The organism is Luteibacter mycovicinus (genome assembly GCF_000745235.1).
In the GTDB taxonomy this organism is placed as follows: domain Bacteria; phylum Pseudomonadota; class Gammaproteobacteria; order Xanthomonadales; family Rhodanobacteraceae; genus Luteibacter; species Luteibacter mycovicinus.
This window is the reverse complement of record NZ_JQNL01000001.1, coordinates 4,110,782-4,168,452: the sequence shown is the minus strand read 5'-3', so window position 1 is coordinate 4,168,452 and position 57,671 is coordinate 4,110,782. Positions and strand designations below refer to the sequence as shown.

44 protein-coding genes and 1 pseudogene (2 of these 45 running past the window's edge) are annotated in these 57,671 nt (G+C 66.0%); 16 read left to right on the top strand and 29 right to left on the bottom strand.

The window, feature by feature from the left end; genetic code table 11:
- From FA85_RS18645 to FA85_RS18620, 6 genes and pseudogenes are all read right to left on the bottom strand, one after another.
- Positions 1 to 35, bottom strand: a protein-coding gene (locus tag FA85_RS18645; protein ID WP_428977066.1) for an IS3 family transposase; it reaches 981 nt to the left of the window's first position. Within the gene, positions 1 to 35 belong to an annotated coding region that runs on past the window's edge; the region does not span the whole gene.
- A 202-nt stretch (positions 36 to 237) separates the two neighbouring features.
- Positions 238 to 615 (bottom strand): hypothetical protein, encoded by a 378-nt coding sequence (locus tag FA85_RS18635; protein WP_036114039.1) that lies wholly within the window; start codon positions 613 to 615, stop codon positions 238 to 240.
- 202 nt (positions 616 to 817) lie between these two features.
- Positions 818 to 1,072 (bottom strand): hypothetical protein, encoded by a 255-nt coding sequence (locus FA85_RS18630; RefSeq protein WP_036114042.1) that lies wholly within the window; start codon positions 1,070 to 1,072, stop codon positions 818 to 820.
- Between the two features lie 289 nt (positions 1,073 to 1,361).
- Positions 1,362 to 1,430, bottom strand: a pseudogene (locus FA85_RS22800) (30S ribosomal protein THX); the annotation flags it as partial.
- Positions 1,431 to 1,525: 95 nt separating this feature from the next.
- Positions 1,526 to 2,500, bottom strand: coding sequence for a cation diffusion facilitator family transporter (locus FA85_RS18625; protein WP_036114045.1), 975 nt, complete (start codon positions 2,498 to 2,500; stop codon positions 1,526 to 1,528).
- Positions 2,501 to 2,537: 37 nt separating this feature from the next.
- A complete protein-coding gene (locus FA85_RS18620; RefSeq protein ID WP_051944263.1) occupies positions 2,538 to 2,993 on the bottom strand; it encodes a MerC domain-containing protein in 456 nt (151 codons plus the stop codon).
- Between the two features lie 87 nt (positions 2,994 to 3,080).
- On the opposite strand from FA85_RS18620, the gene FA85_RS18615 reads away from it, so the two are divergent.
- Positions 3,081 to 5,093: a TonB-dependent receptor gene (locus FA85_RS18615; protein ID WP_036114048.1), complete on the top strand. Its 2,013-nt coding sequence runs from the start codon at positions 3,081 to 3,083 to the stop codon at positions 5,091 to 5,093.
- Positions 5,094 to 5,226: 133 nt separating this feature from the next.
- Here FA85_RS18615 and FA85_RS18610 read toward each other — a convergent pair whose 3' ends face one another.
- From FA85_RS18610 to gltX, 3 genes are read right to left on the bottom strand one after another with little or no spacing between them, the layout of a single operon-like run.
- Entirely contained in the window at positions 5,227 to 5,700 is a 474-nt protein-coding gene (locus tag FA85_RS18610; protein ID WP_036114050.1) for a transcriptional repressor, read from the bottom strand.
- Positions 5,701 to 5,740: 40 nt separating this feature from the next.
- Positions 5,741 to 6,043 carry a hypothetical protein gene (locus FA85_RS18605; RefSeq protein ID WP_036117827.1) on the bottom strand — a complete coding sequence of 101 codons (303 nt, stop codon included), beginning with the start codon at positions 6,041 to 6,043 and terminating at the stop codon, positions 5,741 to 5,743.
- On the bottom strand, positions 6,036 to 7,439 hold the full coding sequence (gene gltX / locus FA85_RS18600) for a glutamate--tRNA ligase (RefSeq protein WP_036114053.1): 1,404 nt from the start codon (positions 7,437 to 7,439) through the stop codon (positions 6,036 to 6,038). Before gltX ends, FA85_RS18605 begins: the two co-directional genes overlap by 8 nt.
- Before the next feature lie 204 nt (positions 7,440 to 7,643).
- Between gltX and FA85_RS18595 the strand changes: the two genes are divergently transcribed.
- The 3 genes from FA85_RS18595 (at position 7,644) to FA85_RS18585 (ending at position 11,521) form a co-directional block, all read left to right on the top strand.
- Positions 7,644 to 9,722, top strand: coding sequence for a ricin-type beta-trefoil lectin domain protein (locus tag FA85_RS18595; protein WP_036114054.1), 2,079 nt, complete (start codon positions 7,644 to 7,646; stop codon positions 9,720 to 9,722).
- A gap of 124 nt (positions 9,723 to 9,846) precedes the next feature.
- Positions 9,847 to 11,007 (top strand): glycosyltransferase family 4 protein, encoded by a 1,161-nt coding sequence (locus FA85_RS18590; RefSeq protein WP_036114057.1) that lies wholly within the window; start codon positions 9,847 to 9,849, stop codon positions 11,005 to 11,007.
- Entirely contained in the window at positions 10,979 to 11,521 is a 543-nt protein-coding gene (locus tag FA85_RS18585; RefSeq protein ID WP_036114058.1) for a phosphatase PAP2 family protein, read from the top strand. Before FA85_RS18590 ends, FA85_RS18585 begins: the two co-directional genes overlap by 29 nt.
- Here FA85_RS18585 and FA85_RS18580 read toward each other — a convergent pair.
- The 15 genes from FA85_RS18580 to FA85_RS18510 all read right to left on the bottom strand — a co-directional run bounded on the left by FA85_RS18580 (position 11,437) and on the right by FA85_RS18510 (position 29,718).
- A complete protein-coding gene (locus FA85_RS18580) occupies positions 11,437 to 14,379 on the bottom strand; it encodes a type 2 lanthipeptide synthetase LanM family protein (protein ID WP_081907514.1) in 2,943 nt (980 codons plus the stop codon). The genes FA85_RS18585 and FA85_RS18580 overlap by 85 nt on opposite strands.
- A gap of 10 nt (positions 14,380 to 14,389) precedes the next feature.
- A complete protein-coding gene (locus FA85_RS18575) occupies positions 14,390 to 14,596 on the bottom strand; it encodes a DUF6229 family protein (RefSeq protein WP_036114062.1) in 207 nt (68 codons plus the stop codon).
- A gap of 214 nt (positions 14,597 to 14,810) precedes the next feature.
- The gene (gene accD / locus FA85_RS18570; RefSeq protein WP_036114064.1) at positions 14,811 to 15,683 is read right to left on the bottom strand and encodes an acetyl-CoA carboxylase, carboxyltransferase subunit beta; all 873 of its coding nucleotides are present in this window, start codon (positions 15,681 to 15,683) and stop codon (positions 14,811 to 14,813) included.
- A gap of 63 nt (positions 15,684 to 15,746) precedes the next feature.
- On the bottom strand, positions 15,747 to 16,547 hold the full coding sequence (trpA, locus tag FA85_RS18565) for a tryptophan synthase subunit alpha (RefSeq protein WP_036114068.1): 801 nt from the start codon (positions 16,545 to 16,547) through the stop codon (positions 15,747 to 15,749).
- A complete protein-coding gene (gene trpB, locus FA85_RS18560) occupies positions 16,547 to 17,758 on the bottom strand; it encodes a tryptophan synthase subunit beta (protein WP_036114070.1) in 1,212 nt (403 codons plus the stop codon). Before trpB ends, trpA begins: the two co-directional genes overlap by 1 nt.
- A 10-nt stretch (positions 17,759 to 17,768) precedes the next feature.
- Positions 17,769 to 18,380, bottom strand: a complete 612-nt coding sequence (locus FA85_RS18555) for a phosphoribosylanthranilate isomerase (protein ID WP_036114073.1) — start codon at positions 18,378 to 18,380, stop codon at positions 17,769 to 17,771.
- On the bottom strand, positions 18,377 to 19,144 hold the full coding sequence (gene truA, locus FA85_RS18550; RefSeq protein ID WP_036114074.1) for a tRNA pseudouridine(38-40) synthase TruA: 768 nt from the start codon (positions 19,142 to 19,144) through the stop codon (positions 18,377 to 18,379). Before truA ends, FA85_RS18555 begins: the two co-directional genes overlap by 4 nt.
- A gap of 494 nt (positions 19,145 to 19,638) precedes the next feature.
- Positions 19,639 to 22,158, bottom strand: coding sequence for a motility hub landmark protein FimV (locus FA85_RS18545; protein WP_036114077.1), 2,520 nt, complete (start codon positions 22,156 to 22,158; stop codon positions 19,639 to 19,641).
- 168 nt (positions 22,159 to 22,326) lie between these two features.
- Positions 22,327 to 22,617, bottom strand: a complete 291-nt coding sequence (locus tag FA85_RS18540; RefSeq protein WP_036114079.1) for a hypothetical protein — start codon at positions 22,615 to 22,617, stop codon at positions 22,327 to 22,329.
- A complete protein-coding gene (locus FA85_RS18535) occupies positions 22,617 to 23,645 on the bottom strand; it encodes an aspartate-semialdehyde dehydrogenase (RefSeq protein WP_036114081.1) in 1,029 nt (342 codons plus the stop codon). The genes FA85_RS18540 and FA85_RS18535 overlap by 1 nt, the downstream gene beginning before the upstream one ends.
- Before the next feature lie 31 nt (positions 23,646 to 23,676).
- Positions 23,677 to 24,675, bottom strand: coding sequence for a 2-hydroxyacid dehydrogenase (locus FA85_RS18530; protein WP_036114083.1), 999 nt, complete (start codon positions 24,673 to 24,675; stop codon positions 23,677 to 23,679).
- Positions 24,672 to 25,781: a chorismate synthase gene (aroC, locus tag FA85_RS18525; protein WP_036114085.1), complete on the bottom strand. Its 1,110-nt coding sequence runs from the start codon at positions 25,779 to 25,781 to the stop codon at positions 24,672 to 24,674. Before aroC ends, FA85_RS18530 begins: the two co-directional genes overlap by 4 nt.
- A 16-nt stretch (positions 25,782 to 25,797) precedes the next feature.
- The gene (gene prmB, locus FA85_RS18520) at positions 25,798 to 26,718 is read right to left on the bottom strand and encodes a 50S ribosomal protein L3 N(5)-glutamine methyltransferase (RefSeq protein WP_036114087.1); all 921 of its coding nucleotides are present in this window, start codon (positions 26,716 to 26,718) and stop codon (positions 25,798 to 25,800) included.
- A gap of 72 nt (positions 26,719 to 26,790) precedes the next feature.
- Positions 26,791 to 28,920, bottom strand: a complete 2,130-nt coding sequence (locus FA85_RS18515; RefSeq protein WP_036114090.1) for a phosphocholine-specific phospholipase C — start codon at positions 28,918 to 28,920, stop codon at positions 26,791 to 26,793.
- 6 nt (positions 28,921 to 28,926) lie between these two features.
- The gene (locus tag FA85_RS18510; RefSeq protein WP_036117830.1) at positions 28,927 to 29,718 is read right to left on the bottom strand and encodes an inositol monophosphatase family protein; all 792 of its coding nucleotides are present in this window, start codon (positions 29,716 to 29,718) and stop codon (positions 28,927 to 28,929) included.
- Positions 29,719 to 29,855: 137 nt separating this feature from the next.
- On the opposite strand from FA85_RS18510, the gene FA85_RS18505 reads away from it, so the two are divergent.
- The 6 genes from FA85_RS18505 (at position 29,856) to FA85_RS18480 (ending at position 39,317) form a co-directional block, all read left to right on the top strand.
- Positions 29,856 to 30,857: an ABC transporter substrate-binding protein gene (locus FA85_RS18505; RefSeq protein ID WP_036114093.1), complete on the top strand. Its 1,002-nt coding sequence runs from the start codon at positions 29,856 to 29,858 to the stop codon at positions 30,855 to 30,857.
- Positions 30,858 to 30,885: 28 nt separating this feature from the next.
- A complete protein-coding gene (locus tag FA85_RS18500) occupies positions 30,886 to 31,887 on the top strand; it encodes an ABC transporter ATP-binding protein (protein ID WP_036114095.1) in 1,002 nt (333 codons plus the stop codon).
- Positions 31,884 to 33,542 carry an ABC transporter permease subunit gene (locus tag FA85_RS18495; protein ID WP_197056596.1) on the top strand — a complete coding sequence of 553 codons (1,659 nt, stop codon included), beginning with the start codon at positions 31,884 to 31,886 and terminating at the stop codon, positions 33,540 to 33,542. Before FA85_RS18500 ends, FA85_RS18495 begins: the two co-directional genes overlap by 4 nt.
- A complete protein-coding gene (locus FA85_RS18490) occupies positions 33,532 to 34,287 on the top strand; it encodes a DeoR/GlpR family DNA-binding transcription regulator (protein WP_036114096.1) in 756 nt (251 codons plus the stop codon). Before FA85_RS18495 ends, FA85_RS18490 begins: the two co-directional genes overlap by 11 nt.
- A gap of 64 nt (positions 34,288 to 34,351) precedes the next feature.
- On the top strand, positions 34,352 to 37,363 hold the full coding sequence (locus FA85_RS18485; protein ID WP_036114098.1) for a TonB-dependent receptor: 3,012 nt from the start codon (positions 34,352 to 34,354) through the stop codon (positions 37,361 to 37,363).
- 10 nt (positions 37,364 to 37,373) lie between these two features.
- Complete coding sequence (locus FA85_RS18480) at positions 37,374 to 39,317, top strand: CocE/NonD family hydrolase (RefSeq protein ID WP_036114100.1); 1,944 nt, start codon at positions 37,374 to 37,376, stop codon at positions 39,315 to 39,317.
- 115 nt (positions 39,318 to 39,432) lie between these two features.
- On the opposite strand, the gene FA85_RS18475 is transcribed toward FA85_RS18480, so the two are convergent.
- A complete protein-coding gene (locus FA85_RS18475) occupies positions 39,433 to 44,871 on the bottom strand; it encodes an autotransporter outer membrane beta-barrel domain-containing protein (protein WP_051943741.1) in 5,439 nt (1,812 codons plus the stop codon).
- A 271-nt stretch (positions 44,872 to 45,142) separates the two neighbouring features.
- Between FA85_RS18475 and asd the strand changes: the two genes are divergently transcribed.
- Together asd and FA85_RS18465 are read left to right on the top strand one after the other, a co-directional pair.
- Positions 45,143 to 45,997 (top strand): archaetidylserine decarboxylase, encoded by an 855-nt coding sequence (gene asd, locus FA85_RS18470; RefSeq protein ID WP_036114101.1) that lies wholly within the window; start codon positions 45,143 to 45,145, stop codon positions 45,995 to 45,997.
- 129 nt (positions 45,998 to 46,126) lie between these two features.
- Complete coding sequence (locus tag FA85_RS18465) at positions 46,127 to 46,570, top strand: hypothetical protein (RefSeq protein ID WP_036114103.1); 444 nt, start codon at positions 46,127 to 46,129, stop codon at positions 46,568 to 46,570.
- Between the two features lie 15 nt (positions 46,571 to 46,585).
- On the opposite strand, the gene FA85_RS18460 is transcribed toward FA85_RS18465, so the two are convergent.
- On the bottom strand, positions 46,586 to 48,121 hold the full coding sequence (locus FA85_RS18460; RefSeq protein WP_036114105.1) for a transglycosylase SLT domain-containing protein: 1,536 nt from the start codon (positions 48,119 to 48,121) through the stop codon (positions 46,586 to 46,588).
- 136 nt (positions 48,122 to 48,257) lie between these two features.
- On the opposite strand from FA85_RS18460, the gene FA85_RS18455 reads away from it, so the two are divergent.
- The 3 genes from FA85_RS18455 to greB are packed head-to-tail and all read left to right on the top strand — an operon-like array spanning position 48,258 to position 51,540.
- Positions 48,258 to 49,778, top strand: a complete 1,521-nt coding sequence (locus tag FA85_RS18455) for a helicase HerA-like domain-containing protein (RefSeq protein WP_036114107.1) — start codon at positions 48,258 to 48,260, stop codon at positions 49,776 to 49,778.
- Between the two features lie 2 nt (positions 49,779 to 49,780).
- On the top strand, positions 49,781 to 51,043 hold the full coding sequence (locus tag FA85_RS18450; RefSeq protein WP_036114109.1) for a DUF4013 domain-containing protein: 1,263 nt from the start codon (positions 49,781 to 49,783) through the stop codon (positions 51,041 to 51,043).
- Positions 51,040 to 51,540, top strand: a complete 501-nt coding sequence (gene greB, locus FA85_RS18445) for a transcription elongation factor GreB (protein ID WP_036114111.1) — start codon at positions 51,040 to 51,042, stop codon at positions 51,538 to 51,540. The genes FA85_RS18450 and greB overlap by 4 nt, the downstream gene beginning before the upstream one ends.
- A gap of 68 nt (positions 51,541 to 51,608) precedes the next feature.
- On the opposite strand, the gene FA85_RS18440 is transcribed toward greB, so the two are convergent.
- Positions 51,609 to 55,175 (bottom strand): ATP-binding protein, encoded by a 3,567-nt coding sequence (locus FA85_RS18440; RefSeq protein WP_036114114.1) that lies wholly within the window; start codon positions 55,173 to 55,175, stop codon positions 51,609 to 51,611.
- Between the two features lie 135 nt (positions 55,176 to 55,310).
- Here FA85_RS18440 and FA85_RS18435 point away from each other — a divergent pair, with 135 nt between their 5' ends.
- A complete protein-coding gene (locus FA85_RS18435) occupies positions 55,311 to 55,946 on the top strand; it encodes a response regulator (protein ID WP_036114118.1) in 636 nt (211 codons plus the stop codon).
- A 10-nt stretch (positions 55,947 to 55,956) separates the two neighbouring features.
- Here the strand turns inward: FA85_RS18435 and FA85_RS18430 are convergent, their stop codons facing one another.
- Both FA85_RS18430 and rimO read right to left on the bottom strand, forming a co-directional pair.
- Complete coding sequence (locus tag FA85_RS18430) at positions 55,957 to 56,745, bottom strand: DUF3025 domain-containing protein (protein WP_036114120.1); 789 nt, start codon at positions 56,743 to 56,745, stop codon at positions 55,957 to 55,959.
- Positions 56,746 to 56,750: 5 nt separating this feature from the next.
- On the bottom strand, positions 56,751 to 57,671 hold the 3' portion of the coding sequence (rimO, locus tag FA85_RS18425; protein ID WP_428977051.1) for a 30S ribosomal protein S12 methylthiotransferase RimO. It continues 420 nt past the right edge of the window; 921 of the gene's 1,341 nt are visible here — the last part of the coding sequence; its start codon lies off the right edge, out of view; it ends in the stop codon at positions 56,751 to 56,753.

Sequence of the window (57,671 nt, the reverse complement as noted above, 5' to 3'; positions counted from 1 at the left end):
AAGCCGTGCTTGCGGCACAGGTCCTTGACCGGCATGCCCGCCTCGGCTTCACGCAGGAAGCCAATGATCTGATCTTCGGTAAAACGCTTCTTCACGTCCAATCTCCTTCTCGTGGGGGATTGAACTCGAAACCGGGGCGCTACTCAAATTTGGGGGGACGTCGCCTGCGCAACATTTCGCCTCGCCGCCTGGTGCTATCCAAACGATGCCTCAAAAGTGCTTGTCAGCGTGGTCGCTTTAATCACGAGTCGCGAATCGCTTGAATGATTTGAGAGTCAGCAAATCACCAAGCAGCACCCGGTGCAGCGGCGGCCGATACCGCTTAAAGATATTCTCCACACCAATGATTTCGTCTGCCCCTTCGTCCGGACTTCTCGGGCCGATCCAATATTGACTGTTGTCGCCAAAGGGCTCCCAAACGATATAGTCCCGGTCTAGATATTTGAATTCAATTCGAATGTCCTCGGAAGATCCGAAACGCCCTCGCAGACGAACATCTGTTACCCCCTCAGCTTGATCGAGAAGCCGAGCGATCGTCCTGCCCGATACGTATATATTCTTGATCGCAAAAGCAACCTTTTGATCGCCTTTGTTCGCAACGGGGAAAGTTTCCATCGTCTTGGCCTGGATAGGAACGGGTACTCCTGGCAACCGCATTTGCCGCCGTTTCCCTCATACGCAACAGCAGCAGTCGCAACCGCGCCCCACGTACTTCCAAAGAGGTTTGTCGCTCCAGCGGCGGCCCTCAAGGCATCATCGGTCGCACACTTAGCTAAATTTGGCGGCCTGAAGCTTTTGTCCGCCACCCAATGCTGTCCTAAGCGCCGATCTGAAAGCCGCTATCGCCTGCGGGGACAATGAACGTATACGAATGCGCGTTTGCGTCATGCGTCTCGGCAAGGATCACCTTGCCTATAAACGCGCGCCACGCGCCGGAGTCACTCGGACTGGCGGGCAGCGTGAGCACATCCACAGCAGCGCTCTGCGTCTGCCCGACATGGATCTGTCCGTGCCCACAACCAGCCAGGACCGCACAGACTGCCGTCGAAGCGATCATCCAGAAAAAGCGCATTCCTTTACTCCCTGCAACGTGATCCCGATGCCCAGCTCAAGCTGAGCCCGGCTGATCCGCATACTAAGGCATTCTGCCGGGCCACTCGCCAACCACATAGCCGGACCGCCCCACAGATCTACTCTGCCGAGCCAGCTTGTAAAAACAAAAAGCCCCGCAAATGCGGGGCTTTTTGTTTTACGCAAGGGAGGCTTTATGCCTTCTTGCGCGGCGCGGCTGCCTTCTTGGCAGCGGCAGGCTTGGCGGCGGCCGGCTTGGCAACAGCGGCGCCGGTGACGACGTCGACGTGCGGACGGGCTTTGCCATAGCTGGAACGGTAGATCTTGCCGCGACGGGTGCGACGATCGCCCTTGCCCATGGGAAACTCCTTGATTCGAAAAAGTAGAGAGGAACGGCCGGTCATCGTATCAGCGGCCGCGTAAATGGCAAGCGCCAGCCGTTCAGGCGGGCAGTTCAGTGAGTGTGCCGGCCGTCCTGGCCGCAGCCCTCGAGGTCGTCCGGACAATGACCCGGGTCCACCTGGACCGTCGCGTGCCCCACCCGCCAGCGCTCGCTCAGGGTCGTCTTGATGACCGTGAGAATGCGGGCCGGATCGGCGCCGGGCTTGAGTTCGGCGTGCAGCGTGGCCATCCGCGAGCCCGCGGTGACCTGCCAGATGTGCACGTGGTGGATGCTGAGGATGCCCGGATCGAGGCCCTCCAGCTGACTTCTCACGTCCGCCAGATCGACGCCTTCAGGCGTGCCCTCGAGCAGGATGTGGCCGGAACGTCGCACCAGGGACCACGCGCTGCGCAGGATCAGCATCGAGACCAGGATCGACAGGACCGGATCGGCCCAGTTCCAGTCGAGCCAGCGCACCGCCAGGGCGGCCAGCACCGCGGCGATGGAGCCCAGCAGGTCGCCCAGCACATGCAGGCTGGCGCCGGCGATGTTGACGTCGTCGGGGTCGTGGCCATGCAGCGTGCGCAGCACCACCACGTTGGCCACCAGCCCCACGGCGGCGACCACGAACATCACGCCGGAGAGGATCGGCGACGGATTGAACAGGCGCATCACCGCCTCGTAGACAATGAACGCCACCAGCGCGAACTGGGTCAGTGCGTTGACGAAGCCCGCCAGCACCTCGATGCGGCCGTAACCGTAGGTGCGCTGAGCATCCGCCGGGCGCGCCGCGAAGCGCGCGCCGAGAAACGCCAGCAGCAGGGCGAGCGCGTCGACCAGCATGTGGCCGGCGTCGGCCAGCAGCGCCAGCGAGCCGGAAAGGATGCCGCCACCCGCTTCGACCACCAGCATCAGCGTCGTCAGAACGAAGGCGAACAGCAGCTTCCGTTCACTGCCGCCGGCGGCATGACTGTGGTCGTGGTCGTGGGTATGCGCGTGGCCATGGGAATGGCCGTGGGCGTGTGCGTGTGCGTGATCGTGTGCCATGAACGAAAGGCTAGGTGCTCGGGGCGCGGTTACACAATCACGGGTGGGCGCAGGAGGGGCCGTGGATATGGCCCGCATGCTCGCCGTGGTCGACCCGGAGATTGACGAAGTGCGCGGAAGCGACGAGCAGCCCGCCGCAGGTCACGAGCACGCTGTGCACCACGAGCGACCCGCCGTGCAGAAAGGTCACGCCGAGCACGAGCAGGGTCAGGCCGGGTATCGCCAGGGCCAGTGGCAGACGTCGATGGTGGCGCCGATACCCGGAGATCAGGGCCAGCGAGGCAAGGACGCAGGCGAAGGCGACGAAGCCGGTTTCGAACCGATGATCGGCCAGGAACGACAGGCCGAGCACAGGCAGCAGCGCGATCACGAAGGGCAAAGCCGCGCAGTGGATCGCGCAGAGGAACGAGGCCGTGGCGCCGAAGCGGTCGGCCACATGCCACCAGCGTCGGGGCACTTGCTGAGCGTCGGATTCGAGAGGGAGATCGGTCATGGGATGCATAGCGTGACTTCTTGCACGGGTCCAGGCAAGTAATGATACTTTATAACATCTCAAAACACACCACGGAGTTTCACCCCGATGCGCAGAACCCTTCTCGCCCTGACGCTGGCTACCACGTTCGGTAGCGCCCTCCCCGCCATGGCCGAAGACGCTCCCCAGGATGCTTCGGCGCCCGCGAGCGCCAGAGAGACCCAGGGGAAATCGCGCAAGAACGCCGAAAAGCTCGACGCCATCGTCGTCAACGCGGTGCCCCTGGGCCAGAGCGCCGACCAGATCGTGGCTCCCGTGGCCGTACTGGCCGGCTCGGCTCTCGATGACGCCAAGGCCGTGTCGCTCGGCGAGACCGTCTCGGCGATTCCGGGCGTGCAAAGCTCGGCGCTCGGTACGGCGGTCGGTCGTCCGATCATTCGCGGTCTCGACGGTCCCCGCGTCGCCGTCCTCGAAAATGGACTGTCGTCGCAGGACGTATCCAATGTCAGTCAGGATCATGCGGTGACCCTCGAGCCGTTCCTCGCCGATCAGATCGAAGTGCTGAAGGGCCCCGCCACCCTGCTCTACGGTTCCGGCGCGATCGGTGGCGTCGTGAACGTCGTCGACGGCCGCGTGCCGGAAAAAGCGCCGGAGAACGGTTTCGCCGGCCGCGCCGAAGTGCGCAGCGATTCCGTATCGGACGGTAAGACCGGCCTGCTCCGCCTCGACGCGGGTAACGACAGGTTCGCCATCCACGTCGACGGCATGCGTCGCGACAACGAGGATTACGACATCCCGGGCGGCACCCTCGCCAACAGCGCGGTGAAGACCACGTCCGGCGCGGTGGGCGCGTCGCTGCTCGGATCGTGGGGCTACCTCGGCCTGTCGGTCTCGCGCTTCATGGATCTCTACGGCAGCCCCGCCGAGCCAGGCGATCCGGCGGAGGGCGAAGATCCCGTGCACATCAAGATGGCGCAGACCAATTACAGCCTGAAGGGAGGCTTCATCCAGCCGATCGACGGCATCGCGAAGATCGAGTTCAACCTCGGCCACGGCGCTTACCAGCACGTGGAGTTCGAAGGCGATACTCCGGGCACGACGTTTGCGACGACCAGCAACCAGGGCCGCCTCGTCGTCACGCACGAAGAACTCGCCGGATGGAACGGCGCCTTCGGCGTGCAGACCCAGCATCGTCAGTTCTCCGCCGTGGGCGAAGAGACCTTCGTACCCGCGACGACGACCAAGGGCGTCGGTGTATTCCTCACCGAGCAGCGCGACTTTGGGCCGGTGAAGGTCGAGCTTGGCGCGCGGCATGACAAGCAGACCGTCCAGCCCGATAACGGCGCCAAGCGCGACTACAACCCGAACAGTTTTTCCGCAGGCGCCGCGTGGCGTTTCGCTGACCAGTGGCATCTGTCGCTCAACCTCGACCACGCCGAGCGCGCGCCGTCGGAAGAGGAACTCTTCGCCAATGGCCCGCATGAAGCCTCGAACACCTTCGAGATCGGCAGCGACCTCAACAAGGAAAAATCCAACCAGGCCGAATTGGGCCTTCACTTCCACGGTGACGTGGTCGAGGGCAAGGTCGCGGTCTACTACAACAAGTACAAGAACTTCATCTATCTCGCCGACACCGGCGAAGTCGAGGACGACCTGCCGGTACGCATCTGGTCGCAGAACGACGCGACCTTCCGCGGCGCGGAAGCGGAAGCCACGTTCCACCTGTCGAAGGGGACGTCGGGCAACTGGGATCTGCGCGTGTTCGGCGACACGGTGCGCGCCACGCTGTCCGACGGTGCCGGCAACGTGCCGCGCATTCCCGCCGGTCGCGTGGGCTCCACGCTGAGCTGGACTGCCGACAGCCTGCGCGCCAGCCTGGGCGCCGTGCGTTACATGAAGCAGGACAAGATCGCCGCGTTCGAAACCGACACCGCCGGATACACGCTGGTCAATGCGCACTTCGCATGGACGTTCGTCAACGACGAACGCAGCCAGTGGGAAGCGTTCGTCGACGGCAACAACCTGACCAACCAGACCGCCCGTCCGGCGACGTCGCTGTTCAAGGATGTGGCACCGATGCCGGGGCGGAATGTGTCGGTGGGGGTGCGGGCGTTCTTCTGACCGACAAAAAGAACATGTAGGAGCGCGCCCTGCGCGCGAAAAGCCTGCGTAGCGATGGTGGGTTGCCGCTTCTTCGCTGCGTCGGCTTTTCGCGCGCAGGCGCGCTCCTACAGCGGTGTCGGGCAGCCGGGCGTTACCGGCAGTTCTTGCAGATGCCGTGCACTTCGAGGGTCTGCGCTTGCGGACGGAACCCCAGGGCTTTGGCCTGGGCCTCGATCAGCTCCGCGACACGTTCGTCGCAGACTTCCTGCGCGCACTGGCATTTGTCGCAGATCAGAAAAGGTACCTGATGCGATTCCGCCGGATGGTGGCAGGACACGTACGCGTTGATCGACTCCAGCTTATGGATGAAGCCGTTTTCGAGAAGGAAATCGAGCGCCCGATAGACCGTGGGCGGCGCGGCGTTGCCGTGCTTCTCGCGCAGGCGATCGAGCAGATCGTAGGCTTTTACGGGCTTGCCCGCGCTCGCCACCAGTTCCAGCACCTCACGACGCAGGGGCGTCAGGCGCAGACCGCGCTCCAGCGAGGCGTGTTCGACCGCCGCGACGAAGCCGCGGGCATCGTCATGGTGTTCGTGCGTGTGCTTGTGCGCGGCGTGCGTGGTCACATCGAAATCCTCGTATCCCTCATTCTAACATGAGGGCCCGTCAGCGCTTTTTCGACCCGGGCAGCGGCGGCGGACCGCCACGCGGCGGTAAAGGCGGGGGCCGCTTGCGTGGCATGAAAGGCACCACCCAGCCGAACGGCCCCAGCACCAGCGCGGCGACGATGCCGGCGACGAAGCGCCCGCGCCACCAGCCCAGCACGCCGCCGACGACGATGAAAACGATCTGCCAGAGGATCAGCTGCCCCCATGGCACCGCGGCCATGAGGTTGGTGAAGATCGCCAGGAAAGCCCCGGGGTCGTCAGGATCAACGCCCCGCATCGCCTTGGCCAGGATCTCATCCACGAGCGCGGGCGAGCGCCTCGTCGATGCGCGCCAGCGCACCGTCGCGACCGGCCAGGTAGATGGTGTGTTCGATCGACGGCGACACCTGCGTGCCGGTCATCGCCACGCGCAGCGGCGCGGCCACCTTGCCCATCCCCAGTTCGAGGCCCGCGGCCACGCGCTCGACGGCGCCGTGCACGGTCTCCGGCGTCCACTCAGACAGAGCGGCGAGTTCGGACTTCGCCTTCTCGAGCGCGGCGGGCGCGGTGTCCGTACGCAGGTGTTTCTCGATGGCCTTGTCGTCCCACTCGACGATCGGGCCGTACCAGATCTTCGCGCGCTCGGCCATTTCCTTGAACGTCTGCACGCGGTCGCGCAGGGCCACGACCACATCGGCGGGGTTCGGGCCAGCCGAGGCGTCGATACCGATCTTGCCGAGGTGCCAGGCCAGTTCCGGCCCGAGCGTCGCCGGGTCATCCGTCTTCAGGTAATGCTGATTGAGCCAGGAGAGCTTGGTCACGTCGAAGCGCGATGCGGCCTTGTTGACGTCCGAGACGTCGAACAGCGTTTTCATGTCATCGACCGAGAAGATTTCCTGATCGCCATGCGACCAGCCCAGGCGGACGAGATAATTGAGCAGTGCATGCGGCAGGAAACCGTCGTCGCGGTACTGCATGACGCTGACGGCACCGTGACGCTTGGAAAGCTTCTGGCCGTCCGGCCCCAGAATCATCGGCAGGTGCGCGAATTCGGGTACGGGCGCACCCAGCGCCTTGTAGATGTTGATCTGGCGCGGGGTGTTGTTGACGTGGTCGTCGCCGCGGATCACCTCGGTGATACCCATGTCGATGTCATCGACCACGACCGCGAAGTTGTACGTCGGGAAGCCGTCCGAGCGGAAGATCACGAGGTCGTCGAGCTCTTCGTTCGACCACTCGATGCGCCCCTTCACCTTGTCGTCGAACACCACCGAACCCGTGGACGGGTTCTTGAAGCGGATGACGCGGTTCGGATCGTCACGCAGCGGCTCGTTGCGGTCGCGGTAATAGCCGTTGTAACGCGGCTTCACCCCGGCTGCCATGGCCGCGTTGCGCATCTCCTCGATCTCTTCCTTGGTCTCGTAGGCGTAATACGCCTTGCCCTCGCGCAGCAGCTGGTCGGCCACCTCGCGGTAACGGTCCATGCGCAGCGTCTGATAGTACGGACCTTCGTCGTGCGTAAGGCCGAGCCACTGCATGCCGTCGAGGATGGCCTGCACGGCCTCCTGCGTGGAGCGCTCGCGATCGGTGTCCTCGATGCGCAGTACGAATTCGCCACCGCGGCGGCGCGACTCCAGCCAGCAGTAGAGCGCGGTACGGGCACCGCCGATGTGGAGGTAGCCGGTGGGGCTGGGGGCGAAACGGGTACGGACGGTCATCGTTGAGGTCATCGGACGGACAAGGGCGGGATTTTAACCGATCGGGCACCGGGGTGGTTTCGAGGTCATCCCCTACAGCGTGCCTGCCTTTCTGCCAGTGCCCCGCTGCAGTCATTCCTACACACAAAAAGACCATGAGCCGGATGCTGCGCACGGGCTCGCCCGCGCATGCTGTAAGCACTCCCCAACTGCAAGGATGCATCCATGAAGACCCCCCTACGCCACGCGGTCGTCGCCATCGCCCTGGGCCTGTCCGCGCCGATCGTCGCGCAGTCACCGCCCACGGACGCCCAGGTGGTCGGCCTCGACGTGCGCTATCTGCGCCTTTCGGACCTCCCGGCGATCCTGACGGCGACCGGCGGCGACCCAGCCGCCTGGCGGACACCGGCAGCCTTGAAGGGCACGGCACTGTCGCAATCCGGAGCGTCGGCCGATCCCGTCATCGCATGGGTACCCGCCTCGGCACTGGCCTCGCCCCACGCCCGGGCCGAGGCCCTGGATATCGTCTCCTCAGGCGTCGCCCTGCTCGTTACCGCCCGAACAGGTGAGCGACGCTACGAAATCGCCCTGTTCGGCGTGGAAGCCACCGAAGCGACCGTGCTCTACCAGCCACTGCGCCATGGCGGCGTTCACCTGCATCTGTTCGAAGATACGGTCGATCCGCTGGCCCTGGCGGCCATCGCCGGCCACGTGGTCGAGGACGCCAGACGTCTGGCGATGGCTGACGCAGAAGAAGCATCGAGGTCACGCCTTGCCCCTGTCACGCGCGGTCCCGCGCAGGCATCGCAGACGGCGCCCGCGCGCGAGACGCCCGTGCGTCCCTGGGCCGCATCCAAGACCCACACCAATGGATCGCGCGTGGCGCTGATCGCGACGGTCACCCGGGATACCAGCCGCACGCACGACTCCAAACTGATCACGGTAAAGAGCACGGCCGAGGTCATCCCCCATCAGCGAGGGCTGGATACCCGAAAGAACAATCCCTTATGGTGGGTGCCGATCTGGCCGTTTCCGTCCCTGCCCCACGGCGCGGGCATCTACGTGCCTGGCGAGTACGGCTTGTCGACGTGGCTCATGTGGCCGGAAGATGCAACGCCGAACGCCCGCTTGCTCAGTTATCACCCGATGACTGACGGCCGTACCGCCCGGACAATCACCGACAAACATGTCACCACCTCGACATGGGGGGTGTCGGTGTCGCCCGAGACGACCCGTGGGCTCGCCGATGGCAAGATTTCGTCGGCCGGCAAATTCCCCGCATCGTTTTCCTACAGCGAAACGAACACGGACGAGCAATCCGTAACGATCACGCTCGACGACTACAGCGCCGCGTTCTCCGAATTCCAGGCGGAAAATCAAACCGAGGCATCGTGGCGTTTCGCCCTGGCCGATGACATTTCAGCCAAACCCGCCTACTTCGGTAAACCCGCCACGACAGGGGGGCGCAGTCGGATGATGAAACACGCGGGGCTGGAAACCGCGGCCACGTGGCGGGTCGACGGCACGTACGAAGGCCCGATCAAGGTCACCAGCGCCGCCACCGTGATGAACCGCTACTTCCATCACCAGGCCAAAACGACCGCTGATGCCATCGACTGCCATGAGAAAGTCGTCGTTCTCGATGCGACGCCGTGCGAACTCTCGATCGTCACCAGCCGCGGCCCGTCGGACAGGCGGGAATTCGTCGCCACGGCGCAGCCGATTGCCAGCGTGATCATGGACCTTGGCACGCCCTACCTCACGCGCACACCGACGGTGCTGCTGCAGTCCCTGGGCGACGCCAACCGCTGCATCACGCAGCCCGACGCGTCCGCCCGGATCACCCTCGAGACCTGCGACCGCACCGAAGGCCATCGCGTTCAGCAATGGATGATGGACGAGGCCGGACGATACGTGAACCGTGGCAGCGGCATGTGCCTGGAGACGGATACCGCGTTCGGTGGCGTGAGGGCCACGGCATGCACGCAGACACTGGCGCAACAGTGGGAATGGCGTGCCGACCGCATCCATTCCCGTTTCGAAGGTGGCCGCCTGCGCCTGCATACGGACGCATCGGGCTTGTCGACGGCGTTCCGCCCCGGTAAGGACGCATTGCTGCCGGTCAATGCGACCAACGCACTGTTGCCGCCGTGGACGACCTACCCGTTGCAGCCACGCAGGGGTGACTACATTCCCGGCTTCAACTTCCAGGCCGAACCGATCCCCGATGCCTATCTCGCATTCGGCGATGTCGACAGCGGGCAGCGCTGGGCGGCCATCCCGCTCATTTTCGGCATCAAGTGACAAAGCGGGCCCGGCGGTCGATCGCCGGGCCCGTTCCGGTAACGCCAGCGTCATATCACCATCATGCCCGCGACATCCCTGCGCGCGAAGCTTGGACCAAGCTCAGGCCAACAGGGGCACCGCCATGCGAGTCGGCATCGTCACCGAGACCTATGCACCGGACGTCAACGGGGTCTCCCTTACCGTCCAGTCGCTCGCCCGCGGACTCGTCCGCCGCGGACACACCGTCGACCTCATTCGCCCGATCCACCCCGACACGCCGGCCATGGCCGATGCGGGCATGGATGTCCTCGCCGTCGAAGGTGCCGCCGTCCCCCGCTATGCCGGCCTGCGCTTCGGCCTGCCCTCCCGCTTTCGCCTGGAACGCCGCTGGCGGTCGGACCGCCCGGATGCGATCTACGTGGCCACCGAAGGCCCGCTGGGATGGAGCGCGGTAAGCGCCGCCCGCCGCCTCGGCATCCCCGTCGCTACAGGCTTCCACACGCGCTTCGACTTCTACGTCGGCCATTACGGTTTCGGCGCCTTGACCCCGTTCGTACGCAACTACCTCGCCCGGTTCCATCGTCGCGCGCAGACCACCCTGGTGCCCACGGGCCAGCTCGCCGGTGAGCTCAACGACCTCGGTGTCCACGACGTACGCGTGCTTCGCCGCGCTGTCGACCCGCAGCGTTTTCATCCGGAACGCCGTAACGACGACCTGCGCACGTCATGGGGCGCGGGTCCGGATACGCCGGTCATGCTCAGCGTGGGCCGTGTGGCGCCGGAGAAAAACCTGCACGTCGTGATCGATGCCTACCGTGCCCTGCAGCGTCGCGTTCCCGGCGCCCGCTGCGTCATCGTCGGTGACGGTCCGGGTCGTGCCGCTCTCGAAGCGGCCCATCCGGATGTGATTTTCGCCGGCGTCCGCCGCGGCGACGACCTGGCCGCTTACTACGCCAGTGCCGATCTGTTCGTTTTTCCGAGCCTCACGGAGACCTTCGGCAACGTGGTGCTCGAGGCGATGGCGTCGGGGACACCCGTCGTGGCCTATGCGGAAGCCGCCGCTCGCGAATTCATCCGCAACGGCCAGAACGGCATCCGCGTCGCGCCCGGCAACGAAGGCGGACTGATCGAACGCGCCGCGGCGCTCGGTGCGGACATCCACGCGTGCCGGGCGATGGGCGGCGCCGCACGTCTCTCGCTTGCCGGTTCATCACCCGATTCGGTCATCGCCGAATTCGAATCCATCATGCAATCAATGGCCGAGGAGAGCGTCCATGAACGCAGCACCGCCGTCGCCGCGTAGGGCCAGCCTCGACCGGCGCATGTGCGTCGCCGCCAACCGCTGGGGCGCGCGTCGTGCGATCGGCATCTTCTTCGGCGCCATCAGCCGCCTTGGTGATGGCGTCTTCTGGTATTCGCTGATGACGGTCATGGCGATCGTCGGCGGCTGGCACGGTGTGGCCGTGGCGGTCCAGATGGCGATCACCGGACTGACCGCACTGATGCTCTATCGCGTACTGAAGCGCTGGACGCGGCGCCCACGCCCCTTCCGCACCTGTCCCGGCGTGATCGCCCACGTGCCCCCGCTGGATGAGTTCAGCTTTCCGTCGGGACACACGTTGCAGGCGGTCTCGTTTACCGTCGTCGCCGTCGCGCACTACCCGGTGCTCGCACCTTTCCTGATCGGCTTCGCCGCGCTCATCGGTGCCTCACGCGTCGTGCTCGGTCTGCACTACCCCAGCGACGTGCTCGCCGCGACCGTCATCGGTGGCGGGCTCGGCACGTTGTCGCTGTGGGCGGAGCGTGTGCTGGTCTGATTCGCGAAGGACGGAAGCAGGACGGAAGGCAGAGCACTTTCGGGATGCATCCGCAGCAACTGCCACGCGACGCCGCCCAGGCCGGCGATCAGGCCCGGTGACAGGTCTTCACTCTGCCTGCCGCACCGGGCTCCGTGGCTTTCGATGCTGCCGATGATCGTGGCCTTCAGCGTATCGCTGTCGCAGCCTGCGGGAGCGAATCCCGTGCGCACGGCGATGTCGAGCAGCTCCCACGCCCCCATATCGCCGTGGCATAGCCCATGACCGCCACCGATACCGTTCTGCCAGGCGAGCGTCGAAGCGACGCGGAACTGGGCACGCCGATCGGCGTTATCCAGTGCCGGATCCAGATCCACCAGCGCCAGCCCGATACCGACCGCGCCGTGGCACCACGCGGCCGCCGGGTCGCCACCACGAAGGTCGCGCCAACCCGTCGCCGGATCGAACAACGACGCGTCGAACGCGAGCGCGGCCCGCGATATCGCAAGAAAACGATCCTGTCCGGACGCCTGCGCCAGCTTCGCCAGTGCCCATCCGATGCCCGTCGATCCATGGGCGAATCCGCCAAGTCCATCGGGCCATCGCTCGTGCGGCCACCAGGCGCGGCCGTCCTGCCGACGCGCCGCCTCGATCAGTGCATCGCCCACGGTCATCGCCTGGGTCAGGTGGCTCGCATCCTTCGTGCGCGCGTAAAGCGTAAGAAGGGGTGCAATCGCACCGCTGCTGCCGGTAAGCAGGTCGCGCGTATCGTCCGCCGCGACGGACTCGGCGATGAGTCCGGCGAGACGCTGCGCCCGCTCGACGCCCTCACCTGCCGCCGTCGCGCCCCAGGCCTCCAGTAGCAGCCACGACGCGATCTGGGAGCCGAGACCGATGTACCCACCGGGAGGCACCGGGCGCGGCCGCGCCACATGGGTACGACGCTCCCATAGCTGCGCTTCGGCCCATCGCATCGTGTCGACCGCCGCCGCTGCGATCGCATCGATCTCCGACACATCGTCCGCCCTCCCCGCATCGCGCTCGCGCGTATAACCATGAGCCAGTAACGCGATGCCTGCGATGCCTCCGTATACATCCTGAGCGATCGGTTGCACGCTTCGCCCGTTGGGACCCAGCACGGAAGCGATCCAGGCCACGCTGCCATCGTCACCGCGGATCGCACGCCTCACGATGTCTTTCATGACACCTGCGGCGAGCCGACGGCGACGGCGGTCGAGATCGTGCAACGCGAGGCGTACCGGTCGCAGGGAGGCATGCGCTTCGTCGCGGTCACCGTCGGCATAGGCGCTGGCCAGCGAGGCGCGGATAGCCTGACGTTCGAGCGCGAGATCTGCCTCGCGCCAGCGTCGCAATGCATCCTCGGCGAGGTCGCGGGGATCGAGCCACGACGTGCCGCGAGGGCCCGCCAGCCACCCTTCGCTAACGATCGTCGAAAACAGCGGAATGTCGCCATCGAGCAGGTCGGCGATCTCGGCCGCGATCACGTCGTCGCGATCGGGCGAAATCGCTCGGTTGAGACCCATCCGACGCAACAACGCGGCGGCGCGATGCGTCGCTTCGTCAGGTGCGTGCAGCGACACCGGGTGCCAGAGCATGCGCGCCAGCTCGGCGTACACCTCGGTCGACCGGACGACCGCACGCACTTCGCAGCCTGCAAACGGGCGCAACCGGTCAGCCAGTCTCCCCGCCGCGTCCTCGGAGCGCAGCCAGGCGGTCACCTGATCGAAGCCTTCGACGACCTTCGGCCAGTGCGCGGCCAGCGCGGGCGCGCGTGACGGATGATTCGCGGCGCCGCCGGGCTCGACCATGACGGTGCCCAGCCGCGCGCGATCCGTACCCGCGTCGACGATGGCAGGCACCTCCACGCTGGGCTGCTGCCCCGGCAAGGCACCCATGCCGGACGAATCCACGCCACGCCAGGCCAACGCCGCGCCGCGCCCCGGCAGAAACCCCATGCTCAGCACGCTGCCTTCGACCATGCCCGCGGCGCGGTCGTGCGCCAGGCCCATGCCCGAGGGTGTGACCGGCGGATGCGGCGTGAACAGCGTCTCGCAGTCGATGACGAACGGATGCGCACCGTGCGCGATCAGGTTTTCGGCATGCAGATCGCTACCGCCGAGCAGACGCATGACGGCCAGCCACTCGCCCAGTCCGCGATAGAAACAAGACAGTTCGCCGTCGTCGGCCGCGTAGCGGTGTTCGACGAATGCGGCCCAACCGTAGCCATCCCGCTCCACGACGGGTGGTACACGAAGACTGGCGCCCTGTGCTGTGAGTGGCTCGATAAAGCGGGACAAGGCCGCGTCGATGCCCACCGATCGTGGCTTGTAGACGATACGGCCGCGGGCGCAGGTGAGCAACGCCACGGTCCTTCCGCCACGGTGACTGTCGCCCGCGCCGATCGCCAGGGCGACGAGTTCGCCGAGCGGGCTACCGTGAAATTCGTCGAGCGCCTCGCGGTCCGTCGCGAAATGCGTGGCGAACGCCAGCGCGCTTGCGCAACGCTGTTCCACCAGGCGATTCACGCGATCCATCAGCGTCGGATAGTGCGTCGTCAGTTCCTCCCAGAATGCGGGAGACGACGAGCGCTCAATGAATTCGTGCCAGCGGCCCGCGCTGTCGGCAGCGACGAGCAAACCGTCGTCGACAGCCGCGTGCAACTCGAGCAACAGGACACGACCGAGTCGGCCATGCAGCGCTTCCGTGAGCGAAGCGCGCGTCGCGTCGGCGACGACGCCGCGTTCGGCGCACGTCAGGCCGGCTACCCCGGCGAGCCGGGCTGCAAGATCCACCATGGCATCGGCGATCAGGCAGCCCAGCGATTCGCTGAAATCGTCGGCGTCCGTGGAGGACGTCACGGCGAGAGGATCAGGCGCAGTAGATGTGAATGGTGTTCTTGATGGAGCCCGTACACATCGCACAATCGGTGACGAGCATGTCGGTGCCGCCGACGATATCCGCCTCGGCGAATTCGTTGGCGAAGAGCGCACCCGCCGGGTTGTTCTTGTCCGCCTGCGTGCGCCACTGCGCGGCACGGCTGACGGAGTTGGAAGCGAAGTTCATGTCGTTGTTCATCGGATTCATCCTTTGCGGTATGGAATGGAAAAACGTACGTACTCCGGTGCCCTCACCCCGGCCGATTCTTGTCGTGCGCCCGGATACGGCACAAGGGCCAACGCCATGCGTCGTTACGTGTTTTCGGCATGAGCCGCAAAAGTGACGGCCGTGAACGAAGAAGGCCCCGGATTTCTCCGGGGCCTTCCTTGTTTTGCTTACTTACGAAACCGGATCACGCCGCCGCGCGCGGCGCCTTCTCCAGAATGCCGAGAATCGAGCCGAGCTTTTCGCGCATTTCGCGACGGTCGACGATCATGTCGATGGCGCCGTGATCGACCAGGAACTCCGGACGCTGGAAACCTTCCGGCAGCGTCTCGCGCACGGTCTGCTCGATGACACGCGGGCCGGCGAAACCGATCAGCGCCTTCGGCTCGGCGACGTTGAGGTCGCCCAGCATGCCAAGGCTTGCCGACACACCGCCGGTGGTCGGATGCGTAAGCACCGAGATATACGGCACACCGGCATCGCGCATGCGCGCCAGTGCGGCCGACGTCTTGGCCATCTGCATGAGCGAGAACAGGCCTTCCTGCATGCGTGCGCCACCCGTGGCGGCGAAGCAGACGAGTGCGCTGTTTTCCGCCAGCGCCTTCTCGGCGGCGCGTGCGAATTTCTCGCCGACCACCGACCCCATCGAGCCACCCATGAAAGCGAACTCGAAGGCGACCGAAACGATGGGACGATCCAGCAGCGTGCCGGACATCGCGATCAGCGCATCCTTTTCGCCCGTGGACTTCTGCGCGGCGACGACGCGGTCCTTGTACTTCTTCTGGTCCTTGAACCTGAGCGCGTCGACGGCCTCCAGCTTCGGCCAGAGTTCGTTCGCGCTGCCTTCGTCGAGGAACGCGTTGAGGCGCACGCGCGCCGAGATCGCGTGATGATGGCCGCACTTCGGGCAGACCATCAGCGACTTTTCGAGCTCCGGCTTGTAAAGGACCGTGCCGCAACCGGCGCACTTCTCCCACACACCCTCGGGCACCTTGCCCTTACCGCCGGCCGCGCTGGGTGCGCGGGTCTTCGGCGTCATGATTTTCTGCAGCCAGTTCATCGTGCGTCTCCGATTGGTGTCGCGTCGCGCGCGGGGCGCGCTCCTACATGAAGCTCGTTTCGATCAGCGCGCGTCGAGGGCGGCGCGGATCGGGGCCAGGAAATCGTTGGCCCGTTTTGCCACCTCGTCAGCGGACGTCGCACCGGCCAGACGTTCGACCAGGGCACTGCCGATGACGACCGCATCGGCGAACGCGCCGATGGCAGTGGCACTCGCGGCGTCGCGCACACCGAAGCCGACGGCGACCGGCGCCTTCGACGTCGCCCGGATGCCGGCCACGCGCTCGGCGATATCCGCCGTGCTGAGCTGGGCCGCGCCGGTGATGCCAGCGAACGACACATAATACAGGAAGCCCGAAGCCGCCTCGCACAAGGCCTGCAGCCGGCTATCGGTGGTCGTCGGCGAGGCCAGCAGGATCTGGTCGAGGCCGGCATCGCGCAGCGGCGCGAGCACGTGCGCCTCCTCGAGCGGGCAGTCGACCATCAGCACGCCATCGACACCCTTCTCCACGGCATCGTCGGCGAATTCCGGGTATCCGTACATCTCGACCGGGTTGAGGTAGCCCATCAGGACGATCGGCGTTTCGTTGTCGGTCTCACGGAATGCCGCGACCCAGGCCAGCACATTATGCAGGCCGATGCCCTTAGCAATGGCCCGCTCGCTGGCGTGCTGGATCACCGGGCCGTCGGCCATCGGATCTGAGAACGGCACGCCCAGTTCGATCACGTCGGCGCCCGCGGCGACCAGCGCATGCAGCATCGGCACCATGGCGTCCGGCTGCGGGTCACCCGCCGTGACGAAGGTGATCAGGCCGGTACGACCGGCGGCTTTCAGTGCCGCGAAACGGCTTTCAAGGCGGCTCATCAGATCTCGATCCCTTCACGCTCGGCGATGGTGTGCACGTCCTTGTCCCCGCGACCGGAAAGGTTCGCCAGCACCAGGCCGTTGCTGGGCAGTTCACGGGCCAGCTTGATCGCCTGGGCGATCGCGTGGCTCGATTCCAGCGCGGCAAGGATGCCCTCCGTGCGGGCGAGCAAGTGGAACGCCTCGAGCGCTTCGTCGTCCGTCACGCCGACGTATTCCGCCCGACCGGCGTCCTTCAGGAACGCGTGCTCCGGGCCGACGCCCGGATAGTCGAGGCCCGCGGAAACGGAATGCGTCTCGACGATCTGGCCGTTCGCGTCCGAGAGGACGTAGGTGCGATTGCCGTGCAGCACGCCCGGCTTGCCCGCCGCCAGCGAGGCGGCATGACGACCCGTACCGATACCGTCGCCCGCCGCCTCGGCGCCGACGATGCGCACGTCGCGGTCGTTGAGGAAGGCGTGGAACAGACCGATGGCGTTCGAGCCGCCACCGACGCAGGCCGTGATGACGTCCGGCAGACGGCCGAACTGCTCCAGCGTCTGCTCGCGCGCTTCGCGACCGGCGATGGCGTTGAAGTCGCGGACCATCTGCGGGTACGGGTGCGGACCCGCCACGGTGCCGATGATGTAGAAGGTGTCGGCGACATTCGTGACCCAGTCGCGCATCGCCTCGTTGAGGGCGTCCTTGAGTGTCTTCGAACCGGAAGTGACCGGGACCACCTCGGCGCCGAGCAGGCGCATACGATAGACGTTGATCTTCTGCCGCTCGATGTCGACGGCGCCCATGTAGACGACGCACTTCAGGCCCAGACGCGCGGCCACGGTGGCGCTCGCCACGCCATGCTGGCCCGCACCGGTCTCGGCGATGATCCTCGACTTGCCCATGTGCCGGGCGACCAGCGCCTGACCCACGGTGTTGTTGATCTTGTGCGCGCCTGTGTGGTTCAGGTCTTCACGCTTGAGGATGATCCGCGCGCCGCCGACGTGCTTCGTCAGCCGCTCGGCGAAGTACACCGGGCTGGGACGGCCCACGTAGTACTTGAGGTCGCGATCGAGCTCGGCGATGAAGGCGGGATCGACACGCAGTCTTTCATACGCGGCGGTCAGCTCGGCCAGGGGCTCCATGAGCGTTTCCGCCACGTAGATGCCGCCGTAGTCACCGAAGCGGCCATGCGCATCGGGGTAGGCGTGAAAATCCGTGATTTCGGTCATTGCCTTCTCGTTATCGTCGTACAGCGGAAATGAAGCGTTCCATCTTAGCCCCATCCTTGATACCGGGCGACGTCTCGATCCCGCTGGAGACGTCGACGGCCCAGGGGCGTGCGATGCGGATGGCCTCGGCCACGTTGTCGGCGCCGAGCCCACCCGCGAGGATCAGGGGTTGCGCAAGATGTTTCGGCATCCGCGACCAGTCGAAACGCTGCCCGCTTCCGCCCTGCTCGCCGAGCCCGTGCCCGTCCAGCAGCAGCCCGGCCGCGCGCGGATATTCGTGCAGACGCGCCAGCGCCGCCTCACCCTCACCCATCGCGATGGCCTTGGTATAGCGCACGCCGTAGCGGGCGCATTCGTCGTCGGTTTCGGCGCCGTGGAACTGCAGCATGTCGGGACGGAGCACGCGCAGCACCTCGTCGATAAACGCCGGCTCGTCGTCCATCACCAGCGCAACCGTGGTGATGTACGGCGAAACGGCATCGCGCAGCTGCGCGGCGGCGGCCGGCTCGACAAAGCGCTTGCTCCTGCGCGTCATCACGAAGCCGATGGCATCCACGCCGAGGTTCACCGCGAGGCGTACATCGTCGAGGCGGGTCAGTCCGCAGAACTTGATCCGGGTCATAGCGTCACTTCCTGTGGCAGCCCCCAGTGGGCTTCGTAAAGCGGTCCCAGGAAGGTCAGCCCTTCCGCGGGTGCGGTGGCGCCGGCGACCTCGCGATCGCGGCCGGCGAGCAGTTCGGCCATCCAGCCGACGCTCTCTTCACCACGGCCGATCCGCAGCAGCGAACCGACGATATTGCGCACCATGTGATGGAGGAAGGCGTTCGCCTCGATCTCGACGACCACATGGATGTCTTCGCGAAACACGCGGATCGAGCGGACGTTGCGCCGCGCATGCGCGGCCTGGCAGGAGATCGCGCGGAACGCGGTGAAATCGTGCTCGCCGACGATCGCCTGCGCGGCTTCGTTCATGGCCTCCGCATCGAGCTGGCGGCGCTCCCAGGCAACGAACCGCGCATCCAGCGCCGGGCGCACGAAGCGCGGCAGCAGGCGATACCGATAGCGTCGGGCCCGTGCGGAGAACCGCGCATGAAAGTCGTCCGGCACCACCTGCGCCCAGGTCACCGCCACCGTATGCGGCAGATTGGAGCAGGCGCCGAGGATCCAGCCACGCATGTCGCGCACCACCTCAGTGTCGAAATGCACCACCTGGCAGCGACCGTGCACCCCGGCGTCCGTACGACCGGCCGCGGTCACTTCGATGGGCGTCTGCGCGACAAAAGCGAGCGCGGCCTCCAGCGAACCCTGCACGGTCTTCGCATGGCTGAGCCGCTGCCAGCCGAAGAAGTCGGTGCCGTCGTATTCGACGCCTAGGGCGATGCGCATGGGGCGGGGTTCTTGGGGCGGTGGAAACGGGAAAGAGTACCACTCGGGGGGATGGGGTGCGTTCGGGGGCGTATGGGCCCTGGGGTGTTTGCGTCGAGGCCGGGGAGCCGTTGGCTGCCGTTCCTGTCGCTAAGTCCTCGTCCGGCCTTCGCCTCCCTGCGGAATCGCTCCAGGAACGGCAGCCAACGACTCCCTCCCAACGCAACGGTTGGTTGTGGGCAAGCAAAAAACAGAGCACGGCGATCTTGTGGCCTGCGCCTATGCTCCTCGATCGTTTTTGCGGCACGAAACCTCATCGTTCGGAGGGGTGCCGCCGGGTGTCGTTCTCGGAGCGCTTCCGCACGTAGGCGAAGGCCGAAGGAGGGCTTAGCGACGAGAATGGCATCCGGCGGCGCCCCTGCCTCGACGCGTTTGCGCCCAACGCGATGGCGAAGCCGAGCACAAAAAAGAGCCCCGGCACAACCGGGGCTCCAGTATCACGGCCTACGAATGACTCAGACGATATCGCTCAAAATCCGCTTCGCGGTGTCTTTCTGCATCTGCGAGCCCTCGGCGATGACTTCCTCGAGCATCAGGCGGGCGCCTTCGGCGTCGCCCATGTCGAGGTAGGCACGGGCCAGGTCGAGCTTGGTGTCGACCGGGTCGTCGCTGAAGCTGTCCGCCGAATGGTCGGTAAGCGGCTCTTCGTCGGGGAAGACCGGGAACGCCGGCGGTTCGTCGAAGCGCGGCGGCTCGTCGAAACGCGGCGGATCCGACGGCCTGGGCGAGGCGAGATCATGGTCTTCGTCGAACGACCACGTCGAACGCTCTTCCTCGTGCGTCTTCGTTTCTTCGCTCAGGATGTCGCCGAACGTCGAGCCGTGGACGGGCTCGTCGTGCAGCGGGGTTTCGCTGTACGGCGATTCCGGCGCATCGACATCGAAGACGTCCGGTGCGTTGGGACGGCGATCCGCCTCGGCACGCTGCACCGGGGTGAGGTCGAAGTTGAAGTGGTATTCGCTGTGTTTCTGCGGTGCCGGACGCGGCGGGATTTCGCCCTCGTCCGGACCCGTCACGTAGCTGCCCAGGTCGAATTCTTCGAGCGCGGCGGCCTCGTCGGCCGTGTGCGGCGTGGCGGCCGTGTACGTATCGTACGGCTCCTCCACCGCGTCGACCGGGGTGCCGCCGAACAACGGATGGCTCGGGGCCAGGTCTTCACCCATCATCACGACTTCGCGCCATTCCGGCTGTTCCGGATCGGCGACGTGCGCGTGCATGGCCTCGGCGGCGGCTTCGAAATGCTCGACGTCGCGGCGGCCGTAGTAGAGGCTGACCAGCTCCAGGTGCAGGCCGATGTCGTCCGGGTGTTCAGCCAGGGCGTCGAGGATCTCGCGCTGATCCTGGTCGATGGCATCGTTATGACCGTATTCGCCGAAGCTCGGCTCGTGGCCGAAGCGATCGGCCAGCGAACTCGCGCTCGCCGCGGAAGGCCTGGGCTTCTTGCGGCTGAACACGGCCGCGACCAGCAGCAGGAGGACGACGATGGCGCCGCCGCCCCATGCCCACGGCTGCATGTACCAGGGATCTTCTTCGACCGGGACCGGCGCGACCGGAGTCGCCTTTTTGACCGGCGGCCTCGCGGCAGCCACTGGCGCGGGCGCAGGCGCCTGAGGCGCGGCCGCCGGTGCCTGCAACGGCGTCGTCGCCACCGTGGCGGCGGCGGACGGGGCCGGTGCCGGCGTGACCGCCGGAGCCGATGCGGTAGCGGCCGGGGTCGACGCGGGCGTGGCGGCGACCGGTGCCGGTGCGGGAGCAGGCGTCGGAGCCGGGGTCGGCGCGGAAGCCGCCGCAGCCGGCTGGCCACCTGTCTTGCGCGCGTCGGCCAGCTTGCGCTGCAGCTCGGCGATTTCCGAATCCTTGAGACTCAGCAGGCGCTCGTTCTTGGTGTTGATCTCTTCGAGATCGCTGATCCGCGACTTCAGCTCGGCGCCCTGCTGCTTCAGCGAGGCGACGTTTTCCTGCTGGGTCGTCAGCTCCTGCTTGAGGCCGGCGACCTGGGCATCGCCCTTGCCGTCCTTCGTGCCCGCGCGGGTGGACGCGGCATCGCCACCGGCCTTGGACGGCACGATGGCGAGGCGATCGCTGGCGGGCGCGGCGGCCTTACCGGTGTCCTGTGCCGCGCCGGTCGAGGCGCCATCGGCGACCACGGACGGCTTGCGGGTGGAGCCCGAGCGCCACTCTTCGTTCTGGCGACGCACTTCGGCCAGGGCCGACGCGGCGGACTGGGCCTGCACGTCTTCGGGCGACGGCACGCGCAGCACGGCGCCCGTCTTCAGCGCATTGATGTTGTCGCGGTAGAACGCATCCGGGTTGGCCTTGTGCAGGGCCAGCAGCATCTGGTTCATGTCGCCGCCGTTGCCGTGCGCGCGCACGATGGCGGACAGGCTCTGGCCGCGCTGGACCGGACCGTAGCTACCATCGGCGGAAACCGGCGCGCTGCTGCGCGATGGCGACCTGGCCGGAGCGGCCGCTTCGCTGCGCGACGGACGCGATTCATCCGACGAGGAGCGGGACGGCACGTCCGAGGTGCGCGACGGGCGCGAGGTCGGCTTCGGTGCACCCGTGGACGGCGCCGAAATCGGGGTGCCCGGCGGATCGAGCAGCATGGTCACCTCGCGGACGACCTTGTTGCTACCGCTGGAGACCTCGACGAGGAAATCGAGATAGGTGTCGCGGACCGGCGAGCTGCTGGTCACGCGGATCACCGGCTGGCCGCTGGCATTCCTGGCCACCGCGAAGCTGAGCGCCACGGGCAGGCCGTCGCGATTGAGCCCGGCGCGGGAGAAAGCCTCCGGCGAAGCCAGCGTGACATGGACGTTGTCGAGACTACCCGACACGCCGGTCAGCGGGATTTCCGCGACCAACGGCTGTTCCATGGTGGAGCGCATCTGGACCGGACCCAGGTTCTGGGCCATGGCGTGGCCGCCCCCCGTTACCAGCGCCAGCATGATCGACAACTTCAATGTGCGGTTCATTACTGCTTCCCCCGAACGAATATCATGCCGGCGGCGCGCCTCTTTCGGGCGATCAACCGCGAAGGCGCCACTTTAGTGCACCCCAGCAACAACTAACAATAGCGAACACGGGTAGTTACGCGACAACGTTGCGGTCGTTCGCGAATCCCGTACACGCCCCCCTTACAGTTAACGCGGCCGTTGCTCGGCGGCCAGTTGCTTTTCCAGCTCGGCGATCTTCCGATCGCGTTCGGCCAGGGCTTTCGCCGCCGCGTCGGAGTTCGACTCCAGCGTATCGACCCTGGCCTTGAGCTGCTTCACACTGGCATCCTGCGCCGTGACCTCCCGGTGCGTCGCATCCAGTCTGGCCCGGGCGGCCTGCGCATCTTCAGCTCGCGCCGGCGCCGTCGCCCGCTGCCCGGCCATCGCAAAAGGCGATACCAGAACGAGCAGGCAAGCGGCGACGGCGCGATGATTCATTACAGATAGTCCTCGATCAGGATCTCCGCGATCTGCACGGCATTCAGCGCCGCACCCTTGCGGATGTTGTCGGACACGACCCAGAGGTCGAGGCCGCGTTCATGGGAAATGTCTTCACGGATACGGCCCACGAACACGGGATCCTTGCCGGCGACATCGCCGACCGGGGTCGGATAACCGCCGGCCTTGCGCTCGTCCTGCACGACGATGCCCGGCGCCTGCTCCAGCAGTTCGCGGGCGCGCTCGGCCGTGATCTTGTCGCGTGTTTCGATGTGCACGGCCTCGGAGTGACCGTAGAACACCGGCACGCGCACCGCCGTCGGGTTCACCTGGATCGAAGGATCCTCGAGGATCTTCCGGGTCTCCCAGACCATCTTCATTTCTTCCTTGGTGTACCCGTTGGGCTGGAAGTCGTCGATGTGCGGGATCACGTTGAAGGCGATCTGCTTGGGAAACTTGGACGTCTCGACGTCCTGGAAGTTGAGCATTTGCGCGGTCTGCTTGCCCAGCTCTTCCAGGCCGCTGCGGCCCGCACCCGATACCGACTGGTAGGTGGCCACGTTGATGCGTTCGATGCCCACCTCGCGATGGATCGGCGCCAGCGCCACCAGCATGCCCATGGTCGAACAGTTCGGGTTGGCGATGATGCCGCGCACCGTGTAATCGGCGATCGCGTGCGGGTTGACCTCGGACACCACCAGGGGAATGTCGTCCTGGTAGCGGAATTCGGAGGTGTTGTCGATCACCACGGCACCGGCCGCCGCGGCGCGCGGCGCGTGCTCACGACTGACGGAGCCGCCGGCGGAGAAGAAGGCGATATCCACGCCGTCGAAGTCGTATTTGGCGAGATCCTGGACGACGTAAGGTTTTCCAGCGAAATCGACCGTACCGCCCGCCGAGCGCTCGCTCGCCAGGGGCACCAGTTCGCTGACCGGGAAGTCCCGTTCGGCGAGGATCGAAAGGAGGGTTTCGCCGACCGCGCCGGTCGCACCCACCATGGCTACCTTGTAACTCGTCTTCTTGCTCATCAGTCGCTTTCGTCAGGGCGTGGGAAACAGGTCAGCTGGCGTCGGCCAGTACACCCGGATTGAGAATCGTGGGTGGCCGGCCGGCGTGGGGACCATGTCCAAACGCCGCCAGCACATTGTCCACAGCCAGCGCCGCCATATCGCGACGTGTGTCGCGACTTGCGCTGGCGATGTGCGGACTGAGCACGATATTTTCGATTTTCAGCAGGTCGGGGTGCACCTGGGGCTCCCCTTCGAACACGTCCAGGGCGGCCGAGGCGATCGTCCCGTCGGTCAGCGCCCGGGCCAGGGCCGCGTCATCGACGATGCCGCCGCGGGCGATATTGACCAGGGTGGCCGTCGGCTTCATGGCCTTCAGCTCCGCCTCGCCGATCGTATGGCGATTGGCCGGCGTGAACGGCAGCACCAGAATCAGATGGTCCGACTGGGCGAGCAGCGTGGCCTTGTCGACGTACCGAGCCCCGCAATCGCGCTCGATCGAGGCCTCGAGGCGCGACCGGTTGTGGTAGATCACCGGCGCGCGGAAACCGGAGGCACGGCGCGCGATGGCCTGCCCGATCCGGCCCATGCCGAGGATACCGATGGTCTTGCCGTGCACGTCGGCGCCCAGCCAGCCCTCGAAACGAGAGCCATGCCACTGCCCGTCACGCAGCCAGCGTTCGGACTCGCCCACCCGGCGGGCCGCGGCGAGCATGAGGGCCCAGGCGTAATCGGCTACCGTCTCGTTGAGCACGTCCGGAGTGTTCGACGCACCGACACCGGCGCTGGTCAGGGCATCGATGTCGAGGTTGTTGTACCCCACTCCGAGATTGGCCACGAAGCGCAGCTTCGGCGCGCCCTGCAGCACCTTGCCATCGATCTTGTCGGCGAGGCCGACGATCGCGGCGTCGGCGTCGGCCAGACGTTCCGCCAGCTCAGCTGGCGAGAACGGCCGTTCTTCGGTCTCGGCGCGCACGTCGAAGTACTCGCGCAGGCGGTCGACGATATCGGGAAAGAAGGGTCGGGAGACCCAGACGACTGGCTTGCTCATGCGTTGTCCTGTACGGCGCCGGGGATCCGCGGGGGCACCTCGCCCACATCGCCGCATTGCGCACGATGGCGCAGCGCCTGATCCATCAGCACCAGAGCCAGCATGGCCTCGACGATGGGCACGGCGCGGATACCCACGCAGGGATCATGGCGGCCCTTGGTCACGACCTCGGACGGCTGCCCTGCCCGGTCGACGCTGCGGCCGGGGATGAGGATGCTGGAGGTCGGCTTGAAGGCCACCGAGACGACGACAGGCTGGCCCGAGGCGATGCCGCCCAGGATGCCGCCCGCGTGATTGGAAAGAAAACCGTCGGCGGTGAGTTCGTCGCGGTGCTGCGTGCCGCGCTGGGCCACGGCGGCGAAGCCGTCGCCGATCTCGACACCCTTGACCGCGTTGATCGACATCATGGCGGCGGCGAGTTCGCCGTCCAGCTTGCCGTAGATCGGCTCGCCCCAGCCCGCCGGCACGCCGTCGGCGACCGCGGTGACTCTGGCGCCCACGGAATCGCCCGACTTGCGCAGGGCGTCCATATAGGACTCGAGTTCGGGAATCTGGGCCGCGTCGGGCCAGAAGAACGGGCTGGTCTCGATGGCATCGGCGTCGAAACCACGCGGCACCATCTCGCCGATCTGGGACACGTGGCCGCGAACGGTAACGCCATAGCGCTGGGCCAGCCACTTCTTGGCGATGACACCTGCCGCCACGCGCATGGTGGTCTCGCGCGCCGAGGACCGGCCGCCGCCGCGCGGGTCGCGCACGCCGTACTTCTGCCAGTAGGTGTAGTCGGCATGCCCCGGGCGGAACGTGTCGAGGATATTGCCGTAATCCTTTGACCGCGCGTCGGTATTGCGGATCAGAAGCGCGATCGGGGTGCCCGTGGTCACCCCCTCGTAGACGCCCGACAGGATCTCGATGTCATCCGCCTCGCGGCGTTGCGAGGTGTGCCGCGAGCGCCCGGTGGCGCGGCGCTCGAGGTCGGCACGGAATTCGGACGCCTCCAGTGCCAGACCCGGGGGACACCCGTCGACCACGCACCCGATCGCCGGGCCGTGGCTTTCGCCGAAGGTGGTGACAGAGAGCAGCTTGCCGAACGTATTGGAGGACACGGTACTTCCGATGGATTCAGTTTCTTGCCGCGCGTGCGGCTGCGATATCCGAGGCGTGCTCGATAAGGTCGCGCCGCTCCAGCGCGAAGATGCCCATCTGACCGACCTTGAACTCCAGCCAGACGAAGGGCACGCGCGGCAGCAACGCCGCCAGGGCGTGCTCGCTGTCGCCGACTTCGACGATCAGCAGGCCGTCTTCGCTGAGATGGTCCGCGGCCTCATCGAGCATGCGCAGGGTGATGTCCAGTCCATCATCGCCGGATGTCAGCCCGAGGACGGGTTCGTGGCTGTATTCGGCCGGCATGGCGGCGTATTCGGCATGAGTGACGTACGGCGGGTTGGAGACGATGAGGTCGTAGACCTCACCCTTCACGCCGTCGAACAGGTCGGACTTGATGGCGCGGACGCGATCTTCCACATGCTGGAAGACGATGTTCTCGTTGGCCAGCGACAGCGCGTCGTCGCTGACGTCGATCAGGTCGACCTGCCAGTCGGGGTTGTACTCGGCCATGGCGATGCCGATGCAGCCCGAGCCGGTGCACAGGTCCAGCGCGCGCTCGATGTGGCGATCGTCCAGCCACGGCGTGAAGCGGCCTTCGATCAGCTCGGCGATGGGCGAGCGCGGGACCAGCGCACGGTGGTCGCTCTTGAACTTCATGCCCGCGAACCAGGTTTCGCCGACCAGATACGCGACGGGCACGCGCTCGGTGACCCGGCGTTCGATGAGGGCCAGCACTTTCGCCTTCTCTTCCGCGATCAGGTTGCCTGCGCCATAAGCCGGCGGGATATCCGGCGGGAGGTGCAGCGCGGCCAGCACCAGATGGGTGGCCTCGTCGATCGGATTGTCGTGGCTATGGCCAAACGTCAGGCCGGCGGCCGAGAAACGGCTGGCGCCGTAGCGGATGAAATCGATGATCGAGGAGAGTTCGCTGGTCACGGGATACGGCTTTCGATGGGGCTGACCACGGAGTATAGCCGTCCGGGAGATAGGCGGGGCCGCCCGGACAGTTCAGACGGTCCGCGGTCCCGGATCGCTCGTCGCCGGCTGACCGTCTTCGTGATGGCCAGCGAACCGTCGCAGGTAGCGCGGCTGCGCCGGTGAGACGATGTCGATGTCGTACCAGCCCGCGCTCGCCTGCAGGTCGAACGACAACGTCACCGACTGGCCCGCCGCCAGTTCCAGCTCGCGTGCGGCTTCCGTCGCATACGCGTTACGTACGCGGACCGGCATCGTGGCCGTTCCAACGTTGCTGAGCCGGATCTCCACACGACGCGCGCCAGGCACACCGGCGAGAACGGCCTCGACCGCATCGCCGGCGAAGCCGCGAAGATGCGCCAGGTATCCATGGGGGCCGTGCACACGTCGATCATATGCATCGCCTGCGTTCGCCAGAGGCCAGCGATCGTCGATGCGCTTGCCCGCACTCACCGCGTAACGGCGCGGTGGGGCGTCCCGCCGCAACCCGTCGTAGACCAGGAAAGCGGCGCCCAGACGCCCCGTGTTGCGGAAGACGAGTCGACTGCCATCCGCGTCCAGGGAGTGTTCGACGGACCACGCGTAGCCCAGTGCGCGCGCAGGACGGCTGCCCGCCTCCTGCACCGGCATCGCTTGTACGCGCGGGACCTCGATGGGCCGCTTGCCGTCGGATCCGGATGGCACACCGAGCCGGGGTACCCGGTCGTCGGCGACACCGGTGAAATCGAACGCGCTGGTCAGATCGCCGCATACGGAACGGCGCCATGCACTGATGTTCGGTTCCTCGACACCGAAGCGCTTCTCGAGAAAGCGCAGTACCGAGGTGTGGTCGAACGTTTCCGAACATACCCAGCCGCCACGTGTCCACGGAGAGACCACGATCATCGGCACCCGATTGCCGAGTCCCACCGGCTGTCTGCCCCGTGGATCGCTGCCAGGCACGAGCGGCGCGGAAATCTTCGGATGCGCGTCGAGATCCATGATCTCGTCGTCGAGCGAGGCGACAAGATCGTCCGATACGACGCCCTGCCCGTCCTCACCGCTCCCGGTCGGCGGGGCGGGCGGCACGACATGATCGAAGAAACCGTCGTTCTCGTCGTAGTTGAGGAACAGCACGGTACGCGCCCAGACCTTCGGGTTCACGGTCAGCGCATCGAGCACGCTGCGGATGTAGAACGCACCGTCGGCCGGAGAGGACGTCGGATGCTCGCTGTATTTGTAGGGCGCGACGATCCAGGTGACCTGCGGCAGCCGGCCATGGATGACGTCGGCGCGCAGATCACGCAACGTGTGCGTCGAAACACCATTGCGCACGAGCGAGCCGTTCGGATCCGCCCCTTCCTTCACCTGATAGGCCGCGAAGAATTCGAGCGAGTTGTCGGTGTAATTGTCGGTGGGCGAACCCGGCTCACCCGTGCCGCCCTGATAAACGCGCCAGCTGATGCCGGCCTTCTCCAGCCGCTCGGGATACGTCGTCCACGTATAGCCATTGGCATCCGCGCGTTCTTCCGTGCCGGGACCGTTCGGCTTGCGGCTCAGCCGCCCCGAGGGATCGCACGTCCCGCTCCACAGGTAGATGCGGTTGACCGCCGTATCGGCCAGCGCGGACGCGTGGTACGCATCGCAGACGGTGAACGCGTCGGCGAGCGCGTAATGAAACGCGGCATCGTCTCGGCGCAGGTACGCCATGGTCAGCACGTCCTGTTTCTGCTCGATCCAGCGATCGTTGTGTCCGAGGTTCCACGCGCCGTGGCCGGTACTCCAGCCGTGATCGGTCCCCTCGTGATGGTCGCCACTGGCACGGGTGTCGAGGTGGAACGGATAGACCCAGGCCACATCGTCGCCGATGCCGCGGGACCTCCAGTATTTCGTGCGAGCGGCGCCGACGGGCTGTTTCCATACCGGATCGCCGTTACCGAGTTCGAGTACGCGCGGGTCGGCAAAACCGCGCACACCGCGCAGGCTGCCGAAGTAGTGATCGAACGACCGGTTTTCCTGCATGAGGATCACCACGTGTCCGACGTCCGCGATGCTGCCTGTGCGACGGTCCGGCGGCATGGCCAGCGCTTTCGCGATAGCGGCGGGAAAACCCTGCGCGACCAGCGAGGCCACCGCCGTCGCACCCGCGGTCTGGAGGAAACGGCGCCGATCGCGTGAAACCATGGAAACTCAGTCCTGTCGCAGGGATTCGATGAGGGCCAGGTGCAAGGCCGGCGTCGCGGCCGCGACGACACGACCGCCGCTGTCGAGGCCCAGCGCGCGCCCCTCCCAGTCGGTGATCACACCGCCCGCCGCTTCGACCACCGGTGCGATGGCGAGGTAGTCGTACGGCATAAGATTCGCTTCAATCACTGCATCGATATGACCGGACGCCAACATGCCGTAGCCGTAGCAGTCGCCACCGAAGCGACGGGTGTAGGCGGCGCGGCTCGTACGGTCGAATTTCGCCCACTCTTCCGGCGTGAACATGTCCGGCGTCGTGGTGTACAGCGTCGCCTCCGCCACCGCCTCACACCCGCTCGTGCGGCACGGATGTCCGTTCATGGATGTACCTACCCCGACGTGGCCGATCCAGCGCTCGTCGAGCGCCGGCATGTCCAGCAGGCCGAGCACGGGACGACCGTGATGCAGCAACGCGAGCAAGGTGCCCCACAGCGGCCAGCCGGAAATGAAACTGCGCGTGCCGTCGATCGGATCGATCGACCATACGAACTCGGCGTCGATACGGGTCGCGCCGTACTCCTCACCCAGCAGGCCATGGCCCGGCCAGGCCTGCTCGATGCGCTCGCGCAGCATGGATTCCACGCCGCGATCCACGGCCGTCACGGGACTCATGTCGCCTTTCAGGGTGACATCGACGGGACGGCGGAAACGCGGCAGCGACAAGGCTCGGGCGTTGTCGGCGATACCCACGGCAAACGCCTCGAATTCCTTCCGCCCGGCGGCGGACAACGATTCCATCGACAGCACTCCAACGTTTCGGGTTGATGACAAAAACGAAAATTCTCTGCTGGATCTAAGTCCCCAGCTTTGCAAATATACCCAAAACGCCACACAGGTGGGGTATGTTGTTTCAGCGCCACAGCCCGGGGACATCGATGCGTCCATACCGCCAGATCGCCTGCACCGTCGCCCTGGGCGCCGCCTGTGGCGTGGCGAATGCGGGCAGCGTCACCGTTTACTCCGCGCTGGAGAGCGACGAAATCGCCACCTATCTCGCTGCGGCGAAGAAAGCCCTGCCCGATCTGGACATACATGTGCTGCGTCTGTCCAGTGGCGATCTTGCCGCACGCCTGCTGGCGGAATCGGCCCAGCCGCGCAACGACGCGATCTGGGGTATGGCCGTCACCGACATGCTCGACCCACGCATCGCGGCACTGCTCACACCCATCCACGGGGACAACATCGACCGCATGCCCGCCCGCTTTCGCGGTGCGGACGCCAGCTGGTTCGCACCCACGGGCTATCTGGCCGCGCTGTGCGTCAACCGTGAAGCGCTGGCCGAACGCGGACTGCCTGTGCCGCGGACGTGGCAGGACCTGACCTCGCCGCGTTATCGCGGGCAGATCGCCATGCCCGATCCGGCATCGTCGGGCACCGGATACATGGTGCTGTCCTCGCTCAGCGATGCCGGGCGCAGCGCGAAAGGCATGGCGCTGGTCACCGCGATCGCACACAACGTGGGCCAGATAACGCTATCGGGTTCCGCGCCTTGCAAGCTCGCACGCATCGGGGAATTTCCGATCGGCGTGTCGTTCGCGTTTTCCGCGATGCAGTCGATCCGCCAGGGTTATCCGGTGACGATGGTGATTCCGTCGGATGGCGCCGGCTACGAACTCGAAGGTTCCGCCCTGATGAAGGACGCCGCGCACGACGCGGACGCCCGCCGTTTCCTCGACTGGACCGCGTCGCCGGAAGCCGCTTCGCTGTACCGCGGTTTCAAGGAAATCGTGGCGGCGCCCGGCGGCAAACCGGCCGAAGAACAACAACGGCAGGGCTTGCCCGCCGACCTCGTCGCGACGCTGCCCGCCCGCGACTTCACCACGGCGGCGCGCGAACGCGCGGCGCTCATTGCCAGATACAAGCGGCTGACGCGCTGACGCGCCGGCCCGGGGAGTCAAGGGGAACATGCATCTTCGCATCGACGACATCGCGAAGGCCTGGAACGGGCAGACCGTGCTCGACGGCGTGTCCTTCACCGCCGGTGAGAGCGACTTCGTCTGCCTGCTCGGCCCCAGCGGCTGCGGCAAGACGACGTTGCTGCGCATCGTCGCCGGCCTGACGCCGCCCGATGCGGGCCGGGTCATCCTCGGCGAACGCGATATCACCCGGCTGCCCGCGCGCGAGCGTCGCATGGGGCTGGTGTTTCAGTCCTATTCGCTGTTCCCGGACATGACCGTCGCCGCCAACGTCGGCTACCCCATGCGTCTGCGCCGCGAGGTACCCGCGACCATCGCCTCGCGCATCGCCGACCTGCTCGATCGCGTGGGCCTGGGCGCACTCGCCGCGCGTTATCCGGACGAGCTTTCCGGCGGTCAGCAACAACGTGTGGCGCTGGCCCGGGCGCTCGCCAGCGATCCGTCCATGCTTCTGCTGGATGAGCCCCTTTCCGCGCTGGATCCGGCCATCCGGACACAGCTCCGCACGGAGATTCGTTCGCTGCAACGCTCCCTGGGCATTCCGACCCTGATGGTCACGCACGATCAGGACGAGGCACTGGCCATGGCGGACACCATCGTCTGCATGAATGAGGGACGCGTGGAGCAGATCGGCACGCCGCGCTGCCTCTACGAGCGGCCGCGCACGCGCTTCGTCGCCAGCTTCATCGGCAAATCCAACCTCCTGTCCACGGCGCTCGTGCGCGAGGCGATGCCCGCATTCCTCGAACGGCGCCCTCCGGGTGCCGAAGCTACCTTCGACCTCTGCCTGCGGCCGGAGGACCTGAAGGTCGTCGCCGATCCACGCGGTGAAGGCGTGGTTGAGGAACTCACGTTCCTGGGCAACCTTGCCCACGCGCGCATCGCCTGGCGTGGCCGCTCGTTACTCGTCGAACTGCCGGGGCGCAGCAACCTGAATCCGGGCGAGGCCGTGTCGGTCGATGCGACCCGCGCCGCGTGGGTCGCCGCGTGAGTGCACTGACACTGGCCGCCGTGCACACACGACGCCACATGGCGGGCATCCTGCTCATCGTGCTGCCGCTGCTGGGCCTGTGCGGCTTTTTCCTCTATCCCCTGCTGACGGTGCTGTGGCGGAGTGTCACCGATGCCCATGGTGCCATCACGCTGTCGAACTACGCGCGGCTCTTCGACGATCCCGGCCTGCCGCGTGCGGCGCTGCACAGTCTGGTCATCGGCGTGACGACGACACTCGGCACCATCGCGACCGGCGTGTGCGTCGCCATGGCCCTGCACCGCTCACGGCTTCCAGGCAAGGCGCTGATTCGCGGCGCGTTGCTGCTCCCGATGCTCGCCCCCTCGCTCGTGCTCGGCCTCGGGCTGGTGTGCCTGCTCGGCCGCAATGGCCTCGTCCACCGCCTGACCGGATGGCCCACGGACATCTACGGCTTCTGGGGCCTGTTGCTTGCCAACCTGCTTTACGGGCTGCCGCAGGTCGTGATCATCGTGTCGGCCGCACTGGAGCGCACCCCTGTCCGCCACTACGACGCCGCCGCATCGATGGGTGCCACGCCCTGGCGCCAGTTCGTCGACGTCACGGTGCCACGCATCCGCTTCGCCGTCATGGCCGCCGCGTTTCTGGTCTTCACCGAAACGCTGACGGACTTCGGGAGCGCGGTCGTCGTCGGCGGCAGCTATCGCGTACTCGCCATGGAGATCTACAGCGAAGTGGTGGGCCAGCTCGATTTTCCGATGGGTGCGACGCTCGGCGTGCTGTTGCTCGCGCCCGCCGTGCTCTCGGTCTGGCTGGGTCGCCTGGCGAAGCGCCGGCAGGACATGGGTGACGCGAGTCCGGGCCGCGCGCTGGTGCCGGAGCGCAACATGTGGCGCGACAGCGTACTCGGCGCCGTGACGCTGCTGGCCGTGCTCGGCATCGTCGCCGTCGTCGGCACCGTCGCCTACGTCAGCCTCGTCAAACTCTGGCCGTACAACCGCACCCTCACCCTGGCCAACTACCTCGGCGGCATGCCCGACGGATACGGACCGGTGGGCACGTCGCTATGGGTCTCGCTGCTGGCGGCACTCGCCGGCGTCGTCCTGGTCTTCGCGCTGTCCGCCGGGCTGCGTCGACTGCCCGGCTGGGTTGCCCGGCCGGTGCAGGTGCTGGCTTCGCTTCCCGCCGCCGTGCCCGGCATGGTCCTGGGACTCGGCTACGTGCTCACCTTCAATCACGGCGCCTTGTCGACGTGGCTCTACGGCAGCGTGGCGATCGTCGCGGCATGCAGCCTCTATCACTATCACGCGCCATCCTTTCTTACGCTGCAGACCGGTATGCGTCGTGTCCCGGAAGCACTGGAAGACGCGGTGGCGGTGTTCGGCGGCGACACACGCCACGTCGTTCGCGACGCGGTGCTGCCTTTCGCGGCGCCCGCCGCTGTCGCGACCTTCTTCTACCTGTTCATGCGCTCGCTGGTGACCCTGTCGGGCGTGATCTTCCTGGTGACACCCGACCTTGGCCTTGCCTCGGTCACGGTGATGCGCCTGGACGAAAACGGCTTCCTGGCGCAGGCGGCGGCGTACGCGATGTGCGTCGTCCTCGCCGGCGGCCTCGCACTGGGCGCCATGCGCCTCATCCTCCACACACTCAAGGACCGACGCCATGTGGCATGAAGAACGACACACCCGTATCCGTGACCTGCTCCGCGCCAGCGGCAAGGTCTCCGTGGAGCGCATCGTCGCCGAGCTCGGCGTGTCGCGCGAAACCATTCGCCGCGACCTGGTCGAACTGGCCGCGCTCGGAGAAATCCGCCGTGTGCACGGCGGTGCCGTGCTGACCGGCGATGAGCCGCCGATCGCCGTGCGCCACGCTACCCGCGTACGCGAAAAACGCGCCATCGCGAAGAAGGTCGCCAGCCTGGTCGAGAGCGGCCAGACCATCTTCATGGATGCGGGCAGCACGATGACGCTCGTCGCTGAAGCATTGGCGACACGAAGCGGGCTCACCATCGTCACCAATGCGGTCGACGTGGCGGCGCGCTTCGCGTCACGCCCCGGCAACGAGGTTCATCTGCTCGGCGGTCGCTTCGATGCGCAGATCGGCTGTACCAACGGATCGGCGACGATCGCCGAGATCGGCCGCTATCAGCCCCACCTGGCGATCCTTTCGCCGGTGGGCATCGATGCGAAGGCCGGTGCCAGCAGTTTCGAAATGGAGGAAGCCGAGATCGCCCGTGCGATGTGCGCCAGCGCACGACGCATCGTGATCGCGGCGGACCATTCAAAAATCGGCGTGCGCAGTCGCGTCGCCTGGTGTCCCGCGGACCGGATCGACGTGCTGGTCACTGACCGCCGCTCGGAAAAGTCGCGCGGTATCGCCGCCATCAGTAAGGCGATCGGCGATGTCGAATACGCCTGAAACAACAACGTGCCAGGAAGGCCAACTCACCCATCACAACCCCATGTCCTTCCCGGAGCAACCCATGATTCCCCGCCCCAATCTCCGACGCACCCTGTTGTGCGCCGCCGTCGCGGCGTCACTGACCGGCCTCGCCTATGGTCAGGCCACCACCGGCCGCATCGCCGGTAGCGCGCCTGTCGCCAGTGGCGAGACCGTGGTGATCGAAGGCAGCAATGGCATCACCCGCGAGGTCGCGGTCGACTCGCGCGGTCGTTATGTCGCCGAGGCCCTGCCGCTGGCGACGTATAAGGTGTCACTGAAGTCCAACGGCAACATCGTCGATACCCGCGACAACGTCACCCTGCGCGTGGGCGCCGCAACGGACGTGTCGTTCGCCGCCGCCTCCTCGCAGGATGCCCAGCAGCTCGATCAGGTGACCGTCTCGGCCACGCAGGCGGCGAAGATCGATGTCGCCACCGTCGCGTCGAGCACGGTGGTCACCTCCGCCGATCTCGCCCGGCTGCCCTTGCAGCGTTCGGCCGAAGCCATCGCCCTGCTCGCTCCCGGCGCCTCGCCGGGCTACACCGGCTTCAAGAACGCGTTTGGCGGGAGCCTGGTGAGCTTCGCGGGTTCGGCCGTCTCCGAGAACGCCTACTACATCAACGGGATGAACACGACCGATCCGCTCAGCGGCTTCGGTGGCGTGACCCTGCCCTACGGTGCGGTCGATCAGCAGGAAATCCTCAGCGGCGGCTATTCCGCCATGTACGGCCGCTCGGACGGCGGCGTGATCAGCCAGGTCGGCAAGCGCGGCACCAATGAGTGGCACTTCGGTGCACAGGTGCTCTGGGAGCCGCATTTCGCACGCGCCAGCGCGCGCAACATCACCTACGGTCACGACAACCCGGCGCCCCCGGGCACGATCAACCAGCGCAACGACGAAAACCACGAGTGGACCACGACCGTGAGTGCGTACGCCGGCGGCCCGCTGGTCAAGGACAAGCTGTACGCTTTCGCCGCGGTGGAAATGGAGCGCAGCAAAGGCAACAGCATCGGCGACGTCAACCACGCCTACGATACCCGGTACACGTATAAGGATCCGAAGTGGTACGGCAAGCTCGACTGGAACATCACGGATAACAACATCCTCGAGCTGACCGGCGTCAACCAGACGCATCGCTCCAACGGCAACAAGTACACCTACGATTACCCGACCGATACGGTGGGCGATTTCGCCAGCACGGACTCGACATACAAGACCAAAGCGATGGTCTATGTGGCGAAGTTCACCAGCTACATTACCGATGACCTGACCCTCACCGCCCTGTACGGCAAGTCGAAGCTCACCTATTACAACGAGCCGCCGGCCACCGGCGTCTCCGGCCCGTTCATCGGCAACGTCAGTCAGCAGAACCCGGCCCTCAATGGCGGCACGCCGATCACCAACGGCCAGACGCTGGATACGGTGGACAACCCGGATCATGAGTCGACCAACCGCAACCTGCGCGTCGACCTCAACTACAAGATCGGCAGCCACTCGATCACCGCCGGTATCGACAATCAGGACTCGCAGGACATCGAAGACGGTACGACCATCGGTGGCGACGGCTACGAACTCTGGTATGCGAAGGGCGATCCCAATCTCAACATCAGCGACAGCCCCTTCGTCGACAAGCCGGCCAACTATCCCGGTGGCCAGACCGGTTACTACGGCTACTACCGCCACTACAACACGCTGGCCTCGGTACGCGTCAGACAGCGTGCGCAATACATCATGGACGACTGGCAGGTCACCGACCGCCTGCTGCTCTCCCTCGGCCTGCGCAACGATCAGTTCACCAACTACAACCCGTCCGGCCAGCCGTATCTCAAGCTGACCCGCCCGCAGTGGGCGCCGCGACTGGGCTTCAGCTGGGACGTCAATGGCGACTCGAGCATGAAGATCTACGGCAATGCCGGTCGTTACTTCCTCGCCATGCCGGCCTCCGTGGCGCTGCGTACCTCCGCCGGCTCGCTGGCGACCAACCAGTACTTCACCTATACCGGCATCGACGCGAACGGCCTGCCGACCGGCGTCAACTTCATCCAGTCGGCCACCGGTGGTGCGGTCTCTCCCAACGGCGAATATGGACAGCCGCCCGACCCGAAGACGGTCAGCGCGAAGAACATCAAGTCGGAGTATCAGGACGAATACATTCTCGGCCTGGACAAGCAGATCAACGCCGACTGGGTGGCGGGCGCGAAGGCTACCGTGCGTCACCTGCGCAACGCGCTGGATGACGTCTGCGACAACGGCGCGATCACCCGTGCGGCGATCGCACAAGGTGCCGACATCGACGCCGTGACGGTGGGCAGCTGCTACCTGTCGAATCCGGGCCGCGCGAACGTGTACCAGCTGGCCAATGCGAACGGCGGCTACACGAATGTCACCGTGACCAACGCCGATTTCGGCTTCCCTCACCTCAAGCGCAATTATTACGGTCTGGACCTCTACCTGTCGCACCCGTTCGACGGCACGTGGTCGGGCAAGATCGACTACCTGTACTCGCGCAGCTACGGCAACACGGAAGGACAGGTGCGCTCGGACGTGGGCCAGGGCTCGGTCGCGGCATCGCGTGACTGGGATTACGCCACGCTGATGAACTACGCCAACGGCGACCTGGGCAACGACCGCAAGCACCAGCTGAAGCTCTACGGTTCCTACCAGATCGCTCCCGAGTGGCTGCTTTCGGCGAACATTCTGATCCAGTCCGGACTGCCGAAGTCGTGCCTCGGCCGCTACGGTGCGGACGAGAGCGACCCGTCCGGTTACGGCAGCTACTACCACTTCTGCTTCGGTGTGCCTTCGGCATACGGCGCGAAGGGTCGCGAGCCGTGGGAAGAGCTGGTCGACGTGAATGCGGAGTACCGTCCGCTCTGGGCCGACAAGAAGCTGGCCTTCACCGTATCGGTGTTCAACATCCTCAACCAGCAGCGCTCGCAGCGGACCAACCCGGTGTCGGGCAGCACCAACTCGGTGAACGACGGTTACCAGCAGGTCATCAGCTACACCCAGCCGCGTTACGCCCGGTTTGGCGTCACCTACGACTTCTGACGGAGCGTCCATGCATCCACTTCTGCGACTGGGTATCGTCGCGCTTGCCGCCGGGGTCCTCGCGACTCCGGCGGTCGGTGGCGAGAAGACCTATAACGACCTGCCGACGGAAACGCCGGCCCGATTCACGCCGACGAACCCCGGCTTCGACTACGTGCGCCGCACCGTCGAGATCCCGATGCGCGATGGCGTCAAACTACATACCGTCATCCTGATGCCAAGGGGCACGGCACACGCAGGCATCCTGCTCACGCGCACGCCTTACGGCGCCGATGGCATGGGTCACCGCAGCGACAGTCCGCATCTGGATACCGCCCTGCGCGGCTACGACAACCCGGCGGACATCATCGTCCAGGACGGATACATCCGCGTCATCCAGGACATCCGGGGCAAGCACGGTTCGGAAGGCGACTTCGTCATGAACCGCCCGCCGATCGGCCATGGCAATCCGACCGCCGTGGATGAGTCCTCGGACATCTACGACACGGTGGACTGGCTGGTAAAACATGTGCCGGAGTCCAACGGCAAGGTCGGCATCATCGGCATTTCGTACGACGGGTTCGAGGCGATGGTGGCGACGATCCGCCCTCATCCGGCGTTGAAGGTCGCCGTGCCCATCAATCCCATGATCGACGGCTGGATGGGCGACGACTGGTTTCATCGTGGCGCGTTTCGCCAGCAGATGATCCCCTATATCTATGGCATGGTGAATTCGCGCGGTAGCGACATCGGCTGGACGACGGGTTACCGCGACGACTACGACCTGTACCTTCGCGGCGGTTCGGCTGGCGATATCGGCCGCGCCTACGGCATGGAATCGCTGGGATTCTGGCAGAAGATTCTTGCGCATCCCGCGTACGACCGCTTCTGGTCCGAGCAGGCCATCGACAAGGTCGCGGCGAACGAGCCGATGACCGTGCCGACCATGCTGGTGCACAGCCTGTGGGATCAGGAAGACAATTACGGCGACATGGCGGTCTACCGCGCCCTCGCGCCGCGCGATCCCCGGCATGAGAAGTTGTGGCTGGTCCTGGGACCGTGGCGTCACGCGAAGACATGGGAAAAAGCCAACACGATCGGCGCGATCGATCTCGGCAGCGATACGGGCACCGAGTTTCGCCAGAAGATCCTGCGTCCGTTTCTCGCCCAGTACCTCAAGGACGACGCGCCGAAAGCGGACATCGCGCCGGTCAATGCGTTCGTTACAGGTGAGAACACGTGGCGCAAGCTGAATACGTGGCCCTCCGGCTGCCGTGACGGATGTGTACCTGCGATGCAGCGCTGGTTCGTCGGGGCCGACGGCGCGCTGGGGACGGCGGCACCCGCCAAGGGCGACGACGAATACGTATCGGATCCCGCGAAGCCCGTTCCCTACCGCGTGCGCCCGATTCAGTCGTGGTCGCACGGCGTGGCCGATCGCGAAGACTCGTGGCCCGAATGGCTCGTGGATGACCAGCGCGATTTCGCGTCGCGGACCGATGTGCTGACCTATGTATCGCCCGTGCTGGATAAGCCGATGGGCGTCGCCGGCGAGCCGCTGGTCCATCTGCTCGCGTCGACGAGTGGCACGGACAGTGACTGGGTGGTCAAGCTCATCGACGTGTATCCGGACGAGGTCGAAGAGAAGCCGTCGATGGGTGGCTACGAGCTGCCGGTAGCGATGGAGATCTTCCGCGGCCGCTACCGCGAGGGCTATGACAAGCCGAAGCCGCTTCAACCGGACACCGCGCAGGAGTACGGGTTTCCGCTACCGACCGTGAACCATGTGTTCCAGCCGGGGCATCGCGTGATGGTGCAGATCCAGTCGAGCTGGTTCCCGCTGTACGACAGGAACCCGCAGACCTTCGTACCGAACATCTTCAACGCGAAGCCGGGGGATTACCGGAAGGCGACGCAGAAGATTTATCGCGACGGGCAGGAAGGAACCTACGTCGAGTTACCCGTGGTGAAATAGAGGGACGACCCGTTACCAGCAGGCCGGCCCCCACCAGGTTGCGACACCCTGGTGGGAACCGGCGCTGATGGAGGCCAGCTGGCTGGCGATACGCGATCGCCTCAGCCCGGAGGACTCAGAAGTCCCAGCGCGCCCCGACATTGAAGCCCCAGCCACGCGTTCCCGCGTCACCCAGCTTCTTCTGCCAGTCCGCCTCACCATACAGCGAGATCCGGTTGGTCCAGGCATACGTACCGCCCAGGCCCACCTCCACCATCCGACCGAAAGCACCGCCGGCGAACTGCTGCGAGATGTCGTAGCCCTCGGCGCCGACGTTCACCGACGAACTGCCGCCCCAGCCCTTGATGTAGTTCACCCGCGCATAAGGCGTGGCCTTGCTGCCGCTATCCGTCACCCACGTGCGATCGAAACGCACGCCGGCTCGTCCGATCGTCTGCGACAGGTCGTTGAACTGTGTGGTGGCGCCATCGGTATCCGTCTGATCACGTAGCGCGATGTGCTGACGCGTCAGCTGAAGCTGCGGCTCCAGTTCCCATCCGCCATCGAACTTGAACGGGTACCCGGCCTCGAGCGAACCGTTCCAGCCCGAGCCGCGGATGCGCGCCGTACCCTTTGAGCGAGCGGTATCGACGTCGCCGACGTGGCGGTCGCCCTGGGCGATCGCGTCGATATAGAAACCGCTCACGTGCTGCCACGTAACGAACATGGCGACCGAGTTGGTATCGAATTTCGTACGGCTGTAACCGTCGGCCGCTTTCGGTTCGAGCCGCGTCGTGCCGTGCGTATAGGCGATACCCGCCCGCAGGGCTGACCGGTCCGCATCGAGCGCGAAGATGTTCACGCCCACCTGCACCGCATGCGTGTCGATATCGGCGTCGTAGCCGTACTGGCTGAACGACCGGTTGGAGGAGTAGCTGTAGTCGCCACCGATGTAACGCACGAACGGCTCACCGCCGAGACCCTCTCCCGCATCGTTCATATCGCGAATCTCGCCGAGCCGGCGATGCAGGTTGTCGATCGTGCTGTAACCGTAGATGGCCAGCGCGGTCGGCGAGAGAATGTACGAAGGCACCTGTGGCACGACCGCCGGGCGAGCATCGCCTGCCGGCACGAATCCGCCGATCGATCCCGGCTGTGGCGTCGGATAAGGCAGGCCCGTCGCTGGCGTAGGCGCCGGTGTAACCGTGGTGGGCGTGGGGCAAGGGCCGTCGCACACCAGGACGTTGGCCAGCCGGTAATCCCAGAACGCGTTGCCGGTGGTCGCACCACCCACGACGCGCTGCGACGCATCGCTGCTGCCAGGCTGGAAGGCGTACAAGCCGTACTGCCACGGACCCGCCGCGACATAACCGCCCTTGAGCCGGAAAGCACCGCCCGTCGACGTGCCCGCGACCTGCACGAGGGAGATACCTTCATCGGCACGCACGTAGCCATTGCGATCGGTATCGGTCAGCGCTCCCGTGCTCAGCGCGGCAGGTGTGACATCGAGCACCGTTTCACCCGATGCATTCCCTTGCACCAGCAGGCGATCGGTCTGCTGCTGGGCCAGGGCGCCACCGGCGTTGAGGTTGGTTACCAGATTCAGCCGACCGCCCGAACTCGCATAGTTGCCGTCGATCGTCAGTCGATTGCCCGGCGATCCGCTGCCCTGGGTCAGGTCGATCAGGCCGGCATTATTCACGTTGGCCGAGCCCGGCGATGCGCCCGAGATCACCGGGTAGACACCGTTACCGGCATAGAGGGTGGACGTCGGATCGATGTCGACGTCGCTGTTGGCGAGCTTGAGGTTGTCCGTAAGGGTGAACTGCGCGCCGTTCGCGAGCGAGACGGTGTTCCAGCCGTTGCCGAGGTTGATACCCTTCGCAAGATCGTCGTAGGCGAACGTGCCGCCGCGTGTCTGTGTCCCGTCGAACGTCAGCGAGTTACCGCCGCCGGTCCCGGCCAGCAGATGATAGGTGCCGGACGTATCGACCTTGCCCACCGTCGCCTGGTTGCCCGTCCCGTTGCCCATGGTCAGGCTGCCCTGCAGGGTGCCGCCCGTCCAGGCGAACGTGTCGGATCCCTCCCCCGTGCCGATGTCGCCGCGTACGCTGCCCCCAACGAGACCGACCGTATCGTTACCGGCGCTACCGCGCACGGCCTGCGCCGACGGCGACGCCGCACGGATCGTGCCGCTGTTGACGAAACTGGTGCCCGTCCCATTGGCAAGATCCACGACGGGCGACGCGGTGCTTGCCGACGTCAGCACCCCGGCATTGGATACCGAGGACGCCGTCCCTGCCACAAGCGCCGATCCACCGGCCGGCGAAAGGATATTCACCGACGCGGCATTGGCCACGGAACCCGTGGTCAGGGCCTGGATACCGGTCGCGCCCGCACCGTTACCGTTGACGGTGAAGCCATTGCCGATCGAAAGGTTACCGTCGGCCGGACTGCCGTCGGCGCGGCGGAACGCGTAGCCCACACCCGAGCCGTCGACGTTGAACGTCGCCGTGGACGAGGGATCGATCGCCGTCGCGGTACGCAGTCCCGCGCCGTTGACGACGCGAAGCGTCGCGCCGCGGAGCGTGATCGCACCGGTCTCCGCGGCGTTCTCGATCGCGTTACCGGTACCCAGCGTGGTGATCGTCGTGCCCGTCGCGTTGAGCGAGACGGCGCCCGTGTCCAGCAGTACGCCGTGCGCGCTGCCGTTGGTGACGATCGCGGAGTCACCCGAACCGAGCACGAGGCCGGCACCGCTGGTCAGCTGCACGCCCGCCACGCCATCATCCACCGTGATCGACCCGGCGGGATCGAGCCGCTGCGTCCCCGCACCTTCCACGCGCACGCCGGTGCCGCTGCCCACATGGATGCTGCCGTTGTTGGCGAACGTGCCGCCCGAGCGCAGCAAGGCGCCCGTGGCACCCGGGCCCGACAGATTGAGCGCCGCGTTGTTGATGGCCTTGCCGTTGGTCTCGACGATGAACCCGGTGGTGTTCGCCCCTGTCAGAGTCATGGCACCGGCATTGACGAGGCTGGCACCGTTCCGTGCGATATAGCCGGTGACGCCGCTGGTCGCGGACGTGAGATTCGCCAGGCTGTTGAGTTGCGTACTGGTGACGACCGCACCCTGGCTGGCGCCGGTGAGGCTGTGTTTCTGGCCGTCGGCCACGCCGGCGATGGCGCCAGCGCCAGCAAGATTCACGTTGGTCGCCGCGTCGATGGTGGCCACCGCGCCACCCTCCGCCACCACGCCCTGCGCACCGTTGCCGGAGACCGTGATACCGGCGTTGCGGGTGTTCACCAGTGAACCGGTGCCCGTGCCCAGGATACCGGTCGACTGCGCACCGGAAGCGACCATGCTCAGCCCCGTGCCGTCGAAATCCGCGCCCGAGTCGAGCCGGAACAGCGTGGACTGCGCCGTCGAGACGTTCAGCGGGCTGCCGCCGTTGACATTGATATGTGCGTCATCGCCGTAGGCGAAGAAGCCGATCTGTCGTGTGCCACTCGCGAAACTCGGTGCCGCGCCGGCAGCCACATCGACCGTGGCACGGCCGCGCGCATGGATACCGATCGCGCCGTCGCCGAGCAGGTTTACCGCACCCTGCACGTTCGCGCTCGCCGTGGCGCTGCCCTGCCCTTCGGCCCAGACACCGTAATTGCGCGTGCCACTGGCGGGATCCGCGCCACCGGCGACATTGATCGTGCCCGTATTGCTCACCAGCGATGCCGTCGCGCCGGTCGAGAGCGCCTTGATACCCGCCCCGTTCACGCCATTGAGGTTGATGGTTCCGCTGTTGACGACGTTACCGGTGGCGCCGCCGTTCTGCACGAGGATGCCATCGTTTTCGCGCGGTACCGCGGCGGCCGCGCCGTTGACATTGATCGTCCCCGAGCTGTCGACGTTCGCACCCGGCGACGTCACCAGGATGCCCGCGGCGTTCTGGGTGAGCGAGCCAAGCGTGATGGTGCCCTGGTTCCGCGCGATCGCCGCGTAAGGTACGTAGATGCCTGTCGTCATCGTGCCCTGGTTGACCGCGATGTCGGCCGCCGGCGTCGCGGGTGACGTTTGCGGCCCGCGACCGATATAGATCGTGCCCGCCGCTCCGTTGGTGAAGATGGCGGTGGGATCGCCCAGCGCGATGCCGTCCATCGAGCCATTCGAACGCGAACCCGTCACGCCGACGTTGACGATGCCGTTGTTGGTCGCGCTGGCATTGGCGCCCACGCGCACACCAATCGACTTGCCCGCGCCATTGGCCGAGCCGGTGGCGAGGTTGAGAATACCGTTGGTTCCATTGGTGAACGTACCGCCGGACTGCAGATCGACCGCCGTGGACCCGATGGCACCGTTGGTAATGGTGTTGTCGGCATTACGGAAGAAGTTGCCGTTGATCACGCCATTGTTGGTACCTGTCGTACCCGCTCCCGTCAGCACCAGCGCCGAGCCGTCGCCGGTGTTATGCGTGGCCGCCAGCGTGCCATTGATCGTCACGTTCGCGCCGGCTTCTCCGCGCACCGTGCCGCCGTTGGTGTTGACGGCTTCCAGCGTCGCGCCGGAAGCCACCGTGCCGGAGGCATTGGGGCCGACCAGCTGCATGACGATGCGATTACCGATGGGCTGCGCCACTTCATCGGCTGCGTCGTCGGCGCTGATGCCGTAGCTGATCTGCTCGGTCGTCGCGCTGTAGCCCTTCGCGAACAACGATGCGTACGACGTGGGAGCGAGATTCCCCGTCTGCAGGTTGGCGATGAGGAAATTGTTGTAATCACGCAGCTGCGCGTCATTGGTGACGGTGTGTGAACTCGTCACGCCATCGACGGTGGTGACATCGAAGGTGCCGCCGTAGTGCGAAACGTAGCTCACGTACAGGTTCTGCGGCTGGGCCGGGTTGGCCACGTCGCCGTTGAAGGCGATGCGATTGCGCGAGGTCCAGTCGATGGTGCTGGCCGCACTCCCGGTGCCGTCCGCGTAGAACAGGGAGGTCTGTTTCGCCGCCATGGTCCAGCCGTTGGTGGTGGAGTCCGTCGGCACGCCGGGACTGCCGATGTCGACGGTGAGCGCGCCGCCACCACTGGTCACCGTGCCGACGCGCGCGTCGATGTACTGCTGCCCGTTGACGTTGACCACGTCCGGCACCGCGGTGCTGCCGTCAACGGCGCTCAGCCCGACCAGGTTGGCACTGTTGTACGTGGAGACGACACGCCGGCCACCGGTGATGGGATCCGGCACGCTGACGCCAAAGTTCTGGGTGCCGGGATTCAGACGTGCCGCACCGATCCACTCGGAACCCGACTGGATCCGTCCAAGCCCCTGGAGCGCGGCGATGGTCGTATTGCGCGTGCCGGTGTCACCCGCGGCGAAAAGCTGTGGGCCGGAGATCGTCACCACCTGACCGGGCGTCAGTACCGTGGCGTACTGCTGGTTGTCGTTCTTCGTGGGTGAATAGGCGTCGAGGGTGACGGTCTGAGCGACGACCGGACCACCCGTCAGTGCCGCGGCGACGGCGAGAAACAATTTGGCGCGACGGCGGCCGCCCATCATGGCGCGGCGCGAAATAACCTGGGAGCTCATTTTTGGTACGTATCCCTATCGGGCGCCGATCCCGGCACCGTGAAGCACGACTGGCACTCCCTTACCCGGCGACGCGAGCCCCCTCACCCGTTCACCGTGGCCCTCCTGGGCCTCGTGCGAAGCAGCGACGTGTCGAAGACGCGTCGGTCATTACTTAGGTATATTCGGCAGGCCATGAAAAAAACGTGCATTTATTTGCCGAATATGCGCATAGTTTTTGCACAGTCTTACCGCAGCAGCGGGAAACGCGGGCCTCGCCTATACTTCCCCGATGAAGCCAAAGGTCCTGCTGCAGTACATCCTCCCGCACCGCTTTCTTTCGCGAATCGTCTACTGGGCGACCCGCTGGGAATGGACGCCCTGGAAAAATTTCCTGATCCGGGAGATCGTCCAGCGCTACGACGTCGACATGAGTCAGGCGGCGCAGCCCGACCCGCTCGCCTATCAGCATTTCAATGCGTTTTTCACGCGCAAGCTGAAGCCGGGCGCACGCTCCGCCGCGCCCGATCCGCAGGCCATTCTTTGTCCCGCTGACGGACGTATCAGCCAGTGCGGCCCGATTCGCGACGGCCGGATCTTCCAGGCCAAGGGCCAGGAATACACGGCGGCCGAACTGCTGGGCAGCGACGAAGCCGCCGCCCCTTTCCGGAACGGCAGCTTCGCGACGATCTACCTGTCCCCGCGCGACTACCACCGCGTTCACATGCCGCTGTCGGGCACTCTGACCGGCACGACACACGTGCCGGGTCGCATCTTCAGCGTCGCCCCGTTCGCGGTGGCCGACATCCCTCGCCTGTTTGCACGTAACGAACGCCTCGTCTGCCATTTCGACGGCGAACACGGCCCCTTCGTCTCGGTGATGGTGGGAGCGATCCTGGTCTCGAGCGTCGCCACGGTCTGGGACGGCATGGCTATCCCGCCGTACGCGGCGGACATCATCCGCAAGGACTGCCGCGGCAGAGGCGTCCACATCGATCGCTTCGGCGAGATGGCCCGCTTCAACATGGGCTCGACCGTGATCCTCCTGCTGCCGGAGGGCTACCGCTTCGACGACCTCCAGCCCCAGCAGCAGGTCGTCGTCGGCCAGCGTCTGGGCCAATACGTGGGCGCCGGCACGCGCGACTGACCCACCGCGTCACAATGTGACGAATATGTCTTCAAATTGACGCGACGTCAGCGTATGCTCCGTGGCTCCGGCGCCTCTTAGGGGGAAGCGCCGGGGTCATAAGAAGCATCCGCCCAGGGGAAGTCGTCCATGCGTCTTGTCACTCATCTCATTGCCGTCAATCGCGAGATCCGCCTTAAGCGGCAGCTCGCCGACATCGAGCGCGTCGTGCTTGCTCTTCCCGTCCGGGCACACGCCGACCTGCAGCAGCTGGTCAGGCGCGAGATGGAGCAGGCCGCGGCATGTGACTTCCCGCATCTCTACGGCACTCCGCCGGAAGAACGCTACAGCACCTATGGTCACGGGCCGGATGTCGGCCTGGGCAAGGCACGCTCGGAAAATCCTCTGATCGCCACACGCGGCGTCGCCCTGTGGATCGCCTCGGTGTATCACGAGACCCTCGATTCCCGCCGTCCCGGCATGGAAGACCTGCACCGGCAGATTCTTCGCCTGATGCGTCAGATTAAGGAACTCTCGGCGCCGGGTAAGCGCGATGCCGCCGACGCGTGGATGGAGCCGCACGCGGTCGCCTGATTCTTTTCAGAAAGACTACCGGCAAACCGGTACGCGCAGCGCCTGCCCCACTTTCAGCTGATGTCCTTTGAGGCCGTTCATACGCGCGATGTCCTCGACATCCGCGCAGTTGCTCTTGCGAGCGATACTGACGAGCGTGTCGCCCCGGCGCACCGTGTAGCTCTTCGAAGCCGACGACGATGACTTCGACGGTGTCGACGACGACGAACCACCGGCCAGCGCGGCGGATGTGGCGGCCGGCGGGGGTGGAGCGATGATCTTAACCGCATTGTGCAGATCGGCCGCGAGGATGGGCCACGGACCGTCGGCACAGCTGGAGGCGTAGGCCTTCTCCAGCTGCCTGGGCACTTCGAGTCGCGTACCCACCGGCTGGCTGATCTGCGGATCGAGACGGGGATTGAGGTTGCGCAGCGTGCGGAACCAGCCTTCCGGCATGTCCTGCGACGAGCCGAGGCAGACCGTCAGTTCGCTCAGGGAGGCTGGGCGCTTCAACGTGATCTGGCCCGGCTCACCGTCGATCTTCGGCCACCTCAGGTGATAGCTGTCAGGGTGCAGGAAGAGCCATGCCGCGGCCAGCACCATCGGGACGTAGTCACGCGTTTCCGCCGACATCTGGCCATAGATCTGCGGATCGTAGAAGCCCGCGCCGGGACTGCTCGCCGCGATGCGGCGCATGCGCCCCTCACCGCCGTTGTAGGCGGCCAGGGTCAGCTCGAGGTTGTTGTTGAAGGCGGCCAGCTGCTCGTCGATGTATTCCGCATTGGCCTGCGCCGCCATCGTCGGATCGAAGCGCTGGTCGAAGCCGTCCGAGTTGCTCAGGCCGAAGCGCAAGCCCGTGGCGTACATGAACTGCAAGGGGCCGGATGCGCCGGAGCGGGAGACCGCGTGCACCTTGCCGCCCGACTCCTTCGCCATGATGCCGAAGAGCAGCGCCTCGGGCAGGTCGGCTTTCTTGTAGGCCGGCCACATCTTGTAGCGCATCATCTGGTAATTGACGTAAGCGTCCATCAGGTTGGGACGCAGCTGGGTCAGCCAGAGCTCCAGCGCCGCCTTGACCGGACCGTTCATCACCATCAGGTCGGAAAACTGCTGGCCCTTGAGCATGGTGACGGCGCGCTGCGCCGCCGGTAACGAACCGATCGCGACGGAGCCCGGCAGATTCGCGTCGCCCGGCTGCGCACCGACTTCGGCACCCTGCTCCGTATCGTCCGCATCTTCGCCTTCGATGAAGCTGCCGTCCTTCAGGCGCAGCAGACGATCGAACACCGCGGCGAACCGCTGCGGGTCGCAACCCGGGGTCAGGCTGCAATGGGCCGACGCGTCCTTGAGCTGGTCGAGCGACTGCTTGCGCGTCTGCGCCGCCTGAGGGGTATCGCCCCGGCGAGCCTGGTCGATCGAGCTCTCGTAACCCTTGCTCGCCTGGTTCATCCGGTCGTACAACGCATTGACCTCGGGCGTGGCCCTGCCCGGACGGGGCGTACCGCTGGAAGCGCAACCGGCGAGGACCGCCAGGGGAAGCAGGAGAAGCGGACGCGGCACGCGAAAGGACATGTACGAAACTCAGGGTCAGGCAGTGGCGGCCACGTTACCCGCCGGACCGCCCGGACTCAAGCGGTCGTGCGTCAATTTTCTCCGTAACGGCATATCGTTGCGTACACTTGTTCAGGAGATTCTTAAGGATGAAACCATGCCCACGATCCTGATTGGCCGCAACGACGAGGCCGCTGTCGAACTGGACTCCCGCTACGGCAACCGCCACGGCATGATCGCCGGGGCCACGGGTACGGGAAAGTCGGTCAGCCTGATGCTGCTCGCGGAGGGTTTTTCTCGCCTCGGTGTGCCCTGTTTTCTGGCCGATGCCAAGGGCGACCTCGCCGGCCTCTCACAAGCCGCCGGCGCTCCGTCGGAAAAGCTCACCGCCCGCCTGACCAGGCTCGGTCTCACGACCTGGAAGCCGCAGGCCAATCCAGTGGTGTTCTGGGACATCTACGGCAAGGCCGGTCACCCGGTACGTGCCACGGTGTCGGAGATGGGCCCGACCCTGCTCTCCCGCATTCTGGAGCTGAACGACACGCAGGAGGGCGTCCTCGAGGTGATTTTCCGGGTCGCCGACGATGAAGGCCTGCTGCTTCTCGACCTGCCCGACCTGCGCGCGATGCTGGGCTTCGCTTCCGGGCACGCCAAGGACATCTCGTCGCGCTATGGCCTGATCAGTCCGCAGAGCGTCGCCGCCATCCAGCGATCCTTGCTGAAGCTGGAGCAGGACGGTGCCGACGCCTTCTTCGGCGAACCGGCGCTCGAGTTGCCGGATCTGATGCGTCAGGACATGAGCGGCCGTGGCGTGATCAACGTGCTGGCGGCGGATACCCTGATCCTCAAGCCGCGCCTGTATTCGACGTTCCTGCTGTGGCTGTTGTCGGAGCTGTTCGAGCAGCTGCCTGAAGTGGGCGATCTGGACGTGCCGAAGATGGTGTTTTTCTTCGACGAAGCGCACCTGTTGTTCGACGACGCGCCGGCCGCCCTGCGCCAGCGTGTCGAACAGGTGGTGCGGCTGATCCGCTCCAAGGGCGTGGGCGTCTACTTCTGCTCCCAGAATCCCGACGACGTACCCGGCGAGATCCTCGGCCAGCTCGGCAATCGCGTACAGCATGCGCTGCGCGCGTTTACCCCGCGCGACCAGAAAGCGGTGAAAGCCGCCGCCGAAACGTTCGCGCGAAACCCGAAACTCGATGTGGTCGAAAGCATCGGCACGCTCGGCACCGGCGAAGCCCTGGCATCGACCCTCGGTGATGGCGGTGTCCCCTCGCCCGTGCAAAAGATCCTCGTGTCGACGCCTGAATGCCGCATCGGCGCGATCACCGACGACGAGCGCGCGACCGTTCGCGCGCGCTCGCCCGTCGGCGCTAAATACGACACGTCGGTCAACCGGGAATCGGCCGAGGAACGCCTCGCCGCGCGCGCCACGGCGAAGAACGCCGACGATGCGCCGTCGGTGAAGTCTGCGGGTAAAACCGGCGACGCCGCTGGCAAGGCGGGCGAAGACGACGCGGGCTGGGGCGGCGCCGTGCGTGACGCCGTCTTCGGAACCCGACGGCGGCAGGGTATGGTCGAGACGATGGCCAAGTCGATGGTGCGCGCGGCCGGAACGCGTGCGGGTCAGCAGATCGTACGCGGCATTCTTGGCAGCATCTTCGGCGGAAAGCGCTGAGCATGCCGCGACACGCGCTCGCCGACGCCGACACGCCGTTTTCGCAGCGTGCGATCGACGGGTTCCGCTACCCCCTGGGTAGCGGCGCCCGGCTGACGCTGATCGCGGTGACGCTGCTGGAGGCGCTCTCGTTCCTGCCGGTGACCGGTCTGAAACTGCTGGTGATCTTCATCGGCTGGATGGCGATCTACGTCTACGCGTTCGAATGCCTCCGGCACACGGCGGATGGCTTCGCCGATCCGCCGGAGCTCGCGCTCAACACCGAGGACAGCACCGGCGTCGCACTGATCCTGATTCAGCTCACCGGCAACGCACTGGCCGTGCTGGCACCGTTTTTCCTTGGCATTCCCGGATTGCTCGTCTCACTGGTGTTCGCTTTCGTCCTGCCGGTGATCACGATGTCGCTCACCTTCGACGGTGTCGGCGCGGCGCTGAACCCGGCTAACTGGGTCGCGGCCATCGCCCGTTTCGGTCCGAGCTACCTGCTGCTGTTCGCCATCGTCATGCTGACCAGCCTGCTACAGGCGGGCGCGCAATACGCCATGAAAGATCACGGCCCTACGTTCATCGGCACGCTCGGTTATTACGCGGTGGCCAATTACCTGACCATCTACAACTTTCATCTCATGGGCGCTCTGATTCACCACAAACACGAGACGCTGGGCTATTTCCCTTCGTCCATCGCGCTGCGCGAGGCTACCGAACCCGATGACGACGACGCGCTGCTTCAGCACGTCAACCTGATCGCGCGCGACGACATTCCCGGCGCCACCGACATTCTTACGGAGCGTTTGAGAGAAGGCCTCGCACCCGTCCCGATGCATACCCGGTACCGTGAACTGCTACGTGCGCAGGACCGGCTTCCCGAGCTGCTCGTCCATGGGCAGATCTGGATCGCCGCGCTGATCGCCGGGCAGGAAACCCGGCGTGCCCTGGGCGTGGTTCAGGACTGCCTCGACGTCGATCCCGCCTTTCTCCCTGACGATCCCCGCACGTGCGGACCGCTGGCGGACGTCGCCGCGCATGGCGGCATGGTACGGCTGGGGCTGCACCTCGCGCAGGGCTACCTGACGACCTGGCCGCGTGACATGGGCGCGCCCAGCTACGGACTGCTGGCGGCGCGTCTGCACGACCGTCTCGGCGACCCCGCGTCATCGGCACGGCTCGCCCGCCGGCTGCTTGCCGACTATCCGGAACATCCCGTGAGATCCGACCTGGAAGCATTGCTGGCGACGCTGAGCCCGACATACGGGGTGTCGCCATGAGCCGCTGGCGCCCGCCGTCGCCGTCGTCGACGGCGATCATCACGCGCGAGGGCTTCGAGCGACTCAAGGCGGAGCTCGACCATCTGTGGCACACGGTACGTCCCGAAGTGGTCAAGGCACTCGCCGCGGCTGCCGCCGAAGGCGACCGGTCCGAGAATGCGGAGTACACGTACCGCAAGAAGCAACTCGGCGAGATCGATCGTCGCGCGCGCTATCTCAGCAAACGCATTCCGGTGCTCAAGGTCGTCGAAGCGGCGCCTTCTCAGCGCGATGCGGTTTTCTTCGGTGCCACGATGGAACTCGAGAATGTGGAAACCGGCGAGACGGTGCGTTACCGCATCGTGGGTCCGGATGAAACCGATGCACGCAAAGGGTGGATCAGTATCGATTCACCCATGGCGCGCGCGGTACTCAAGAAGCGGCTGGATGATGAGTTCGAGGCGGATCTGCCGGGTGGACGGACGCGGTTTGCGATTCTGGCGGTGGCGTACGACTGAGACAGGCAGGGATTGAAACGGGCAGAAACCCAGCCGGGACAGGCGGGGAGACAGTCCTGCCGGCGACCCTACGAAGCCGCCACCAGCCGCCCGGCAAACGCCTCCAGCCCATCGGCAAAACGCCCGACGCCCGCGGCGAAGTCTCGCAACGCGGCCCGGTCGACGTCACCGCCTTCCCGCAACGCCAGCTCCATCCGCTCCCCCTGTTCGCCCACCTCGGATCGCCCGAAGACGTTCACGCCGCCCAGCACGTGGTGAATCCATCCCGCGACCTCATCGCGATCCGCGCGAGCCGCTACGACATCGAGGCTCGTCAGCGCATCCCGCGTCGCCTGCACACCCGCCTGAATCACGCTGACGACGTTGGCGTCGGAACCGAACGCGCGGCGCATGCGATCCATGTCGATTCCGAGGTCGGGCACGCTGACCGAAGGCGCCATCGCGTGGTTGCCGTCATGCGTGTCGTCGAGATGGACGTCGAGGTCGACACGACCCCGCGCGCCAAGCCAGCGCGCCACGGTCTCATGAAACGCCTCGAGCCGGATCGGCTTGCGAAGAAGGTCGTCCATGCCTGCCGCGAGGCAAATCTCCCGCTGATCCGAGCGTGCGTCGGCGGTCATCGCGACGATGGGCAGACGCCGCGTGCCGCCAGCCTCGCGCAGGCGCACTTCACGCGCCACGGCATAGCCGTCCATGCGGGGCATGTGGCAATCGACCAGCAACAGATCGTAGTCGCCGACGTCGAGGGCCTCGAGCGCGGCGACACCATCGTCGACCACATCGCACCGGTAACCCCGAAGCGCCAGCTGCACGCGGACGAGCTCCTGGTTCACCGGATGATCTTCCGCCAGCAGGATGCGCGCGTCACGAGGCGTGGCGGCGACAGTGGCCCTGTCGTCGACCTCCGTATCCTGCGACAGCGGTAGCGTGGTGACAGGCAGCTCGAGCGTCACCGTAACGACGGTGCCCCGTCCCGGTTCGCTCTCGATCGCGATGTGCCCACCCATGCGTTCCACGAGACGCCGCGAAATCGCCAGGCCGAGGCCCGTCCCGCCGAAGCGGCGGGTCGTCGACGACTCGGCCTGACTGAACGGGGCGAAGACATGCCGAAGCTTGGCCGCATGAATGCCGATACCGGTGTCGCTGACCACGAAGCGCAGGCGCTGGCGCGCGCCATGTTCTTCGTCGACGTGTAACGCCACGTTTACGGCGCCACGCGCCGTAAACTTGATCGCGTTACCCAGCAGGTTGAGCAGGACCTGACGCAAGCGCCCGTCGTCGACCATCAGCGCAGGCGCCAGGGTCTCGTCGAATGTCACTTCGACGCGCAGTCCTTTCGCCTCCGCCTGCGCCGCCATGATGGCGACGGCGCCCTCCACGATGGCGCGTGGATCCGCGGGCCGCGGGTCGAACGTCAGATGACCGGCTTCGATCTTCGAGAAGTCGAGCACGTCGTCGAGGATGTGGAGCAAGGCCTCCGCCGAATGCTCGATGGTCGACACCATCTTGCGTTGCTCCCGATCCAGCGGCGTGCGCTCGAGCACGTCGAGCAGGCCGATCACGCCGTTCATCGGGGTGCGGATTTCGTGGCTGATCGTCGCGAGGAAATCGCTCTTCGCGCGGGTCGCGGCTTCCGCTTCGTCACGTGCATGGGCGACGCCGCGCGCGGCCAGTTCCTGCGCGGTCACGTCGACCCAGTAGCCGTTCCAGCGCACGCTGCCGTCTGCCGCGGCCAGCGGCACCGCATCGGAGCTGAGATAGCGCGTGCGCCCGCCGACCTGGGCGCGAACGGTGACGTGCAGCGGCGTGAGCTCGCGGGCGGATCGTTCGAACGCTTCGCGCAGCGCTTCGCGATCCTCGTCCGGCACGGGCGCCAGCATGGTTTCGCCGCCGGCGAGCAGCTCGCCCGGCTCCATGCCGAGAATGCTTTGCGGATCGCCACCGACATAGGCCATCGCATAAGCGCCGTCGACGCCGCGGACCGCCTCGTAGACCACCGCGGGCACATGCGCCGTGACCTCGGCGAGACGCCGCTCGGTGCGTTCGCGTCGGCGCGTCTCGCGACGCAGATTGAGGTACGCATAGCTGATGGCGATCAGCGAAGCCAGCAACACCGCGACGAAGGGCAGCACGCGCCCCGCGATTTCACGCCATGTCGGTCCCACCACGTAGTGGGAGGCGAACCAGGTGTTGCGGATCTCCTGCTGCCGGTGCGTCGACAGATTGACCAGCACACGGTTGACCAGCGGAACCAGCGGCGCGAGTTCACGCCGCACACCGATGGCGATCGCTTCGTTGTCGCCGGTGGGAGCGGCTACCTTCAGCTGGCCGAGGAAATTTTCGCGGATGAGGTAATCGACCGAGGCCAGATTGCCAACGAACGCATCCCCCTCACCGGCCGCAAGGCGGCGCAGGCCGTCCGCCTCGGTATCGACGGAGACGATCTGCACGCCGGCAATGCGCGAGAGCAGCCGCCGGATCGGCTCGCGCGTGGTATTACCCAGAACGCGTTTACCCACCAGATCGTCGCGGCCGGCCACCGTGGGCGAGCCCTCACGCGTCACGATCATGATCGGAAAGTCGAGGTAAGGCACGCTCGGTTCGAGGAACGGCGCCGTCGCACTCTGTGGATTGATGGCCGCGACGAGGTCGACATCGCCCCGATGCACCCGCTCGACCGTGCCCGCCCAGTTCTCGCTGGGCACCTGAGTGACGCGGATACCCAGTTCGGCCGCGATCTCGCGCACGTAATCCAGCGAAAGGCCCTCCGCCTCACCCTGCCCCGTGATCAGGCTGAAAGGCGCATAGCTGGGGTCCACCCCCAGACGCAGAGGCGGCAGCGCCTGCAGCCAGTTCTTCTCCTTTTCACTGAGAGGGATACCGGCCTCCCTGGGCCGCGGCGCGATATCCCGACCCACCCAGCGCGCGCGCAGGCGGCCGTGATCCGCGGCGGTGAGCTCACCCAGGGCGTGGTCCAGCGCCCGCCCCAGCGGAGCACGCTCCGCAGGCACAGCGAAGGCCAGCGCGCTGATCGGCAGCGCCAGCGGTGCCCCGACGCGAAGCTCATGATCCAGCCGCAGGCGCGAGACGAACTCGCGTGCCGAATACGGGTTGTCCAGATACGCGTTGACGTCACCGCTGCGCACGCGCTCCAGCGCCTCGGCCGTGGAGGCGGTCTCGACCAGAGTCGTCTCAGGCAGCTCGCGACGCAAGGCCGAAATGTCGAAGTAGCCGGTATGGACGGCCAGGCGCTTGCCTACCAGATCGCCGGGACGGTGCACGATGGGCGCGTCCACACGCTCCACCACCGCCGGGAGGGATTCGAAGTAGGTCGCACCCACACGAATGCCGGGCATGCCCTGTTCCAGCGGCGTGACCGACGTGGCGACATCGATCTCGCCCCTGGCCAGGCCCGCCAGGAGCGCCGGCCAGCTCGGGTATTCGCGGGTCTGCAACGTGACGCCGAGCTCGGCGGCGATCTCGCGCAGGTAGTCCGGGCCCAGACCCTCCAGTTCACCGTCACGAAGCTCCTCGAAGGGGGGATAACCCTCCGGGTAGGCGCCGACCGTGAGTACCGGGTGGTGGCGGAGCCATTCGGCATCCTCCGGACGCAACGGCACGTCCGGGGTGGCCATCGCCACACTGGCAAGCACAAACAAAATTAACGGGAGCAGGCGTCGGATCACGTGGGAGGCTTCGTCAAGGTAACCTTCTGGGCATAATCGGTTCGAAGCTCAATGTGTCGCAACGTATTCAGGAGAACGCAAGGCATGCCACTCAAGGTCATTCTGGCAGACGATCACCCCCTCGTTCTCGTTGGCGGGCGGCTTGCGCTCGAGAATGCGCATATCGAAGTGGTCGGTGCGGCGAAGGCGGCCGACGAACTTCTGGCCATGCTCGCCGACCGCGAATGTGACGTCGTAATTACGGATTTTCTCATGCCGAGCGATCGGCAGGACGACGGATTCCCCCTTCTCGAAGCGATCGCCAAGGATTATCCGCATATCGCGCTGATCGTCCTGACCATGATCAACCGCCCCGCCGCTCTTCAGTCGATGCTCTCACGCGGCGCACGCGGCATCGTCGACAAACGTGCCCCGATGGACGAGCTGGCCACGGCCGCACGTGCGGTCTCCGACGGCGAAACCTACCTCAGCGAAACCCTGCTCGACATCCTCAACGAGGCCGACGAGAGTTCGGTCGCCATGCCGGGTGCGCCGTTGTCACCCCGCGAGACGGAAGTCATCCGCGCCTTCGTCAACGGCATGTCGCTTCAGCAGATCGCCGACCGCGAAGGCAAGTCGGTCAAGACGATCAGCCGCCAGAAGCGGGATGCCATGCGCAAGCTGGGCGTCGATCACGACAGCCTGCTCGGCGACTACGTGCGGGATCACGGACTGAGCTGAGCGCTTTTCGCTAAAGCGGTGGCGGGTAGACCCGCCCCGCGCGCAGCGGCTGGAAACACGGCGCCGTAGTGTAGAACGACGCCTCCCCCGTATCCGCGTGCCAGCCCGGCACGCCGGACACCGGCAACGGCCGAAGTTCCTGCGGATCGTTGAGAACGGCACCGCTGTGAATCGCCTCGGCGCAGACGGCACGCGCATCGCGCCCGTCCATGACGACCAACGCCTTCCCCACCAGCAGCTTCTCCGGCGTCAGGGCATGCTCGAGCAGCGCATGGCCGAACACCTCGACGCTCGCTTCGCCGCGCAGCCAGGCCTCGCGATGCGTCCAGAACAGCGTCGACCAGTCGTGTGCATCCCAGGCGCGCAGCATGGCCGGATCGCGCAGCGAAACGATCATCCCCGCCTCGTCGAAATGCGTCAGCGCGCACTGCGGACGTGAGCGCTCCCGCGGTCCCATGCGCGCGATCTCATCCATCTGGCGCGCGTTGAGTGCACGTTTCAGCGCCGGGTAGCGCAGCCAGATGAGCGCGTTGAACAGGTCGTGCCAGTTCTCGGCACGCGTGGCTATCGCGCCTTTGCGGGCGATGCGCTCTTCGTAGTGCAGTCCGTCGTCGAGCAGGGCCTTGTCCTGCGTGGCGAAGCGCACGTCGGAACCGGGCGGGAGCAAGGCGTTCAGCGGCGCGGTACCGGGCCACGTATCGCCGTCGAGGAGCGACGTGTAATCGCCCCAGGCGGAAAGCGGCGGCGACGCGAACACGCTCCGATCGAGCGAATGCCGCGTCGGTGCCACGTAACGCATGGGACTTAAGCCAGACGACCGTAGAGGTCGTGGGCGTCGGCTTCTTCGACGACGACGTCAACGAACTGGCCAGGCTTCAGCAGCTGGCCGTCGTCGATACGCACGGCACCGTCGATTTCCGGCGCATCGGCGCTGGAACGCCCCCAGGCGCCATCGGTATCGATTTCGTCCACCAGCACCTTGATCGTCCTGCCCACCTTGCGCTGCAGCTTGGCGGCGGAAATCTCGGCCTGCACCGCCATGAACTGCTCGAGGCGGTCTTCCTTGAGTTCTTCGTCGATCTGACCCGGCAGATCATTGGCCCTGGCGCCGTCGACCGGCGAATACGCAAACGCGCCCACGCGATCGAGTTCGGCCTCACGCAGGAAGCCGAGCAGTTCCTGGAACTCCTGATCGGTCTCGCCGGGGAAGCCCACGATGAACGTGCTGCGGATGGTGAGATCGGGCACCTGACGACGCCAGTTCTGCACGCGCTCCAGTGTCTTGTCGACGTTACCCGGGCGCTTCATCAGCTTGAGGATGCGCGGGCTGGCGTGCTGGAACGGGATGTCGAGGTACGGAAGGATCTTGCCGTCCGCCATCAGCGGCATGATTTCGTCGACGTGCGGATACGGGTAGACGTAGTGCAGCCGGGTCCAGATGCCCAGTTCGGACAGGCCCTCGCACAGCTCGGTCATCCGCGTGCGGTACGACCTGCCACGCCATTCGCGCTCGGCGTAGCGCACGTCGACGCCATAGGCGCTGGTGTCCTGCGAGATCACCAGCAGCTCCTTCACGCCGCCGCGGGCCAGCTTCTCGGCTTCCATCAGCACCTGGTCGACCGGGCGGCTGACGAGGTCGCCACGCATCGACGGGATGATGCAGAAGCTGCAGCGGTGATTGCAGCCCTCGGAAATCTTCAGGTACGCGTAATGCTTGGGCGTCAG

Coding starts and splice junctions, on each gene's coding strand:
- FA85_RS18635 (WP_036114039.1), bottom strand. CDS start 615: ATGGAAACTTTCCCCGTTGCGAACAAAGGCGATCAAAAGGTTGCTTTT.
- FA85_RS18630 (WP_036114042.1), bottom strand. CDS start 1,072: ATGCGCTTTTTCTGGATGATCGCTTCGACGGCAGTCTGTGCGGTCCTG.
- FA85_RS18625 (WP_036114045.1), bottom strand. CDS start 2,500: ATGGCACACGATCACGCACACGCACACGCCCACGGCCATTCCCATGGC.
- FA85_RS18620 (WP_051944263.1), bottom strand. CDS start 2,993: ATGACCGATCTCCCTCTCGAATCCGACGCTCAGCAAGTGCCCCGACGC.
- FA85_RS18615 (WP_036114048.1), top strand. CDS start 3,081: ATGCGCAGAACCCTTCTCGCCCTGACGCTGGCTACCACGTTCGGTAGC.
- gltX (WP_036114053.1), bottom strand. CDS start 7,439: ATGACCGTCCGTACCCGTTTCGCCCCCAGCCCCACCGGCTACCTCCAC.
- FA85_RS18595 (WP_036114054.1), top strand. CDS start 7,644: ATGAAGACCCCCCTACGCCACGCGGTCGTCGCCATCGCCCTGGGCCTG.
- FA85_RS18590 (WP_036114057.1), top strand. CDS start 9,847: ATGCGAGTCGGCATCGTCACCGAGACCTATGCACCGGACGTCAACGGG.
- FA85_RS18585 (WP_036114058.1), top strand. CDS start 10,979: ATGAACGCAGCACCGCCGTCGCCGCGTAGGGCCAGCCTCGACCGGCGC.
- FA85_RS18575 (WP_036114062.1), bottom strand. CDS start 14,596: ATGAACAACGACATGAACTTCGCTTCCAACTCCGTCAGCCGTGCCGCG.
- accD (WP_036114064.1), bottom strand. CDS start 15,683: ATGAACTGGCTGCAGAAAATCATGACGCCGAAGACCCGCGCACCCAGC.
- trpA (WP_036114068.1), bottom strand. CDS start 16,547: ATGAGCCGCCTTGAAAGCCGTTTCGCGGCACTGAAAGCCGCCGGTCGT.
- trpB (WP_036114070.1), bottom strand. CDS start 17,758: ATGACCGAAATCACGGATTTTCACGCCTACCCCGATGCGCATGGCCGC.
- FA85_RS18555 (WP_036114073.1), bottom strand. CDS start 18,380: ATGACCCGGATCAAGTTCTGCGGACTGACCCGCCTCGACGATGTACGC.
- truA (WP_036114074.1), bottom strand. CDS start 19,144: ATGCGCATCGCCCTAGGCGTCGAATACGACGGCACCGACTTCTTCGGC.
- FA85_RS18545 (WP_036114077.1), bottom strand. CDS start 22,158: ATGAACCGCACATTGAAGTTGTCGATCATGCTGGCGCTGGTAACGGGG.
- FA85_RS18540 (WP_036114079.1), bottom strand. CDS start 22,617: ATGAATCATCGCGCCGTCGCCGCTTGCCTGCTCGTTCTGGTATCGCCT.
- FA85_RS18535 (WP_036114081.1), bottom strand. CDS start 23,645: ATGAGCAAGAAGACGAGTTACAAGGTAGCCATGGTGGGTGCGACCGGC.
- FA85_RS18530 (WP_036114083.1), bottom strand. CDS start 24,675: ATGAGCAAGCCAGTCGTCTGGGTCTCCCGACCCTTCTTTCCCGATATC.
- FA85_RS18515 (WP_036114090.1), bottom strand. CDS start 28,920: ATGGTTTCACGCGATCGGCGCCGTTTCCTCCAGACCGCGGGTGCGACG.
- FA85_RS18510 (WP_036117830.1), bottom strand. CDS start 29,718: ATGGAATCGTTGTCCGCCGCCGGGCGGAAGGAATTCGAGGCGTTTGCC.
- FA85_RS18505 (WP_036114093.1), top strand. CDS start 29,856: ATGCGTCCATACCGCCAGATCGCCTGCACCGTCGCCCTGGGCGCCGCC.
- FA85_RS18500 (WP_036114095.1), top strand. CDS start 30,886: ATGCATCTTCGCATCGACGACATCGCGAAGGCCTGGAACGGGCAGACC.
- FA85_RS18490 (WP_036114096.1), top strand. CDS start 33,532: ATGTGGCATGAAGAACGACACACCCGTATCCGTGACCTGCTCCGCGCC.
- FA85_RS18485 (WP_036114098.1), top strand. CDS start 34,352: ATGATTCCCCGCCCCAATCTCCGACGCACCCTGTTGTGCGCCGCCGTC.
- FA85_RS18480 (WP_036114100.1), top strand. CDS start 37,374: ATGCATCCACTTCTGCGACTGGGTATCGTCGCGCTTGCCGCCGGGGTC.
- FA85_RS18475 (WP_051943741.1), bottom strand. CDS start 44,871: ATGAGCTCCCAGGTTATTTCGCGCCGCGCCATGATGGGCGGCCGCCGT.
- asd (WP_036114101.1), top strand. CDS start 45,143: ATGAAGCCAAAGGTCCTGCTGCAGTACATCCTCCCGCACCGCTTTCTT.
- FA85_RS18465 (WP_036114103.1), top strand. CDS start 46,127: ATGCGTCTTGTCACTCATCTCATTGCCGTCAATCGCGAGATCCGCCTT.
- FA85_RS18460 (WP_036114105.1), bottom strand. CDS start 48,121: ATGTCCTTTCGCGTGCCGCGTCCGCTTCTCCTGCTTCCCCTGGCGGTC.
- FA85_RS18455 (WP_036114107.1), top strand. CDS start 48,258: ATGCCCACGATCCTGATTGGCCGCAACGACGAGGCCGCTGTCGAACTG.
- FA85_RS18450 (WP_036114109.1), top strand. CDS start 49,781: ATGCCGCGACACGCGCTCGCCGACGCCGACACGCCGTTTTCGCAGCGT.
- greB (WP_036114111.1), top strand. CDS start 51,040: ATGAGCCGCTGGCGCCCGCCGTCGCCGTCGTCGACGGCGATCATCACG.
- FA85_RS18440 (WP_036114114.1), bottom strand. CDS start 55,175: ATGGCCACCCCGGACGTGCCGTTGCGTCCGGAGGATGCCGAATGGCTC.
- FA85_RS18435 (WP_036114118.1), top strand. CDS start 55,311: ATGCCACTCAAGGTCATTCTGGCAGACGATCACCCCCTCGTTCTCGTT.
- FA85_RS18430 (WP_036114120.1), bottom strand. CDS start 56,745: ATGCGTTACGTGGCACCGACGCGGCATTCGCTCGATCGGAGCGTGTTC.